Origin of the sequence: Janthinobacterium sp. PAMC25594, assembly GCF_019443505.1 — a bacterium.
Taxonomy (GTDB): Bacteria; Pseudomonadota; Gammaproteobacteria; order Burkholderiales; family Burkholderiaceae_D; genus Janthinobacterium.
Genome location: NZ_CP080377.1, coordinates 5,786,973 through 5,844,643, shown reverse-complemented (window position 1 = coordinate 5,844,643; position 57,671 = coordinate 5,786,973). Strand labels below are relative to the sequence as shown.

53 protein-coding genes and 4 tRNA genes (2 of these 57 cut by a window edge) are annotated in these 57,671 nt (G+C 61.1%); 16 read left to right on the top strand and 41 right to left on the bottom strand.

Annotated features, from left to right (window positions below; translation table 11 throughout):
* Nucleotides 1–153 carry the 5' end (the start) of a type VI secretion system membrane subunit TssM gene (gene tssM, locus KY494_RS26160; protein ID WP_219888717.1) on the bottom strand. Its footprint begins 3,672 nt before the window's first position, so the window shows 153 of its 3,825 coding nt (coding positions 1–153); the start codon lies at nt 151–153; its stop codon lies off the left edge, out of view.
* A 195-nt stretch (nt 154–348) separates the two neighbouring features.
* Complete coding sequence (locus tag KY494_RS26155; RefSeq protein WP_219888716.1) at nt 349–1,188, bottom strand: M15 family metallopeptidase; 840 nt, start codon at nt 1,186–1,188, stop codon at nt 349–351.
* A 138-nt stretch (nt 1,189–1,326) separates the two neighbouring features.
* Between KY494_RS26155 and KY494_RS26150 the strand changes: the two genes are divergently transcribed.
* Nucleotides 1,327–2,016, top strand: a complete 690-nt coding sequence (locus KY494_RS26150; RefSeq protein ID WP_219888715.1) for a hypothetical protein — start codon at nt 1,327–1,329, stop codon at nt 2,014–2,016.
* A gap of 69 nt (nt 2,017–2,085) precedes the next feature.
* On the opposite strand, the gene KY494_RS26145 is transcribed toward KY494_RS26150, so the two are convergent.
* Nucleotides 2,086–2,880 carry an alpha/beta fold hydrolase gene (locus KY494_RS26145; RefSeq protein WP_219133671.1) on the bottom strand — a complete coding sequence of 265 codons (795 nt, stop codon included), beginning with the start codon at nt 2,878–2,880 and terminating at the stop codon, nt 2,086–2,088.
* Nucleotides 2,881–3,167: 287 nt separating this feature from the next.
* Here KY494_RS26145 and KY494_RS26140 point away from each other — a divergent pair, with 287 nt between their 5' ends.
* The 8 genes from KY494_RS26140 (at nt 3,168) to KY494_RS26105 (ending at nt 14,103) form a co-directional block, all read left to right on the top strand.
* On the top strand, nt 3,168–3,602 hold the full coding sequence (locus KY494_RS26140; RefSeq protein ID WP_219133673.1) for a hypothetical protein: 435 nt from the start codon (nt 3,168–3,170) through the stop codon (nt 3,600–3,602).
* A gap of 616 nt (nt 3,603–4,218) precedes the next feature.
* The gene (locus tag KY494_RS26135) at nt 4,219–7,485 is read left to right on the top strand and encodes a DUF6531 domain-containing protein (protein ID WP_219888714.1); all 3,267 of its coding nucleotides are present in this window, start codon (nt 4,219–4,221) and stop codon (nt 7,483–7,485) included.
* Between the two features lie 111 nt (nt 7,486–7,596).
* Complete coding sequence (locus KY494_RS26130; RefSeq protein ID WP_219888713.1) at nt 7,597–8,142, top strand: hypothetical protein; 546 nt, start codon at nt 7,597–7,599, stop codon at nt 8,140–8,142.
* Nucleotides 8,143–9,480, top strand: coding sequence for an RHS repeat-associated core domain-containing protein (locus tag KY494_RS30070; RefSeq protein WP_219888712.1), 1,338 nt, complete (start codon nt 8,143–8,145; stop codon nt 9,478–9,480). It begins immediately after the preceding gene.
* Nucleotides 9,480–10,538, top strand: a complete 1,059-nt coding sequence (locus tag KY494_RS26120) for a right-handed parallel beta-helix repeat-containing protein (protein ID WP_219888711.1) — start codon at nt 9,480–9,482, stop codon at nt 10,536–10,538. The genes KY494_RS30070 and KY494_RS26120 overlap by 1 nt, the downstream gene beginning before the upstream one ends.
* Complete coding sequence (locus tag KY494_RS26115; RefSeq protein WP_219888710.1) at nt 10,526–11,674, top strand: RHS repeat-associated core domain-containing protein; 1,149 nt, start codon at nt 10,526–10,528, stop codon at nt 11,672–11,674. The genes KY494_RS26120 and KY494_RS26115 overlap by 13 nt, the downstream gene beginning before the upstream one ends.
* A gap of 210 nt (nt 11,675–11,884) precedes the next feature.
* Nucleotides 11,885–12,910, top strand: coding sequence for a right-handed parallel beta-helix repeat-containing protein (locus KY494_RS26110; RefSeq protein ID WP_219888709.1), 1,026 nt, complete (start codon nt 11,885–11,887; stop codon nt 12,908–12,910).
* A gap of 110 nt (nt 12,911–13,020) precedes the next feature.
* A complete protein-coding gene (locus tag KY494_RS26105) occupies nt 13,021–14,103 on the top strand; it encodes a right-handed parallel beta-helix repeat-containing protein (RefSeq protein ID WP_219888708.1) in 1,083 nt (360 codons plus the stop codon).
* Nucleotides 14,104–14,187: 84 nt separating this feature from the next.
* Here the strand turns inward: KY494_RS26105 and KY494_RS26100 are convergent.
* Nucleotides 14,188–14,263, bottom strand: a tRNA-Asn gene (locus tag KY494_RS26100).
* Between the two features lie 258 nt (nt 14,264–14,521).
* On the opposite strand from KY494_RS26100, the gene KY494_RS26095 reads away from it, so the two are divergent.
* Nucleotides 14,522–15,229, top strand: a complete 708-nt coding sequence (locus KY494_RS26095; RefSeq protein ID WP_219888707.1) for a GntR family transcriptional regulator — start codon at nt 14,522–14,524, stop codon at nt 15,227–15,229.
* Between the two features lie 67 nt (nt 15,230–15,296).
* Here KY494_RS26095 and KY494_RS26090 read toward each other — a convergent pair whose 3' ends face one another.
* From KY494_RS26090 to KY494_RS26070, 5 genes are all read right to left on the bottom strand, one after another.
* A complete protein-coding gene (locus KY494_RS26090; RefSeq protein ID WP_219888706.1) occupies nt 15,297–16,595 on the bottom strand; it encodes an NCS2 family permease in 1,299 nt (432 codons plus the stop codon).
* A gap of 91 nt (nt 16,596–16,686) precedes the next feature.
* Nucleotides 16,687–17,088: a GtrA family protein gene (locus tag KY494_RS26085; RefSeq protein ID WP_219133677.1), complete on the bottom strand. Its 402-nt coding sequence runs from the start codon at nt 17,086–17,088 to the stop codon at nt 16,687–16,689.
* 143 nt (nt 17,089–17,231) lie between these two features.
* The gene (locus KY494_RS26080; RefSeq protein ID WP_258194474.1) at nt 17,232–18,710 is read right to left on the bottom strand and encodes a cytochrome c; all 1,479 of its coding nucleotides are present in this window, start codon (nt 18,708–18,710) and stop codon (nt 17,232–17,234) included.
* Nucleotides 18,707–20,365 (bottom strand): GMC family oxidoreductase, encoded by a 1,659-nt coding sequence (locus KY494_RS26075; RefSeq protein WP_219888705.1) that lies wholly within the window; start codon nt 20,363–20,365, stop codon nt 18,707–18,709. The genes KY494_RS26080 and KY494_RS26075 overlap by 4 nt, the downstream gene beginning before the upstream one ends.
* Nucleotides 20,362–21,021, bottom strand: coding sequence for a sorbitol dehydrogenase family protein (locus KY494_RS26070; protein ID WP_219888704.1), 660 nt, complete (start codon nt 21,019–21,021; stop codon nt 20,362–20,364). Before KY494_RS26070 ends, KY494_RS26075 begins: the two co-directional genes overlap by 4 nt.
* A gap of 287 nt (nt 21,022–21,308) precedes the next feature.
* Between KY494_RS26070 and KY494_RS26065 the strand changes: the two genes are divergently transcribed.
* Nucleotides 21,309–22,496: an alpha/beta fold hydrolase gene (locus KY494_RS26065; RefSeq protein WP_258194473.1), complete on the top strand. Its 1,188-nt coding sequence runs from the start codon at nt 21,309–21,311 to the stop codon at nt 22,494–22,496.
* A 21-nt stretch (nt 22,497–22,517) separates the two neighbouring features.
* Here KY494_RS26065 and KY494_RS26060 read toward each other — a convergent pair whose 3' ends face one another.
* The 6 genes from KY494_RS26060 to KY494_RS26035 form a co-directional block, all read right to left on the bottom strand.
* Nucleotides 22,518–23,228, bottom strand: a complete 711-nt coding sequence (locus KY494_RS26060; protein WP_258194472.1) for an alpha/beta hydrolase — start codon at nt 23,226–23,228, stop codon at nt 22,518–22,520.
* A 184-nt stretch (nt 23,229–23,412) separates the two neighbouring features.
* A tRNA-Asn gene (locus KY494_RS26055) sits at nt 23,413–23,488 on the bottom strand.
* Nucleotides 23,489–23,581: 93 nt separating this feature from the next.
* Nucleotides 23,582–23,908 (bottom strand): Dabb family protein, encoded by a 327-nt coding sequence (locus KY494_RS26050; protein WP_219888702.1) that lies wholly within the window; start codon nt 23,906–23,908, stop codon nt 23,582–23,584.
* 123 nt (nt 23,909–24,031) lie between these two features.
* Nucleotides 24,032–24,107: transfer RNA gene (locus KY494_RS26045), tRNA-Asn, on the bottom strand.
* Between the two features lie 135 nt (nt 24,108–24,242).
* Nucleotides 24,243–24,318: transfer RNA gene (locus tag KY494_RS26040), tRNA-Asn, on the bottom strand.
* Between the two features lie 131 nt (nt 24,319–24,449).
* The gene (locus KY494_RS26035; RefSeq protein WP_219888701.1) at nt 24,450–25,664 is read right to left on the bottom strand and encodes an amino acid aminotransferase; all 1,215 of its coding nucleotides are present in this window, start codon (nt 25,662–25,664) and stop codon (nt 24,450–24,452) included.
* Nucleotides 25,665–25,775: 111 nt separating this feature from the next.
* Here KY494_RS26035 and uvrB point away from each other — a divergent pair, with 111 nt between their 5' ends.
* Nucleotides 25,776–27,863, top strand: coding sequence for an excinuclease ABC subunit UvrB (gene uvrB, locus KY494_RS26030; protein WP_257572014.1), 2,088 nt, complete (start codon nt 25,776–25,778; stop codon nt 27,861–27,863).
* A gap of 191 nt (nt 27,864–28,054) precedes the next feature.
* On the opposite strand, the gene KY494_RS26025 is transcribed toward uvrB, so the two are convergent.
* Nucleotides 28,055–28,549 carry a DUF3224 domain-containing protein gene (locus KY494_RS26025; protein ID WP_257572015.1) on the bottom strand — a complete coding sequence of 165 codons (495 nt, stop codon included), beginning with the start codon at nt 28,547–28,549 and terminating at the stop codon, nt 28,055–28,057.
* Nucleotides 28,550–28,605: 56 nt separating this feature from the next.
* Between KY494_RS26025 and KY494_RS26020 the strand changes: the two genes are divergently transcribed.
* Nucleotides 28,606–29,472 carry a helix-turn-helix domain-containing protein gene (locus KY494_RS26020; RefSeq protein ID WP_258194471.1) on the top strand — a complete coding sequence of 289 codons (867 nt, stop codon included), beginning with the start codon at nt 28,606–28,608 and terminating at the stop codon, nt 29,470–29,472.
* On the opposite strand, the gene KY494_RS26015 is transcribed toward KY494_RS26020, so the two are convergent.
* Nucleotides 29,445–30,071: a flavin reductase family protein gene (locus KY494_RS26015; RefSeq protein ID WP_219133686.1), complete on the bottom strand. Its 627-nt coding sequence runs from the start codon at nt 30,069–30,071 to the stop codon at nt 29,445–29,447. The genes KY494_RS26020 and KY494_RS26015 overlap by 28 nt on opposite strands.
* A 207-nt stretch (nt 30,072–30,278) precedes the next feature.
* Between KY494_RS26015 and KY494_RS26010 the strand changes: the two genes are divergently transcribed.
* Nucleotides 30,279–31,340, top strand: a complete 1,062-nt coding sequence (locus KY494_RS26010; RefSeq protein WP_219888700.1) for an AI-2E family transporter — start codon at nt 30,279–30,281, stop codon at nt 31,338–31,340.
* A 30-nt stretch (nt 31,341–31,370) separates the two neighbouring features.
* Nucleotides 31,371–32,078 carry a hypothetical protein gene (locus KY494_RS26005; protein ID WP_219888699.1) on the top strand — a complete coding sequence of 236 codons (708 nt, stop codon included), beginning with the start codon at nt 31,371–31,373 and terminating at the stop codon, nt 32,076–32,078.
* Between the two features lie 29 nt (nt 32,079–32,107).
* On the opposite strand, the gene KY494_RS26000 is transcribed toward KY494_RS26005, so the two are convergent.
* The 19 genes from KY494_RS26000 to ndk form a co-directional block, all read right to left on the bottom strand.
* Entirely contained in the window at nt 32,108–32,413 is a 306-nt protein-coding gene (locus KY494_RS26000) for an NIPSNAP family protein (protein ID WP_219133690.1), read from the bottom strand.
* On the bottom strand, nt 32,410–33,336 hold the full coding sequence (locus KY494_RS25995) for a WD40 repeat domain-containing protein (protein ID WP_219888698.1): 927 nt from the start codon (nt 33,334–33,336) through the stop codon (nt 32,410–32,412). The genes KY494_RS26000 and KY494_RS25995 overlap by 4 nt, the downstream gene beginning before the upstream one ends.
* Nucleotides 33,333–33,842: a GNAT family N-acetyltransferase gene (locus tag KY494_RS25990; RefSeq protein WP_219888697.1), complete on the bottom strand. Its 510-nt coding sequence runs from the start codon at nt 33,840–33,842 to the stop codon at nt 33,333–33,335. The genes KY494_RS25995 and KY494_RS25990 overlap by 4 nt, the downstream gene beginning before the upstream one ends.
* 65 nt (nt 33,843–33,907) lie before the next feature.
* Complete coding sequence (locus tag KY494_RS25985; protein WP_034752020.1) at nt 33,908–34,453, bottom strand: phosphoribosyltransferase; 546 nt, start codon at nt 34,451–34,453, stop codon at nt 33,908–33,910.
* 66 nt (nt 34,454–34,519) lie between these two features.
* Nucleotides 34,520–35,833 (bottom strand): adenylosuccinate synthase, encoded by a 1,314-nt coding sequence (locus tag KY494_RS25980; RefSeq protein WP_096236844.1) that lies wholly within the window; start codon nt 35,831–35,833, stop codon nt 34,520–34,522.
* A 3-nt stretch (nt 35,834–35,836) separates the two neighbouring features.
* Complete coding sequence (locus KY494_RS25975) at nt 35,837–36,997, bottom strand: ATP phosphoribosyltransferase regulatory subunit (RefSeq protein WP_219133695.1); 1,161 nt, start codon at nt 36,995–36,997, stop codon at nt 35,837–35,839.
* 270 nt (nt 36,998–37,267) lie between these two features.
* Nucleotides 37,268–38,155 carry a protease modulator HflC gene (gene hflC, locus KY494_RS25970; RefSeq protein WP_219888696.1) on the bottom strand — a complete coding sequence of 296 codons (888 nt, stop codon included), beginning with the start codon at nt 38,153–38,155 and terminating at the stop codon, nt 37,268–37,270.
* Nucleotides 38,155–39,450: an FtsH protease activity modulator HflK gene (gene hflK / locus KY494_RS25965; RefSeq protein ID WP_219888695.1), complete on the bottom strand. Its 1,296-nt coding sequence runs from the start codon at nt 39,448–39,450 to the stop codon at nt 38,155–38,157. The genes hflC and hflK overlap by 1 nt, the downstream gene beginning before the upstream one ends.
* 2 nt (nt 39,451–39,452) lie before the next feature.
* Entirely contained in the window at nt 39,453–40,676 is a 1,224-nt protein-coding gene (hflX, locus tag KY494_RS25960; RefSeq protein ID WP_219888694.1) for a GTPase HflX, read from the bottom strand.
* 114 nt (nt 40,677–40,790) lie between these two features.
* A complete protein-coding gene (hfq, locus tag KY494_RS25955; protein WP_008450615.1) occupies nt 40,791–41,027 on the bottom strand; it encodes an RNA chaperone Hfq in 237 nt (78 codons plus the stop codon).
* Nucleotides 41,028–41,255: 228 nt separating this feature from the next.
* Nucleotides 41,256–42,602, bottom strand: coding sequence for a ribosome biogenesis GTPase Der (gene der / locus KY494_RS25950; RefSeq protein WP_010399874.1), 1,347 nt, complete (start codon nt 42,600–42,602; stop codon nt 41,256–41,258).
* Between the two features lie 4 nt (nt 42,603–42,606).
* Nucleotides 42,607–43,752: an outer membrane protein assembly factor BamB gene (gene bamB, locus KY494_RS25945; RefSeq protein WP_219133699.1), complete on the bottom strand. Its 1,146-nt coding sequence runs from the start codon at nt 43,750–43,752 to the stop codon at nt 42,607–42,609.
* A gap of 85 nt (nt 43,753–43,837) precedes the next feature.
* Nucleotides 43,838–44,506 carry a tetratricopeptide repeat protein gene (locus KY494_RS25940; RefSeq protein WP_099762965.1) on the bottom strand — a complete coding sequence of 223 codons (669 nt, stop codon included), beginning with the start codon at nt 44,504–44,506 and terminating at the stop codon, nt 43,838–43,840.
* Nucleotides 44,507–44,560: 54 nt separating this feature from the next.
* Nucleotides 44,561–45,922, bottom strand: coding sequence for a histidine--tRNA ligase (hisS, locus tag KY494_RS25935; RefSeq protein ID WP_071076279.1), 1,362 nt, complete (start codon nt 45,920–45,922; stop codon nt 44,561–44,563).
* 57 nt (nt 45,923–45,979) lie between these two features.
* Complete coding sequence (gene ispG, locus KY494_RS25930) at nt 45,980–47,242, bottom strand: flavodoxin-dependent (E)-4-hydroxy-3-methylbut-2-enyl-diphosphate synthase (RefSeq protein WP_219888693.1); 1,263 nt, start codon at nt 47,240–47,242, stop codon at nt 45,980–45,982.
* A gap of 39 nt (nt 47,243–47,281) precedes the next feature.
* Complete coding sequence (locus KY494_RS25925; protein WP_308836403.1) at nt 47,282–48,196, bottom strand: helix-turn-helix domain-containing protein; 915 nt, start codon at nt 48,194–48,196, stop codon at nt 47,282–47,284.
* A 67-nt stretch (nt 48,197–48,263) separates the two neighbouring features.
* Complete coding sequence (pilW, locus tag KY494_RS25920; RefSeq protein WP_219888691.1) at nt 48,264–49,040, bottom strand: type IV pilus biogenesis/stability protein PilW; 777 nt, start codon at nt 49,038–49,040, stop codon at nt 48,264–48,266.
* 11 nt (nt 49,041–49,051) lie between these two features.
* Nucleotides 49,052–50,227 (bottom strand): 23S rRNA (adenine(2503)-C(2))-methyltransferase RlmN, encoded by a 1,176-nt coding sequence (rlmN, locus tag KY494_RS25915; protein WP_219133707.1) that lies wholly within the window; start codon nt 50,225–50,227, stop codon nt 49,052–49,054.
* Nucleotides 50,228–50,351: 124 nt separating this feature from the next.
* Nucleotides 50,352–50,768: a nucleoside-diphosphate kinase gene (ndk, locus tag KY494_RS25910; protein WP_070223377.1), complete on the bottom strand. Its 417-nt coding sequence runs from the start codon at nt 50,766–50,768 to the stop codon at nt 50,352–50,354.
* A gap of 221 nt (nt 50,769–50,989) precedes the next feature.
* On the opposite strand from ndk, the gene KY494_RS25905 reads away from it, so the two are divergent.
* Nucleotides 50,990–51,676: a Bax inhibitor-1/YccA family protein gene (locus KY494_RS25905; protein ID WP_034752039.1), complete on the top strand. Its 687-nt coding sequence runs from the start codon at nt 50,990–50,992 to the stop codon at nt 51,674–51,676.
* 61 nt (nt 51,677–51,737) lie between these two features.
* On the opposite strand, the gene KY494_RS25900 is transcribed toward KY494_RS25905, so the two are convergent.
* The 5 genes from KY494_RS25900 to rlmD form a co-directional block, all read right to left on the bottom strand.
* Complete coding sequence (locus KY494_RS25900; protein WP_219133708.1) at nt 51,738–52,583, bottom strand: LysR family transcriptional regulator; 846 nt, start codon at nt 52,581–52,583, stop codon at nt 51,738–51,740.
* 12 nt (nt 52,584–52,595) lie between these two features.
* Nucleotides 52,596–53,756 (bottom strand): cyclopropane fatty acyl phospholipid synthase, encoded by a 1,161-nt coding sequence (cfa, locus tag KY494_RS25895; RefSeq protein WP_375143496.1) that lies wholly within the window; start codon nt 53,754–53,756, stop codon nt 52,596–52,598.
* Nucleotides 53,757–54,028: 272 nt separating this feature from the next.
* Nucleotides 54,029–55,075 carry a cupin-like domain-containing protein gene (locus tag KY494_RS25890; protein ID WP_219888689.1) on the bottom strand — a complete coding sequence of 349 codons (1,047 nt, stop codon included), beginning with the start codon at nt 55,073–55,075 and terminating at the stop codon, nt 54,029–54,031.
* Between the two features lie 75 nt (nt 55,076–55,150).
* Nucleotides 55,151–57,103 carry a glycosyl hydrolase family 18 protein gene (locus tag KY494_RS25885; RefSeq protein WP_308836402.1) on the bottom strand — a complete coding sequence of 651 codons (1,953 nt, stop codon included), beginning with the start codon at nt 57,101–57,103 and terminating at the stop codon, nt 55,151–55,153.
* Between the two features lie 463 nt (nt 57,104–57,566).
* A protein-coding gene (rlmD, locus tag KY494_RS25880; RefSeq protein WP_219133713.1) for a 23S rRNA (uracil(1939)-C(5))-methyltransferase RlmD crosses the window boundary here: on the bottom strand, nt 57,567–57,671 show its end. Its footprint extends 1,236 nt past the window's final position; only the last 105 of its 1,341 coding nucleotides appear in the window; the start codon falls outside the window, past its right edge — the gene reads right to left on this strand; it ends in the stop codon at nt 57,567–57,569.

The following is a 57,671-nucleotide window of genomic DNA, read 5'->3' as shown; positions in this document are numbered from 1 at the left end:
GGTGAGAAAAGCCAGCAGCAGCAAGGCCAGCGCCCAGATCAGCGCCACTTCCAGCACCTCGGCCCCCAGGTACAGGAACACGGCCAGCGCCACGAAGCCGAGGATGGTCAGATTGCGGCTGTCGGTGAGGAAATACCAGATTCGTCGCAGCATGATGAGCCCAGGGTGAGGTCGCAAAGCAAGGCGGATTCGACCCATGCTGACAGCAATGCGGCGCGCCTTTGTTGACATATGACAAGTACCAGGCGCCAGCGCATGGCAGGCGCTGGCGTGCCATTGACGCTGCGCAAGCAAGCTTGCAGCGGTGAAAATGATGGCGCGGCGCGGCGCTAGAATGGCTGGCGCGGCTTACTTGCCCAGCACGCGCGGTTGCGGCAATTCCGTGTGGCCAAAATCCATCATGGTCCAGCGCCCGCCCCAGCGCAGGCCCACCGATTCGGCCGTCACGCCATATAAACGGTAGCCGCGCATGGCCCAGGCATTTTTTTCAGAAATGATGAGCTTTCCTTCATGCATGAATGCGCAATCGGCCGCCAGGCCATACTGGTGATAGCTTTGAAACGCCCTGGCGTTGGTCACGTTCGGGCCGGCCGCCGCCAGTTGGTCCTGGCGCGCGGGGCTGCGGTAGCCTTCCAGCAAGACCATGTCGTAGCCATGCACGTCCTTCATGATCTTGAAGACCAGCAGCAAACGCTGCGCGTAGTCATGGTCGAGCAATTGCCAGTTGCGGCTGGCGCCGCCCAGCAGCGGGCGCAGCTGCGTTACTTCCGCCGTGGAAAACAGCAGCGGCGGCAAGGTCGGTGGCGGCACCAGCTGCTCGCCTTTCAGCAAGTCGCTGACCTGGTCGTTGATGATGTGTTGCCGGTCGGCATAGCCACGCAGGGCGATGCGGTCGCTGGACAACCACGCCAGCAGAGGCGGCACGATGACCAGCACGCTGCCTGCCAGGCTCAGCCAGCGATGCCGCAACAGCAGCTGCCAGGCGCGCGCCATGCCCGAGCCCGTGTGCCGCCGCATGCGCTGCCACTGCGCGCCGCTGCCGCCCTTCAGGTGCTGCGCGCGCCGCTGCACGCGCCAACCGAGGTTGACGAGTGTGTGCAGCATGATGGCGCGACCGCCGGGAAACAGCAGCAGCCAGCAGGCAAAACAGGCAAGCAGAAAATACATCAGGACCAGGGCGACGAACATGGGGCGCTCCGTGACAGGGGTAGTCTGGGCCGGACAGCAATTTCCCGGCGGTATCGCTAGATCGTAGGCGTCCGCGGCCCGCATGAGCGCGGTTTACATCAAGGTCAGTCGAGTTTGATCCACTGCGGAGGTGATATTTTGTCTCTATTGAAAACCGGGGATGGCCAGGCGCACGGTCCTGACCTGCTGAGCAAGGCCGGCGCGGCGGGCGCGCACAGCGACGGCAAGGGCATCCTGTCGCAGCTCGAACACGGCGTCGCCGCGCCTGCGGCCAGGCCCGCCCCGCGTTGGCGCCCCGGCTGGCGGCACTGGGCCGCTGGCGCGCTGTGCCTGGCGCTGCTGATCACGGCCGTGCTCGCTTATGACACGAGCATCATGCCGCCGGCGCCCGCCACGGCCGTGACTGTGGCTGCGCCCGCACTGCCGGCGCCATCCGCACCAACGGTGGCCCCGCACGCGGCGCAGGCGGCCACCATCGTCAATACGGCGGCCCCGCCCTTGCCTGCGGTCGCTGCCACAACGGCAAGCGCGAGCGCCAGTGCGCCACGCAAGACGGCACCGCCCGCGCGGCCGCAGGGGCAAAGGCCGGCCGCAGCGCCCGGCGACAGCGACGTCGCCTTGCTGACGGCGATGGTGGCCCATGCGCACCGGCAGGAAGGCACGGCAAAGCCCGTGCGCGACGTGGTGCTGCGCCAGCGGGAGCAAGAACAGGAACAGGAAACGGCGGAACTCTTGCAACGCTGCAAGCAGCTGGGCCTGATCGAAGGCATGCTGTGCCGCTCGCGCATCTGCTCGGGCCGCTGGGACAGCGATCCCGCCTGCCATTGAGGTCGACGCGGCCGCTGGGACGTCAGGTCCGCCTGTCGCGGCTGGTCAATACCCGGTGATCGGGGTGGTCTAGCATGTGTTTCTCGGGTGAGCGGCCGCGTCCATGCGGCCTTGCAAAAAGCCTTCCATCAGCGCCAGCAATGCCTGTGGCTGCTCCTGGTGCGGTGCATGCCCGCATTGTTCGACCATGGCAGGCACGGCGTTGAGGGCCTGCGCCACGATCGTGTCGACCTGGGCCGCGCTGCCGTACTGGTCCTCGCTGCCCTGCAGCACCAGCGCCGGACATTCGACGGAAGGCAGCAGGTATTCGATGTTCCAGAACTGGAAACCGTAGCTGAGCCAGGTATCCGACCAGGCCTTGAAGATGGATTCCGTCTTGTCGCCATGGTATTTCGCCAACGCGCGCAGCTTGCCGGCGCCAAACGCCGCGTCCGCCACGCGGATGCCATCGAGCGTGACGCCCTCGACAAACACGTGCGCCGCTTCGGTGATGATGCCGCGCAAGCGCGGCGGCTGCTGCGCCGCATAAATGAGGGCGATGCTGCCGCCATCGGAGTGGCCGATGAGAAAATGGTCCTGTCCCGGCAGCAGTGCGGCGAGCACTTGCGGCAGCTCGCACAGCGCGTAGTCGTGCAAATAATGGAGCTGGCGGCGCGCCGCCAGCGGCGACGATTGCCCATAGCCGTGGCGGTCATACAGCAAGCCGCGGCAGCCCGTCGCCTGGCATAGCTGCGCGGGAAAATCTTTCCACATCGCACAGCAGCCGAGCCCCTCGTGCAGGAATACCAGACAGGGCTTGGCGGGGTCGCCGTCGATCAGCTCGTAATAGATATCAGTTTCGGCACTCAGGTTCAGTATCGGCATGGGCTAGGCTCGCAACGGGTTGCGCATCGACAGGTCGGCGGCACCTATTGTGCCATTGTCCTGCGCGACATGCGTGGCGCCCCCATAAAAATAGCCAACAGGAAAAGATCTTGCCCCTTGCCTGCAAGGTGTTTGCGCCAGCACAAGTTAGCGCCGTTTTTCCGGTGGCGCGGCGCGCTTTTTGCCCGCGCGTTTGCCTAGAATGGCTTACTCCAACAGCATGGAGCAGGCGGCTACCTTATCAGCCAGGACGTGACACTGGCCGTCACGGCAACAGATAGGGCGTCTTGCCACGCGACGTCAGGCGCGGCGTCCAAACTATCGATCAGGAGTACATCATGGAAATGAAAGTAGAACATCGCACCGGCAGCAACCTGGCACTGGAAGAAACAGATGCGCCGATGGAGCAGGAAGGCAAGAGTGCAAAAGGCGCGGCGGCACAGGATCTGAATTTGAGCTCCGCCGCCTTCACCACCTATTACACGTGGACCGCCAATGGCGTGCATCCTTCGGTCAACTTCGCCAATGCCAACGTGAAGGCCAATTCGCGCGTATTTCTCAATATCAGCGAATATGCCGCGACTCCCCAGGACCGTTTCATTGGCGCCGCCCGCATGGCCGTGTACAACATCGCGCCATATAACGGCGGTTTCCTGGCCTGGGTGGAAATCTCCTGGGGCAGCCCGCTCAAAGTGCGTTTCGACGTGTTTGTGGATCCCTGATCCGGGAAACACTGAGCATGCCCCTGCCACCAGCAGACCGGCACCGCGCATGTCGTTAAGACACTAAAGGGAGAGCAAGCGTGAACGGGAAACCGTGCGCGCAAAACAAAAGGGCCACGTGTTGCCACGTGGCCCTTTGCTACTGCTGGTTCTGGCTCCCCGACCTGGACTCGAACCAGGGACCTGCGGATGAACAGTTGTACGGCATGAAACAGGTAGTCGGCGCGTGATCCCCAACAACGGACAGGCGTTCAAGGACCAGACCGTCGGCGTCACATCTGACCAGACGATATAAGACGCCAATCTTATCAAGCTGCGCATTACCCACTGCTACCTGCCCAAGGTTCCACTCGTCAAGAACATGTACGGCACCTATCTGAAATGGCTGGCTCCGCACACCGACGCCTTCCATGGCAAGTTGTTGGAGGATGGCCGCATCCCTGTTGTTACCCATGTCACCTTGCACATGCGATCGGACGCCGTCGAGACGGGTAACCCCGTGTCAACGCCAGGCACGAAGACACCGCCGCCAACGGCCTGCGACCCGGCACATTGCAACCCAGGCACATGTGCTCCAAATGCAAACATATGCTGTATACCGACTTGAGGTTCCAAAATGAACATGCCATCCCGCGCCACTGGTTGGCGTCATACGGTACGCCGCCTACCTGCCTGGCAACAACAAGTCCGCCAGATGCTAAGCATCCTGCTGATTTCTTGCGGTGCCGCGCTCTCCGGCGTTGCCCACGCCGCCGGATGCGGCCCGGAGCCTGGCGGCCCGCCGACCTCGTGTGCAGGTAGCGCTGTCGCCGGCACCGGCGGCAACGGCGGACCCGGTGCTGGCGCGGGCAACCCCATCAACGTCATCACCGGCAACAAGTACCAGCGAGAGGAGGACCTGCCAGCGCTGCCCGGCGTCCTCGGCCTGGAAATTGTAAGACACCACAACAGCGCCTACAGCAAGCCCGGCTCGCCGAACGGCCCCATGGGGCGCGAGTGGAAGCTGTCCTATGAAACGGAACTATTCGACAAGAACGGTCGGATTCAAGTGCTGCAAGCCGATGGTGGCCGCATCATCTTCAATCGGGATCCAGCCAACCCTAGCCTGTGCAGCACCTCGCTGCCGGCCAACGGTCGTATGATGGTCCTTTCTCGACCGACCGGGTCCGTCGAATACATTTGGACATGGACTAACGGTCGGCGATTGCATTTCAACAGCGTCGGCAAGCTGGAGCGCATTGTCGCTCCGACCGGCGAAGAGGTCGACCTGTACTATCGCGGCGACAATACCTTGGCGAAGGTGGTTGACCCGCAGGGCCGCGGCCTGACCCTGAGCTACCTAGACCGGGAGCACGCGCGGGCAAACGACCGCTACCGGGGCGTGCAGTACATCGACAGCCCAGTGGGACGTTTCTCCTATGAATACGGCAGCGCTCTTCCCAAGGGCAGCGTCCGGCTCGACCCGCGTATTGTGCTGGCCAACATGGTACGGGTCACGCTGCCGGGCCACTCGTTCAGCCGTGTCTACCACCACGAGGATCCGCGCTTCCCCTGGCTGCTGACAGGTATCAGCATCGAGACCGCCGGTGCCGACGGCAAGCCTGTCGCCAACCGTTTCGCCACCTTCGGCTACGACGGCAATGCCCGCGCCAACCTCAGCACCCACACGAACAACGTGGACAAGGTGACGTTGGACACCCGCGAACCGGGCAAGACGGTGCTGACCAATAGCCTCGGCCAGCAGACCGTCTACCGCTACACCATCATCGGTGACCAGCATCGCATGCTGGAAGTGCGCGGCGCGGGCTGCGCCACCTGCGGCGAGAGCAACGTGCGCTACGGTTATGACCGCCTGGGACAGTTGACCGAAACGACCAAGCTGGATTTCAACGGCGCGCCCATCAGCACGATCAGGAGCGAGTTGGACAAGCTCGGCCGTACTGTGCGGGTCAGCAAGGTGGACTATCAAAACGGCAAACCCGGACCGGTGCAATGGCTGCTGCGCCTGGAATACCTCGGCGACAGCGGCGCGCCGGCCGTCATCGCCCGCCCCAGCGTCGTCCCCGGGCGAGAGCGACAAACACGCATGACCTACAACGATGTCGGCCAGCCCCTGAGCGTGACCGACACCGGCTGGGTGCCCACGTATGACGGCAAGCAGGCGGCTGGCGCGCTGGAACGCACCACCACCTACCGCTACGCCCTCATCAACGGTCGCAGCCTGCTGACGCGCATCGACGGTCCGTTGGCCAATGGCAAGACCAACAGCCCGCTCGACTCGGACATAACTCTCTTCGAGTACGACAACATCCCCGACGCGGACAGCGGGAAAAAGGTCGCCACCGCACCACGCAAACTGGAGAAGTACGACGAGCATACGCAGCGCCGTGACGGGCTGCTCACCCGCATCATCGCGCCCGGCAACCTCACCACGGAGGTCCTTGAACGGGATGCGGCGCTGCGGCCGACCAAGCTGCGCATCACGGATGGCGACCTGGTGCAGCTCGCCACCATCAGCAACAACTGGCGCGGCGCGCCGGAAGACCTCGACCTCACGGCGGGCACCCTGCACCGGCATCTCCACTACGACTACAACGCCGACGGGAACATCGCCGCAGTGACCCAGCCCGGCAACTTGCGCAGTCTCTTCCAGTATGACCAGGCCGGCCGCATCACCCGGCTCATTTTGCCGGACAGCAGCGGCCTGGCGATTGCGCGCGACACGGAGGACCGCACAACCGGCATCGCCCGCTATGGCGACATGGTTCCGGCCGCCGCCGAAGCGCTGTCCTCGACCAGCTTCGACTACGACCGCTCAACCGACAAACCCGGCAGGCTGACCCGGATAGTCGATACGCTGGGCCTGCTGAAAAACTACCGCTACAACGACGCGGGACAGGTCATCGCCATCGCCAACGCGCTGGGCACCACCACGGCATTGGCCTACGACGCGGAGGGCCTGCTTGCCAGCCGCACCGACGCCGCCGGCAGCGCCGACGCGGCAGCCCTGCGCCTGGCCTACGACAAGGCCGGCCGCGCCACGGACATCGCCGCCGCCAACGGCGTCAAGACCCTGCGCCGCTACGACGACTTCGGCCACAAGGTGTTTGAAGCGGACCCGGACCGGGGCGTCACCCTCTACCGCCACGACGCCGCCGGCCGGCCAGTGGCCCGCATCGACGAAACGCTGGCGACCACGCGCTACACCTACGACAACGCCGACCGCCTGCTCGCCGTGGGCCAGGACAAGATAGCCAATCTGCTGCAATACCAGTATCGGGGCAGCAAGCTGGCCAGCATGCTCAGCACCACCGACGGCAAGCCGGCCCACGCCGCCGAGCGGCTGGACTACCAGTACGACGCCATGGGCCAGCTGATTCGGGAGACGCGCTGGCTCGCCGATGTCGGACGGCAGGCGAACGCAACGAAAGCGGGACTTGCCGGCCTGCGCTTTGTCACAAGCAACGAGTATGACGAGGCCGGCCGACTGGTCCGGCAAACGCTGCCGGACGGCCACAGCCTTCGCTACCGCGTCACTCCCGGCGACGCCGCGCGGCAAAAGGCGGATGCGCGCTACCGACCCAGTCAGCTCGAAGCCATCCTGTTCGACGAGCACGTCGTCGTGGACAACATCGAACAAACCATCGTGGGCGGCATGACCGGCTACACGATGGGAAACGGCCTGCGCCAGCAAATCCAGCTGGACCGCAGGGGTCGCATTGAGCAACTGCGAACCCTAGCGCGCTCCGCCACGTCCGATGCCTCATGGTGGCGCCGCGTCATGCGATGGTTTTCGTCCGACAAGGAGACAGCCAATGCCTCGCTGTACAGCCAGCACAACCGTTACGACGAGGCGGGCAGGCTGGTCCAGATTGACCGTTAGCTGGCATCGACTGGCCCAGACCGGCCGGCCGCGACACGCCGCGAAGGATACGCCTACGACCGACTCGACCGCCTGACCGGCATCGTTGGCAACGACGGGCCGGACACGTATTTGGGGTACGACACCGTGGGCAACCGCATCGCCGAATCAAATTCTCCGACACCGTCCGGAGTGCAGCGGACAGGCGCGCAATCGACGGACACCGGACGGCGCGAGTTCCTCTACGCGAGCAACAGCAACTGGCTGCTGGCCGCGACACAATCATCGGACGATCCGTCCGTATCCGCCCGACCATTGCGCGACGCCTGGTTCTACCACCGCACGGGCGTGCCGCTGGCGCAGCTGCAACGGCAAGCTAGCGCCGCCGCCAGCAACCGCCGCACCGTCTACAACAGCGACAAACGTCCGGTCGCCGTCTACGACAACGACCGGCTCGTCGCGCGCTACCACTACAACACCCTGGGCGAGCGCATCGCCAAGACGGTCTTCTTCGCGCAAGCGTCCCTGATGCCGATTGCATTCACGCGGGAGCCGGCGGACGGCGCCACCACCTACTCGCTGTACCGCGACCAGCGGCTGGCCGCCGAAACTGACGGCCTGGGCCACATCACGGCGCATTACATCTACCTGTACGGCAAACCGGTGGCCAAGATTTAAATGACGGAGAACACCACTTTCATGCACCGCCTGTGGAAGGTCATCACGATGCGTTCGGAGGACGCGCCCAGCGACAGGCTGCCGCGTATCTACGCCATCATCACCGACCACTTGGGCACGCCGCAACAGCTCGTCGACGAGCAACGGCAATTGGTGTGGCAGGCCCTCACCGCGCCATTCGGCCTGGCGCGCGTAACGTTCGCTGCGAACGCTCGCAACGGCAAACCGTTCGAGATGAACCTGCGTCTGCCCGGCCAGGTATTCGATGCCGAAACCGGCTTGCATTACAACTACCTGCGCGACTACGACCCGGCGCTGGGTCGCTACCTGACGCCCGACCCGATGGGCCAAGGCGGCATCAATCCGTATGCCTATGTCTCGGATAATCCCTTGACCAACATCGACCCGCTGGGGCTGTACCAAATCGACGTGCACTATTACATGACGTTCTTCCTGGCCATCACGGCCGGTGTGACCCAGGACACGGCAAGGCGAATTGCACTTGCGACGCAGTACGTTGATGATAACAAGGCGACATCACCGACACCCAACGGAGTGACGCCTTCGAGCATGACCATCAATCAACCCGCATTGGACCGCTACCATTTCGTCGAGGACGGATTCGACCCGGAGCGTACATGGCTGCAAAGTTTTTACAAGTTTACGTTCGGCAAGGACAGTCCAACATATATCGCGGACCGCATAAAAAATCCGGCAAGTCCGCAGCTCGTACGCCTCATGGCGGCCTCAAATTTCGCAAAGACAGACCCGAACGCCACGTGCAATTCAAGTGCGCAGCTCCTTGGCGAATATCTCCACGCATTTGAGGATACATTTGCGCACCGCAATCAAGATAATGTTCCGTATAACGCGACGACGTTCGGATACGGAACAGGACATGCTGTCGACGGCACCAATCCGGATTACACATTCAACCATTACTCGGGCATCCCCGGGTTTGGCGAATGGAAAACCAACGAGACAAGAACTTTAGAAATGGAGAAAGAAGTATTCGAAAAACTTCAATCAGTATCAACATATGGCGTGAAATATAAGAATTTCGGTCAAATTGAAAGCATACTGAAAGAGTTTAACGGTACTCATGCAAGTGATGTTGATATTGAAAGTCGGAAATTTCAAAATAAAATTGCGACTCTAAACAATGGCCTTATAACACTTGGTTACAGCGGTATAGATTTGGTATTTGATTCAGGCATACATGGGTATGATGCTGCGGCAGCGAAAGAGAACAGGAATGATTTTCTGGGGAATTTAAATCCGAGCGACTATGTCGGAACGATTCTTCCGAAAGGGACGGCGCCACTGCCGAAAAAATAATGAGCCTCTTTTCATTTCCAAAACCAGCTCGTCGGCGAACAAAGTTTCTAGGCCTACTTGTTCTTCTGCTTATCGCATGGTTGTTTTGGCCGAGGAATGAAACGAGGCCCCTGCTAAATTCACCGATTCCATCAACCCTGGAGTCTCAATCGTGTATCGACCTGCGCCCAGAAGATGAGACATTTCAGGAAGCAATAGTACTGGAAGCTGGTCGATACTGCGTTGCGGTTGACTTCTGGCAACGTCGATTTTGCGGAGCGGGGCATTGCGCTCCAGCTGCCTATCGACATTTGCTTGATATCAGCGGAGGCGACGTGACAATAGACTTAAGAAATCATACCTTGCATAGTGATGGGCACTCTAGTGGAATTGTCGCTTACACACAATCAAACAAGGGCTCCATGGAACGCGACAATCCAAATTTTTCTTTTTCTCAAAAAACGACACGGATTACGATTCAGAATAGCGTTATAGACTTGCGAGGAGGAGGTACTGGCGTAGAGTTTATCAATCACGGGAGTATGCTGTTTATTGAAACCCAAATTTTAGGTAGAACCTATGAGAAAACCGAATTCATTTTAGAAAATTTGCGCATCATCACCGACAACACCAGCGTAATCCTGGAAGGCGATGGCAACATTGTCCGTAATTGTATAATCGAAAGCGGAGGTGTGGCGGCAATCATGATGGCAGGACCTAACGGTCAGATACTGAATAATACAATCATTCTCACCAATCCATTTATTCCCGGCGACATGCGCGCCACTGAGTTTAATGAACCACGAGACTTTCCCGATCTTATCCAGGAAAAGATGAGGCCAAAAGCTGCAATTGCATTGCACCAAGCCACCGGCACTGTCATCAGCGGCAACCGCATCGAAGTTAAAGGGCCGTCGGCAACAAGACACAATATCTATCTCACGGATGCCAGCGAAAACATTCGCATCGAAGGGAATACATTTGTCGGCTCTGAAGACCCCGTAAGGCTGCTCAAGGGCAGCACCGCCACAATGAAAAACAACGTGTTCGAGCCAAGGAAGCCGTGGTGGAAATTCTGACTGCACAGGGCTACGTATTGACTCGGCTAGCGCTCAGCCGGGAGGCATTCCTGTGCACCTGGCATAACGCGGCGGAACAGCGGTGGGAGGTCGCCGGTGGCCGCATCGACTTCGACCACGACCAGAAGAACCCACATCCGCGTCGCACCAAAAAGACGGCGAACGGCATCATACGTCTCGACAGAAAGCCGAACGGTTTGCTCGAATACGCCTGGACCCGGGGCAATGAACGCCGGCTGCATGTCAACACCTTGGGCGGGCGCATCGCCAAGACGGCCTTCTCCGCGCAAGCGGCCCTGATGCCGATTGCGTTCACTCGGGAGTCAGCGAACGACGCCGCCACCTACTCACTGTACCGCGACCAGCGGATGGCCGCCGAGACTGACGGTCAGGGCCACATCAAGGCGCATTACAACTACCTGCGCGACTACGACCCGGCACCGGGTTGCTACCTGACGCCCGACCCGATGGGCCAAGGCGGCATCAATCCATATGCCTATGTCTCGGATAATCCCTTGACCAACATCGACCCGCTGGGGCTGTACCAAATCGATGTGCACTATTACATGACGTTCTTCCTGGCCATCACGGCGGGCGTGGATAAGGATACCGCACGACAAATTGCCTTGGCCACCCAGTATATTGACGAAAATCCAGTGACGGAACCAATGCTACCGGATGGTCTCCATCCCGATAGCCTGCTGGTAAATCAACCGGCACTCGCCCGCTACCATTTTGTTCAAGACGGTTACGACCCGCCACGCACACTTGTCGAGAGCGCCTATCGGTTTGCCATAGGTGTCGACTTACAAAGCTACGTGGACCGCCATATCGTGAATCCTGGAAGCCCCCAACTCGCGCGACTACTGAACGCATCAAATTTCGCGAAAACAGACCCGAATGCCAATTGCCACTCCAGCGCGCAACTGTTCGGTGAATATCTTCACGCGTTAGAGGACACTTTTGCTCACCGGGACCGATTCAACAACTCCTATTCCGCAACCACTTTCGGCCTTGGCGCCGGCCATCTCACTGGCGGAGAGCATCCGGACTATTCCTTCAATCATGATGTCGTAGGCCTTCCTGGAGCGAAACAGGGCCATGCTGCGACGAGGAATATGATCGCACGAAACTAAACATCTAGAACCTAAGATTGCAATTCTAAATGACGCACTGAATTACCTTGGTTATAAAGGAATAGATATGACCTACGAGAAAGGAACTGATGCATTTTCCCGTAAGATAGCTGAAAAAAACCGTGGGGACGCATTAAATAGATTGAAGCCCGCGGACTACGTCGGCACCATTCCTCCCCAGGGAGCTGCTCCCTTGCCTGAGGAAAGAAAATGAACCTCTACCGCAAATTCCGTTCACTTCGCCGTGGAACGCTCGTACTCATCGTTGGTCTCCTTCTTGTTAGTTGGACGTTATGGCGAATGACAGATAGCCCGCCGGTTCTGCGTCCACCGCGTCTGGTTGCCAAGACAACTCTGCCTTGTGTCGAAGTTCGGCCAGAATTCGGGCCATATCAGGAAGCAGTAATTGATACGCCGGGGAAACACTGCATTGCCGTCGATTTTTGGCAACAGCGTCTGTCCGATTTTGCGGGACACACCGGACCCACCCCCTATCGCCATCTACTTGGTGTGATGGCAAACGATGTCACGGTCGATTTGGCCAACCACACCTTGCATAGTGACGGAAATTCTGGCGGAATCGTGGCGGAAAGGATTGAGCAGGGCGAGAAACCGATGCCTAAGAATACCACGGTCCAGAATGGTGTTCTGGAAATCAGGGGTCTCGGCACTGCAGTAGATTTCTTAGACCATTGGCCCATGTCCGACATTAACACCCCCGCGCCGAAAAACTTCCCAGGATTTAAAAAATCAGGGGTCATTCTCGAAAATTTGCTGATAAGGGCAGATAACGTGGGAGTGATGCTGGAAGGCGACGGCAACATCATCCGCAACTGTGTCATCGAAAGTGGTGGCGATAGCGCCATCATGATGGCGGGACCGAACGGAAAAATTCTGAATAACACCATCGTTCTCACCGACCCACTCATCCCCACTTGGCTCGCACATGGCAACAAAGGAATTGTATACCAAATTGCCAATCTTTCTGATTTTCGCAAGGCTCCTCGAGCAGCTATTGCACTCCATCGTGCGACGGGAACAGTCATCCGTGGCAATCGAATTGAGGTCAAAGGAAAGTCCTCAAGCAGGCACAACATTTACCTGACCGACACTAGTATCGGCGTGCAAATCGAGGGGAATACATTTGTTGGAACGGATGACCCAGTCACCTTGACGAATGGGAGCACATCTAATTTAAGAAATAATACTTACGAGCAAAGACTTCCATGGTGGTAGCTCTCCAGTAAAATAAACGAAAAACACGCTACGACATTAAACAAAGTGAAGCCAGCCGACTATATTGGAACGATTCTTCCGAAAGGGACGGCGTCACTGCCGAAAAAATAATGACCTTCTTTTCATTTCCAAAACCAGTTCGTCGGCGAACAAAGTTTCTAGGCCTACTTGTTCTTCCATTTATCGCATGGTTGTTTTGGCCGGGGAATGAAACGAGGCCCCTGCTAAATTCACCGATTCCATCAACCCTGGATTCTCAACCGTGTACCGACCTACGCCCAGAAGATGAAACATTTCAGGAAGCAGTGGTGTGGGAAGCTGGTCGATACTGCGTTGCGGTTGATTTCAGGCAACGTCGATTTTGCGGAGCGGGGCATTGCGCTCCAGCTGCTTATCGTCATTTGCTCGCAATTAAGGGCGGCAGTGTAACTATCAACTTGAACAATCACACTTTACATAGTGATGGTCATTCTAGTGGAATAATAGCCTACGCTCAACAAAATAAGAGTTCCACACAGCCCAATAAACCGAACTTTATATTCACCCAAAGCACTAAAATCATTACGATAAAAAATGGAGTAATAGACCTGCGCGGACTAGGTGTAGGGATTAAACTTATCAATCATTGGGATATGCTGTTTCTTGATGACCAAGTTCCAGGCTCGCGGGCAAGCTATGAGAAAACCGAATTTATTTTAGAGAATTTGCGCATCATCACCGACAACATAGGAATTATCCTCGAAGGCGATGGCAATATAATCAGAAACTGCATTATCGAGAGTGATGGTCGAGCGGCCATAATGATGGCGGGCCCCCGTGGACTAATTGAAAATAACACAATTATTCTCACACGAAAATTGATGCCGGGACTGATACCCTTTACGTTCAATAAGCTAATGGAGGGCCGCTATACTCCAGGGCGTATTTATAGCGAGATTGAAGAATGGCAGGTCCAAAAAGCAGCTATCGTGCTACACCAGGCCTCCAACACAGTTATCCGCAACAATACAATCGAAGTTAAAGGACACTCGGCAACAAGACACAACATCTATCTCACGGATGCCAGCGAAAACATTCGCATCGAAGGGAATACATTTGTCGGCTCTGAAGACCCCGTAACGCTGCTCAAGGGCAGCACCGCCACAATGAAAAACAATGTGTTCGAGCCAAGGAAGCCGTGGTGGAAATTCTGACTGCACCGCGCTATCAAAACCAGTCTTTCAGCCGTAAACGATAAAGGCCTTCCGAAGAAGGCCTTTATTTTCAACGCTTTATTCTGGCTCCCCGACCTGGACTCGAACCAGGGACCTGCGGATTAACAGTCCGTCGCTCTACCAACTGAGCTATCAGGGAAAGGAGGCCGAATTATATACGTCAAAAATTCGCATGTCCAGTTTCAATCTGCATGGCCAGCAAAATACGCCGCCAGGGAACAAGCCTTGCCAGGTGGCTGGGTGCGTCTGCGCGGCGCCACGCAAGATAGTAGAATAGCCAGGCCTTGCCGACACGCAAGGCACTAACGGCATGCCGGCAGCGGGGCGTCGACCACCCCGCTGCCGGCATGCGCTTGCAAGGCTTATCCTTGCCCCTGGCTGACTGCTCTCACCCGACATGACAGAATCAAGCGCATCCCTGGTGGATAAGCCCGGCAGCGGCGATAGCTCGGCGGAAATTGCCGAGCATATCGCGGCCGCCATCGTGGCGCGCCAATTGCCGCCCGGTACGCGGCTGCGCGAAGAGGCGCTGTGCCGGCTGTATGGCGTCAGCCGCACCAAGATCCGCGCCGCCCTGCTGATCCTGTCGAAAGACAAACTGATCCGCATGGTGCCCGACAAGGGCGCCTTCGTCAGCCAGCCCACCGAAGCGGAAGCGCGCGACATCTTCGCCGCGCGGCGCATCATCGAAGCGGCCCTGGCGCGCGAATTCGTCGCGCGGGCCAAACCCGCCGACTACCGGATGCTGGAGCGGCACCTGAAAGCGGAGCGCCTGGCGCTGGCACAAGCGACGCCGCTGCGCTCGCAACTGCTGGGCGACTTCCACGTCTTGCTGGCCGACATCGCCGGCAACGCCGTGCTGCGCGATATCGTGCGCGAACTGGTGGGGCGCAGCTCGCTCATCACCATGCTGTACCAGTCCGGCCATGCCGCCGCCTGCTCGTACGACGAACACGGCCGTTTTCTGGAAGCGGCGCGCAGCGGCGACGCGGACCTGGCGGCGCGCCTGATGGTCGAGCACCTGACGCATGTGGAAGCGGCCTTGCGCTTCGACGGCAGCGCCTGCGACGCCAGGAAAGACCTGGTGGCGGCGCTGCTGATGTAAGCCGCAGCAAAAGAAAAGGCCGCCCTGCTGGTGCACGGACGGCCTTGTCATTGCGGCGGCAAACCCGCTATTCGCCCAGGTAGATAAACTTGAACAGGAAGATGGCGGCAATGATGTAAGCCACCACCGATACTTGCTTGCCCTTGCCCGTCAACAGTTTCAATACCGCGTAGGTGATGAAGCCGAACGCCACGCCGCTGGCCACCGAATAGGTAAACGGCATCATCAGCGCCGTGATGGCGGCCGGAATGCTTTCCGTACTGTCATCCCAGTCGATATACGTCAGTTCGCGCAGCATCAGGCACGCCACGTACAGCAGCGCTGGCGCCGTCGCGTACGGCGGCACCGTGTGCGCCAGCGGGGCGAAGAACAGGCTACCCAGGAACAGCAGCGCGACGGCCACGGCCGTCAAGCCCGTGCGGCCACCCGCTTGCACGCCGGCCGCGCTTTCCACGAAAGCCGTGGTGCTGGACGTGCCCAGGCAGGCGCCGGCGGCGATCGCCGTGCTGTCGGCCAGCAAGGCCTTGTTCATGCGTTCCATCTTGCCGTCTTTCAACAAGCCGGCACGGTTGGCCACGCCCATCAGGGTACCCGTCGCATCGAACAATTCCACCAGGAAAAACACCAGCACCACGTTGACGATGCCGATCGACAACGCGCCCATGATGTCGAGCTTGAACAGGGTCGGCTCGATGGCGGGCGGCGCCGAGACGATGCCGTTGAACTGGTTGCCGCCAAAGAAGAAGCTGGCGATGGTGATGGTGAGGATGCCGATCAGGATGGCGCCCGGCACTTTCAGGCGGTCCAGCGCAACGATGATGAAGAAACCGAGAATGGCCAGGATGGGCGCCGCCTGGTGCAAGTCGCCCAGCGCGATGATGGTGGCGGGGTTCGATACCACGATGCCGGCGCTTTTCAGCGAAATGATGGCCAGGAACAGGCCGATACCCACCGTGATCGCCGTGCGCAGCGCGGGCGGGATGCTGTTGATGATCATCTCGCGCACCTTGAACAGGCTGACCAGGATGAACAGGCAGCCGGAAATGAAGACGGCGCCCAGCGCCACTTCCCAGCTCATGCCCATGCCCTTGACCACCGTGTACGAGAAATATGCATTCAGGCCCATGCCCGGCGCCAGCGCGATCGGATAGTTCGCGTACAAGCCCATGATCAGGGTGCCGATGGCGGCCGCCAGGCAGGTGGCAACAAAGACGGAGTCTTTCGGCATGCCCGCATCGCCCAGGATGGACGGGTTGACGAAGATGATGTAGGCCATCGTCAGGAATGTGGTCAGGCCGGCCAGCAGCTCCGTGCGCACATTGGTTCCGTTGTCCTTCAGTTTGAAATAGCGTTCCAGGAACTGCATGATTAACCCCTTGTTTTGGTAAAACCGCGCGCCTGGTCTTGGACTATGCGCATCTTTTTTTCTTGCAACAACTACTTACTTGCTTGCTTGATTACTTGCCTGGCGCGCTGGCCGGCTTGAAGGCCCACCAGCGGCTGCCCGCGAAATTCCAAATCAGGCCGATACCCGTCGCCAGCACCTGCGCCAGCCAGTAATACCAGCCCAGCTGGTGTACCAGCAGCCACATCAGGCCCGTATTGATGCACCAGCCGATGCCCAGCAAGGTGAAATACTTGGACGCCGCCTCGCCGTGGCCCTTGTCGCTTTTAAACGTGAAAAAGTAATTGAGGAGGTAGTTGACGACGGAACCCAGGATGTAGCCGATGCCGGAAGCGGCGGCGGCGCTGATGCCGGCCCATTCCACGCCGCCCCACAGCACGCTGTATTGCACGGCCGTGCCGGAAGCGCCGACGGCGGCGAAACGTAAAAATTGGTGATGCAGGGAATGAGACATTGTCAATTTTCAAATGAGCGAAAGCAGGATCGGGCCAGAATAAAAAATGGCTACGATTGCTCGTAACCATTTTTCAGCCTGCATTTTACTGCAAGTTGCGCCCAACGTTCATATTCGCCGCCGATACGCCACGGCTCCGACGCCTATTTCTTGACTTGACGGCGCCGGCGCAGCCACACAAACAGCGCGATCAGCAGCAAGATGCCCACGATGCCACCCGGTAGCATGAACGGTTGCACGCGTGCCAGCAGCGGTTTTTCGCCGCCGCTGCGCGCCTGCGCCACATACGCGGGCGTGACGGACACATCCGGGTTGCCATACTGTTTCAGCACGTAGTTGGCGATCGAAGCGATCTGCTCGTCCGTCAACGGTTGCACGTAGGAACGCTGGTCGAAACGGGGCATGAACGCTTCGTGCTCTTCCCCTTCGATCTTGCGCTCGACGCCAAACAGGATGGCCGAAACCAGGTTGGCCGGCGTGGCGCCGCCCGTCGCCGTGTTGTTGAACAGGGCCGGATAGCTTTGCCCCGTGCTGCCGGCGCCGCTGGCCGAATGGCAGCTGGCGCAATAGCCGGAAAACAGCACGGCACCGCTGTTGAGCGAGTGGTGCTCGGTGGAACTGGCCATGCCGCGCAGCAGCGGTTCTTCGCTGGCCGCGCTGCCATGGCTGAACGCAGCCTTGGTCTGCCCCGGCGCGCGCACGGCGGGCACCGTGCGCAAGTACGCGACGATGGCGGCCACGTCATCGTCGCGCAAGAATTGCAGGCTGTTCTGGATGGCTTCGGCCATGCCGCCCGCCGCCTGCCCCTTGCCTTCCACGTGACCTGTTTTGAGGTAGGCGGCGATTTCCGCATCTGTCCAGGCGCCGATGCCGCTGACCTTGTCAGAGGTGATATTCGGCGCATGCCAGGAACCAAGCGACGCGCCCGCCAGGGTCTGGCTACCGATTTCCGCCATCAGCGCGTTGCGCGGCGTATGGCAAGCGCTGCAGTGCGCCAGGCCTTCGGCCAGATAGGCGCCGCGGTTGATCTGCGCGCTCTTCGCCGGATCGGGCACGAAGCGTTTATTGTCGAGGAACAAGGTGTTCCAGCCCAGCATGGACAGGCGCACGTTGAACGGGAATGGCAGGGCCGTCTGGCGCGCCGGTTCATCGACGGGCTGAACGGCCTGCATGAAGTAGTAATACAGGTCGCCCACGTCCGCATCCGTCAGCATCGCATAGCTGGTGTAGGGCATGGCCGGGTACAGATGACTGCCATCGGCACGCACGCCCGCACGCAAGGCGCGCGCAAAGTCGCTTTCCGTGTAATGGCCGATACCGCCTTTTTTCGATGGCGTGATATTCGTCGCATAAATCGTGCCCAGCGGCGAATCGATGGCATAGCCACCCGCATACGGCTTGCCGCCCGCTGCCGTATGGCAAGCCATGCAGTCGGCCGCGATGGCCAGATAGCGGCCCCGCTCCAGCCGTGCATCGGGCTTGGCGGCTGCACTTGCGGCCGGCGCGGCCGGACGGTCCGGCGTCAGGGTGACGGGCGGCGCCGGTGGCACAGGTGGTAAAGCACGCGCGGCCAGCGGCAAGCCGGCCGCCAGGGTCAGGCCCAGCAAGAAACGGCGCATCATGCTGCCTCCCTTGCCAGGGTGCGGGCGATGTCGTCGGCCGCGCGCAAGCCGAGCGCAGCCATGCTCAGGGTCGTGTTGACGACGCTGGCCGACGGCATGGCGCCGCCGCCCGGCAACCACAAATTGGCATGGTCGTGAGCGCGGCAATTGCCGTCGACGACGGAGTCAAGACGGTTCGAACCCATGATGACGCCGCCCATGATGTGGTTGTTCGCGTTCAGGCTGTCGGTGATATGGAATTCCACGGCGCCGAACAGCTTGCCGATGTGCTCGAGCTGCGCATGCGCGGCCTTCGCGCCATCGCGCACGTAGTCGCCCACGTCATAATAAATGTCGGGACAGGCCAGGCCCAGCGGGTCCTTGCGCGTCTTGCTCAAGGTCAAGCGGTTGTGCGCCTCGGGCAGCGGTTCCAGGCTGATCGACAGGTCCACGCCAAACGCGGCGCGGCGGCGGATTTCATCGTCGAGGTGCTTGCCCACCAGGCCCAGCTTCAACGATTGCTGGGTGGCAGGTCCGACCCTGGTGATGTTGTTCAGTATCATCTTATTGGCCGAATACTGCGCGCGGAAGGCGCCGTCGCGCGGCCCCACCAGGCAGCTGCTCTGCGCCGGGCCACGGCCCGTCCAGATCGGTTCATTGGCGAGGAAGGTGCAGTGGAAACCCGAATGGTCCATCATGTTGCGGCCGACCTGGTCGGAACTGTTGGCGATGCCGTTCGGATTGTTCTGGTTCGCCGCCAGCAGCAGCAAACGCGGCGTTTCGATGCCGTTGCAGGCAATGACGAAGGCCTTGCCCGTCGCCATGTGCGACTGTTTCTTGGCGTCATACCAATGCACGGCCGTCACGCGGTTGTTCTGGTCCGTGTCGATGCGGTAGACGACGGCCTCGGCCAGCACGCCCGCGCCTTTCAGCTCGGCCCGCTCCACGTGGTGGATGCCGTTGTACATGGCGCCAATGGGGCAGATCGGCTGGCAATTGTTATTGCCGCAGCAGGTCGGACGACCTTGCCATGGGCGCGTCGAGCGCCCTTGCGGAATCGGCACGGAGCGGTAGCCGTGCGGGTTGACCACTTCGGCGAAGCGCTTGTCGCCATAGCCCCAGGGCACCATGTCCATCGGATACGGTTTGCTGCGCTCGCTGGGCGACTGCTGCGCCGGATCGTTGGGGCCGGCCACGCCCATTTCCTGCTCGGCGCGGCAATAGTAGGGTTCCAGCTCATCGTAGGAAATGGCCCAGTCGCGCCCTACCCCGTAATCGCTTTTCATGCGCATGTCGGTCGGCAAGTGGCGCCAGCACGACGCGGCCCAGTGCCAGGTGGTGCCGCCTACCGTGCGCAGATAGCCTTGCTGGAAACTGCTGCCGCTGGGGCCGGACAATTCCACATAATTATTTTTTGGGAAATACAGGGGCGCGGGCGCATTGTCCGCCTGCGGATACAAGCCCTGGAAGTCGGAACCGACGCGGTTCTCGAACGGCATGTTGCGCCAGTTTTCCACGGCTTGCCCCCGCTCGATGCGCAGGCCCGCTTCCAGCATGATCACGGAGTGGCCTTGGGCGGCCAGCTGATCGGCCATCATGGCGCCCACGACACCGGTCCCGACGATGACGACATCGGCGACGACGTCGCCATTACTCTTGAATTGCGGTGATTTCATTTTGCTTGCTTGCCTTTCGGTTCGGGAGTGCCGGTGGTGGCCGGGGCCGGTACGGGTTTTGGCGCCACGGGCGCGGAGACGCGCACGGCCGGCGGCGCCTTCAGCCACCACAGGGGGCCATAGTTGCAATAGGTGGGCACAACCTGGCCATCGGCCACCGTGCGGTACATCAACGCTTCCGCATACGCGACGACGATGGACTTCGTGCCCTGCGCCGCGTTGCCGGCGACGGTGCCCGTGTACCAGGCGGCGACGATGGCCAGCGCCAGCTCGCGCAGGCCGGCGTCCGCGGCGGTGGCGGCCGCCAGCAGCGCCGTGGCTTCCTGGCCCGTGACGAGCAGCGCACCCAGCCGTGGCAAATGATCGGCAAAGCCAGGCACGTTGCTGCGCATGGCTTGCTCGATGCGCGCCGCCGTCGCGGCGGACAAATCGCGGTGGCCCGTGATGGTTTGCGACAAGGTGTAGAACAGCATGGTGGCCGGCGCCAGGCCCGTCGCCGCAGCGCTGGCCGGCGCCGGCATGGCGGCGGACAGGGGATTGCTCCAGAAACCGGCCTGCGCCAGCAAGGCGGCCAGGCCGATCAGGGCGTGGCGGCGGCTGATGCGGGGAAGGGATGAATCGGATGTTGCAGATGGTTCGCTGCCTGGATGGTTCATGAGACTCCCGCAAGACTTGTTGTTTTGTTGACTTGGATGATTGCGTTACATTGCATTTACGCATATGGAACCGGTTCCACCATTATCCTACAGAAATAAATTGTTTGCCAATGGAGCATTCGGACTGGGACTTGATCTTTGATTGTTGCCTTGATTCTGCATGGAACCCGGCGTTCCACGCAGGCGTCATGGCGCGGGATAAAGACAGAATGCCTGCGGCTTCCTGGAAATGATTGCAAGGACGCGGAAAACTTGGCAGCATGGCAAACAAATAGACGCCTGTTTATTTGCAACTATCCTTCACCATCCGCACAACCTACCGGAGCACCGATGCACGCCTTGCCGCTTTTCCACCCCTTCCGGGCAAGGTCAATTTCCATGAATCCAAGTTTCTGACAAGGAGGCATATCGACGAGGCCATGCGATATATAGCTGTTCAACTGCGGCGTGCAATGCGGCGCCCTTGCAAGCAACCTGAAACTGACCCTCACATCATGATAAAAAAAATGACATTGGCAGTGTTACTCACCGCCCTGATTCCCTTCTACGCATGCCAGGCGCAAGCCATGACAGAAGCGAAACCCGTTTCCGCCGAAGTCACCACCACCCTGACACCCGACATCGGTGGCATCAAGCAAGTGGTGGAAATCAAGACGGACGACGCGAACAAACCCGTCCTGCTGTTTTTATCGGGCGGCCCGGGAAGCTCGATGATCAAGGGGGCGGATGCCTTTAGCAATGTGTTGAAAAGCAGATTTACGATTGTGCAATGGGATCAGCGGGACGCGGGCAAAACCTTGAAACTGAATCCGTCGCCCACGCAGCCATCCGTGGAACAGATGGAGCAGGACACGTATCAAGTCATCCAATTCCTGCGCAAAGAATTAAAACAGGAAAAAATATACTTGCTGGGCAGTTCCTGGGGCAACGTCCTGGGCTTTTACATCGTCAAGCATCATCCGGAATTGCTGCATGCCTATTTCGCTTCCAATCCTGTCGTGAGCCAGCTGGAAAGCGAGAAAGAATTGCTGCAAGCCTTGAAAATCCACTTCAAGGACAATGCCCTCGCCAGCCAGGAACTGGGCAGCATCAGTTTCCCGTTTACCAGTGACGAAAGCATGTTTTATTTGAGGAAATGGCTTTTTTACAAGGATGGCAAGGAATTTGCAACGAGTGCGGGTTTCAAGACGGGCTTTCTGCAATGGTCAAAGACCTGGTCGCCAGTCTGGAACGAGGTCATGAACATTGATTTGCCCAGGACCTTGAAGAGCGTTGACTGCCCCGTGTATTTCTTCGTCGGCAAAAACGATATCCAGACCTCGACCAGGATCACGCAAGCATATTTCGAGGCGTTGAAGGCGCCAAAGAAGGGGCTGTTTTTCTTTGACCATTCCGGGCATCAGATACACCAGGATGAACCGGCAAAGTTTCAAGAAGCCATCATCCAGACATTGGATGCGGCTGCCAAGTCCTGATGCAACGCCCCGTAGCCTGGCCTAGTCGTCGGCAATGCTCGCAGCGGCCTTGCGGATCAACGACGCCACGGCATGGGCTTGCGAAATGTAAATGGCATGGCTGCCGGCGACTTCAACCACCTTCGAGCCCGCTCGTTGGGCCATCTCGCGCTGCATCGCCGGTGCAATCATCTTGTCAGCGGTCGCGACCAGGTACCAGTTGGGCTTGCTCCTCCAGGCTGGCGCGCTGACCACTCCGGTCAAGGCATCCATTCCCCAGGGCACTTGCGATGCCGCCATGAAGTCGGCCTTGTCCCTGGGCACATCGGCAGCGAAGGCGGCCGCAAACTTTTTCTGGTCGAGCAACAGGAAACCATCGCGTGGCGGCAAGATCGGCGGCACCGGCGCGCCAGGCGGGGCATGCTTCAGCAAGGAATCGACAGACTCGCCCTGGTCCGGCACGAAGGCCGCGATGTAAACCAATGCCTTGACCCTGGGGTCGTTCCCCGCTTGCGTGACCACGGCGCCACCATACGAATGACCGACCAGGACCACGGGACCCGGCACTGCGGCGATGACCCGCCGGGTCGCGGCCACGTCGTCCGCCAGCGATAGCGTCGGGTTTTGCACAATGGCAACATGACAGCCATCGTCACGCAGCACCCGGTAGACCCCTTCCCAGCCAGATCCGTCGACAAAACCGCCATGCACGAGCACGATCGTTGCCGACCCAACACTTGTAGTTTCATCCACGTCAGCCTCCCCAGGAAGTTGAAGGCGATGACAGACCCGCCAACGCCTTGTCCCCTTTAGTCTATCGCCGGATGCCTGGCCCTCCGTGCGGCGGATCAAGGGCAGATGACACGGGCGCCTCATGGGACCCCGAAACGCAAAAAGCCCAACCGTTCAAGGCTGGGCTTTCTGCTGCTACATGTTCTGGCTCCCCGACCTGGACTCGAACCAGGGACCTGCGGATTAACAGTCCGTCGCTCTACCAACTGAGCTATCAGGGAAAAGAGGCCGCATTTTATAGGGTAAATTTTACGATGTCCAGATTTCCCTCCGAAAAATGTGCATTTTCCCGACGTCACCCTGCCCGGTTGCGGTCAGCCGGGATGCTCTTGCGGATAGTAGTCAAAGACCAGCACGCGACCCAGCCATGGCTTGAGCTGCTCGACAAAGGCCAGGTGGGCCGGATGGGTCAGATACACGTCGCGCGCAGCGGCATCGTCGAAGGTCAGGGTAAAGCAATCGGTAAAGCCATCATCGAGGCCTTCCGGGCTGACGTTCGGCCCCCATTCAAATTGCCGCACGCCAGGAATGCGGTGTTTCAGTTGGGAAAACTCATAGACGAGCTCGGCATGTTTGGCGGACGTGACGCCATCGAGAAAGTCGCACAGGACGATGTGGCGCAAGGCGGAGGTACAAGTCATGGGAAGGGGCTCCTGAAGTGATGCATTCAGGATAGCGCAAAACGCGATCACGCACCGGCCAGCCCTGCTGACGGCGCCGGAAAACAAAAAAGGCCATGTTTTTCAACATGGCCTTCCGAATTCTGGCTCCCCGACCTGGACTCGAACCAGGGACCTGCGGATTAACAGTCCGTCGCTCTACCAACTGAGCTATCAGGGAAAAGAGGCCGTATTATATAGGCCAAACCTGGCGCTGTCCAGATTTCCATAGGGGAAATCTTATCTTGCCCCAAGTCACGCGCTGGTGCCGCAAAAACAAAAAAGGCCACGTTTTTCAACGTGGCCTTTCGAATTCTGGCTCCCCGACCTGGACTCGAACCAGGGACCTGCGGATTAACAGTCCGTCGCTCTACCAACTGAGCTATCAGGGAAAAGAGGAAATATTATATGTCGGTTGTTTCGTATTTGCAAGACTCATACTGCATCTCGACAAACACGGCCATCGCCGACTTTCCACTGCCATCAGCGCCACACTTGCATGCAGCGCCGAAGAAGCAAGATCTTAAAGCACTTTGGCGATCGCGTCAATGACGATGTCGATATTGCGCGAATTCAACGCTGCCACGCAGATACGGCCCGTGTCGACGGCGTAGATCGATTGCTCGCGCAAGGTCGCCACCTGCTCCTTGGTCAGACCCGAGTACGAGAACATGCCGATTTGCTGGCGCACGAATTCAAAGTCGTGGCCCGGCGCCTTGACCTTCAGTTTTTCCACGAAGGCATTGCGCATTTCACGGATGCGCACGCGCATGCCGGCCAGTTCCTCTTCCCACAGCTGGCGCAGTTCCGGCGTGGCCAGGACGGTGGCGACCACCTTGCCGCCGTGTACTGGCGGGTTCGAGTAGTTGGTGCGCACGACGCGTTTCAATTGCGACAGCAAACGGGCCGCCTCATCGGCGCTGGCGGCGACGACGCTCAGGGCGCCCACGCGCTCACCGTACAGCGAGAACGATTTCGAGAACGAGTTCGACACCAGCAGCGGGCCGCCCGCGTCGGCAAAGCGGCGCACCACGGCGCCGTCTTCGGCGATGCCGTTGGCGAAACCTTGATAGGCCATGTCCAGGAACGGCACCAGGCCGCGCGACGTGACCACGCTGATGATCTGATCCCACTGGGCCACGCTCAGGTCGGCGCCGGTCGGGTTGTGGCAGCAGGCGTGCAGCACGACGATGGAGCCCGCTGGCATGGCGTTCAGGCTGGCCAGCATGCCGTCGAAGTTCACGCCATGGGTGGCGGCATCGTAGTACGTGTAGTTATTCACGACGAAACCGGCGCTTTCGAACAGCGCGCGGTGGTTTTCCCAGCTCGGGTCGCTGATGTAGACTTGCGCACCCGGCGCGAAGCGCTGCAGGAAGTCGGCACCGATCTTCAGTGCGCCCGTGCCGCCGATGGCTTGCACGGTCACGGCACGGCGCTCTTGAATAACGGCGCTATCGGCGCCAAATACGAGTTCTTGCACCGCCTTGTCGTAGGCAGCCAGGCCTTCGATCGGCAGATAGGTGCGTGGGGCGGCCTGCTCGATCAGGATGGCTTCCGCCTTGCGTACGCAAGCTAACAGAGGCACCTTGCCGTTGTCGTCATAATAGACGCCAACGCCCAGATTGATTTTGGCGGGATTCTGGTCCGCGTTAAATGCTTCGGTGATGCCCAGGATCGGGTCGCGTGGGGCCATCTCGATGGCGCTAAACAGACTGGCAGAAACAGTTGGGTTCGTCATGATAAGATTGGATTCGATTGGAAGCAGGTTCACAGCGGAGTTGTAGACAGCGCCCCGAATACAACGCCAGGGCCGCCAGCAGAGCACTATTCTAACAAAGGTCTGATTCACATGCCCGAATTATCTACCGCCAGCGAGGCGGAAAGCGCAATTATCTCTTTCCCGGACTCCCCTTTCAAACTGCACCAGCCCTTCTCTCCGGCCGGCGATCAGCCGGCGGCGATCGCCCAGTTATCCGAAGGCATTGCCGATGGCCTGGCCTTCCAGACCCTGCTGGGCGTGACCGGTTCCGGCAAGACCTACACCATGGCCAACGTCATCGCGCGCATGGGCCGGCCCGCCATCGTCTTCGCGCCGAACAAGACGCTGGCGGCGCAGCTGTACAGCGAGTTCCGCGACTTTTTCCCGCAAAATGCGGTCGAATACTTCGTCAGCTACTACGATTACTACCAGCCCGAAGCCTACGTGCCGCAGCGCGACCTGTTCATCGAAAAGGACTCGTCGATCAACGAGCATATCGAACAGATGCGCCTGTCGTGCACCAAGTCGCTGATGGAGCGGCGCGACGTCATCATCGTCGCCACCGTCTCGGCCATCTACGGTATCGGTAACCCCAACGAATACCACCAAATGATTCTGACGTTGCGCGTAAAAGACAGGGTCAGTCAGCGCGACGTCATCGCGCGCCTGATCCAGATGCAGTACACGCGCAACGAGGTCGACTTCGGCCGCGGCACCTTCCGCGTGCGCGGCGATACCATCGACATCTTCCCCGCCGAGCATGCGGAACTGGCCGTGCGCCTGGAAATGTTCGACGACGAGATCGAGTCGATCCAGCTGTTCGACCCGCTGACGGGCCGCGTGCGGCAAAAAATCCCCCGCTTCACCGTGTACCCGGGTTCGCACTATGTGACGCCGCGCTCCACCGTGCTGCGCGCCGTGGAAACCATCAAGGACGAGCTGCGCGAGCGCCTCGAGTTCTTCCGCAAGGAGAATAAGCTGATCGAGGAACAGCGGCTGGAACAGCGCACGCGCTTCGACCTGGAAATGATGGCCGAAATCGGTTTCACCAAGGGCATCGAGAACTACTCGCGCCACCTGTCCGGCGCGCTGCCGGGCGAACCGCCGCCGACGCTGGTCGACTATCTGCCGGCCGACGCGCTGATGTTCCTCGACGAGTCGCACGTGCTGACGGGCCAGCTGAGCGCCATGTACAACGGCGACCGCTCGCGCAAAACCAACCTGGTCGACTACGGCTTCCGCCTGCCGTCGGCGCTGGACAACCGGCCCTTGAAATTCGAGGAATTCGAACAGAAGATGCGCCAGACGGTGTTCGTCTCGGCCACCCCGGGCGACTACGAAAAAAACCATTCCGACCAGGTGGTCGAACAGGTGGTCCGCCCCACAGGCCTGGTCGACCCGCAGATCATCGTGCGCCCCGCCAGCACGCAGGTGGACGACCTGATGTCGGAAATCGTCGAGCGCATCAAGAAGGACGAGCGCGTGCTGGTGACCACGCTCACCAAGCGCATGTCGGAGCAATTGACGGAATACCTGGGCGACCACGGCATCAAGGTACGCTACCTGCACAGCGATATCGAGACGGTGGAGCGCGTGGAAATCCTGCGCGACCTGCGCCTGGGCACCTTCGACGTGCTGGTGGGGATCAACCTGCTGCGCGAGGGCCTGGACTTGCCGGAAGTGTCGCTGGTCGCCATCCTCGACGCGGACAAGGAAGGCTTCTTGCGCTCCGAGCGCAGCCTGATCCAGACCATCGGCCGCGCCGCGCGTAACCTGAACGGCACGGCGATCTTGTACGGCGACCGCATCACGGATTCCATGCGCCGCGCCATCGACGAGACGGAACGCCGCCGCGCCAAGCAGATCGCCTTCAATACGGCCAACAACATCATCCCGATCGGCGTGAAAAAATCGATCCGCGAAATGATCGACGGCGTCTACAGCCCGCAGGAAGCGCGCGAAACCTTGCAAGTGGCGCAAGAAGCGGCGAAGTTCGAAGCCATGAGCGAAAAGCAGGTCAGCAAGGAAATCAAGCGCCTGGAAAAACTCATGCTCGACCACGCAAAAAACCTGGAGTTCGAAAAGGCGGCGCAAGTGCGCGACCAGCTGCACATCCTCAAGCAGCAGCTGTTCGGCGCGCCGGGTACGGACAATGTGGCGTCGATGCTGGGAAAATGAATACCACACCATGCGTAGGTCGGATCAGGCCCTGCGGGCCGTAATCCGACAACATTGTTGGCGCTGGTGGTGGTGTCGGATTACGCGGCCTTGCCGCTAATCCGACCTACTTGAAAAGCCGCTCGGCACGAAGTCCTGAACTGTGGCTTGACCGTACCAGCGAGTACAGGATTGCTGCCCATGGGTTTGCCCTACTCCGGCAGCGAGTAATCGATGTCATAGAAATGCTGGCCGTTTTCAATGCGGATGGCCAGCGTGCCGCTGATGCCCGCCAGTTGCCCCGTGCCGGAATGCGGCACGATGACGATGCTCAGCTGCTGCCTGCCGTCGGCCATGGTGCCCGCATGCTGCGCGACGAAGCTGCCTTGCCTGCCTTGCAGGATGCCCGTGATGGCTTCCATGGCGACATAGCCGGCCGCGCCTTGGGTGTCCGTCACGGCATTGAGCATTTCGCCCTTGGCCGTGGCGACCAGGTCGCCCGCATACACCTTCTCAAGCAGCACCCTGCCCAAGGTCGTGCGCCCCGCGCGCTGCGACGCCGTGGCCGGCGTCATGCTGATGCTAAAACTTCCCGTAGCGTGCGCGTGCATGCGATGATCTCCCTCTGCAGACGAGGCGGCGCCGGCTGGCGCCACCGATAGACAACATGCGGCCAGCATCAGGCCCGACAAACTGTGTGATTTCATGATTCCCTTCCGATCAATGCGAGAGGGCCAGATTAAGGCCGCGCAGGAGATAAATATTGGATAAAACCGACAGCACGATGAATCTGCTCGCCGCGCGCGGCCAGGCGCCAAAAGGCATCGTCGACCCGCAGGCGGCGGCACGCCGCATACGCCTGGCAACCTATCCACCGGCTGCCGCGCTGGCGCCGTTTGTCGACTACTTCTGGGTGGTCGAATGGGACCGGCGGGGCCGCGCACCGGAGACGCAGCGCGTGCTGCCCTACCCGAATGCCCACCTGGTATTCGACCTTGGGCGCAGCGCCATCCATGGCGTGGTGCGCGGCGCCTTTGACAGGCCGTTGACCGGTGCCGGCAAAGTATTGGGCGTGCGTTTCGCGCCAGGCGGCCTGCGCCCGTTCATCACGCAGCCACTGTCGACCTTCACCGACACGACCATCGCCGCTGATGCGCTGCTGGGCATGCCGGCAGCACAGGCCGAGGCGCGGATATTAGGCGAGTCCGACGATCTGGCCATGGTGGCGCAGGCACAGGCACTGCTGCTGGCAAGACTGCCGCAGGTCGATGACGCCGCCCTGCTGGCCGCCAGGCTGACCGCGGCGGCGGCGGCCCACAACGGTCCGGCGAGCGTGGCGCAGCTGTGCGAAACCATGGCCATTGGCGAACGCCGGCTGCAGCGCCTGTTCGCCAACTACGTGGGCGTGCCGCCGAAATGGGTGATCCAGCGCTACCGCCTGCAGGAGGCGATCTGGCGCCTGGCACAGCCCGATGCGCCCGACCTGGCCAGCCTGGCGCATGCACTGGGCTTTTTTGACCAGGCCCATTTCAGCCGCAGTTTTACGGAACTGGTAGGCAGCACGCCGCTCGACTATCGCCGCTCGCAGCTGGCGACAGTCGCCTATGGCCAGACTGGCCGTCGCATGTGAAACAGGCTGTCCGGTCCGATCTCGAAATAATCGGCCGGACCACCGCCGCGTAATATCGGCGCGGCGGCGGCCGTGTCGTACACGCCATCGGTCAACAGGTGGCGCGCGATGTGCACGCCCACCACTTCCCCCAGCACCAGCCAGCTGCCGACACCCTCCCCATTCAATCCTTGCAGCTCGATGATCTGCGTGCGCCGGCATTCGAAGGACACGGGACTCTCGGCCACGCGGGGCACCTTGACGATGCGCGAGGCGGCCGGCGTCAGGCCGGCCAGCGCAAATTCGTCGACCTCGGGCGGCGCCGGCGCGCAGCTGGCATTCATCGCCGCGGCCAGCGGACGCGTCGCCAGGTTCCACACGAATTCACCCGTCTGCTCGATATTGCGCAAGGTATCCTTGCGGCCGATGCTGGAAAAACCGATCAGCGGCGGCGTGTAATTGAACGCATTGAAAAAACTGTACGGTGCCAGATTGAGCACGCCTGCGCTGCTGCGCGTGGCGATCCAGCCGATAGGACGCGGCCCCACGATGGCATTGAAGGGATCGTGCGGCAGGCCATGGCCCTGCGCAGGTTCATAAAAGTGAATAGGGTCAAGCACGCGCGTTCCTGAAGTCAAAAGAAATCAACGGCGCCCGGGATGGAGCGCCTGAAACGACAGCTTACTGGAATTGCCGCCACCGCGTTGCCGGCCCGCCGGCGCCGGGTGCGCTCGCGCACAAACTACCAAGGCCACAATTGTATGGCGCGCCGCAGCACGCCTCGCTTATGATGGGGCAACTCAACCTTGCTCATTGCGCTACCGCCCATGCCTACCCTCACGCTGCACCAGAAAGTGTTCTTGCTCCTCTTGAGCATCGTCACCATCGGCTTCGGCACGATACTGGCGCCATATGCGGGCGCCATCTTCTGGGGTGTCGTCCTGGCGATCCTGTTCGCGCCCGTGTACCGCTGGCTGCTGCGGAAAACCAGGGGCCGCGCCGGCCTGGCGTCGCTGCTGACCTTGCTGCTCATCGTCGTCATCGTGATCCTGCCGCTGTCGCTCATTTCCGTGTCGCTGGTAAACCAGGCGGCCAGCGTCGTGGAGATGGTACGTTCGGGTGAAATCACGGTCGCCATGTTCTTCAATAAAATCATGGCCGTGCTGCCGCAATGGCTGATCAATTTGCTCGAGCGCTTCAACCTGACCAGCCTGGCCAGCCTGCAGGACAAGCTGGCCGAGGGCGCCACGCAGGTGAGCCAGGTGGTGGCCGTCAAAGCCATCAATGTGGGCCTGTACACCTTCGAATTTCTCACCAGCCTGTGCATCATGCTGTACCTGCTGTTTTTCCTCATGCGCGATGGCTCCACGCTGTCGGCCCGCATCAAGGGCGCCGTGCCGCTGAGCCGCAAGTACAAGCAGCGCCTGTTCACCAATTTCACCACGGTGATCCGCGCCACGGTGAAAGGCAACATCCTCGTGGCGATCGCCCAGGGCGCCCTCGGCGGCCTGGCGTTCTGGTTCCTCGACGTGCCGGCCCCGCTGCTGTGGGCAGTGCTGATGGCCTTCCTGTCGCTGCTGCCGGCCGTCGGCGCCGCCCTCGTCTGGGCCCCCGTGGCCGTCTACTTCCTGGCCACGGGCGCCATCTGGCAAGGCGCCGGCCTGGCCGCCTTCGGCGTCTTCGTCATCGGCCTGGTCGACAACGTGCTGCGCCCCATCCTGGTGGGCAAGGACACCAAGATGCCCGACTACATGGTGCTGCTGTCGACCGTTGGCGGCATGGCCCTGTTTGGTCTGAACGGCTTCGTCATCGGCCCCGTGGTGGCGGCCCTGTTCATCGCTTCGTGGGATCTGTTCGTCTCGGCCAGCGAATTCCAGGCCGAGGACTGAGGCGTGGCGACCTGACCAAGCGGGAAACAGATGCGCATCGACCTTGCACTACAGGAGCATGATTTTTCTCTCGGCCAGCGTCCCCATGGCCGGTACATCGCCGCGATTATCCTGCTGCACCTGGCGTTGTTCTGGGCGGCCACACGGCCAGTCCACACCAGAATCGAGCACGATGACCGGGTCTGGCTACAGCTGATGCCGCCACTGCCGCCCATGCCAAGGTTCAATCCACCCGCCAAGCCCGATCCGGCGCCGGCACGTCCGCCAGCCGTTCCATCGAGCGTGGCAAGCGTGTCGCCACCGAAGGAGGCGACGGCACCGCTGCAGGACCCGCCGCAAGACGATGCCCTGCCGGCAGAACCGGTGCCTGCCGCACCCAAGGCCGCCCCCCTCCCCCTGGCGCAACAGGCGCTGCAGGCAGTCGGCGCCATCGACCGCCAGTTGCGCAGCGAGCATCCGCAGGAGTTCGTGGCGCCGCCCGAGACGGCGCACACGCGCCTGGCGAAAGGCTTTGCGGAAGCGCATGCGGCGGTCAAGCCGAAGTGGTTCGAAGCGGCGCGTATCGAACTGTGGAGCGCACCAAACGATCCCAAGCGCATCTACCGCGTCATCACGGCGACCGGTGAATACTGCATCTATTTGCCGGACAAAGGCAACATGACGCTGAACCTCAGCGCGCGATCCGGCTACGCCGGTTTTGGCGAAGGGACCGCGGCGCCTTGTCCCATCCGGTTTTAATCGCGGTCGATAGCGGGCACGACGCCGTTTCAGCCAAACACGGGCCGGAAAAAACTGCGCTCATAGCTGACGATGCAGCGCGTTTCTTCGGCGTAGAGGAAGGCCGCCTGGCACTCGGCGTCCTGCATGGAGTCGCTGCGGTACTGCTCGTACAGGGCCAGGCTGGGGAATGAAAACATGGCCAGCGCGACGTTGCTGGCGCCTTCCGACGGCAAAAAGTAGCCGTGGTGCTGGCCGCCGAAGCGTTCGACCAGCGGTATCCACAGCTTGCCGTAGGCTTCGAATTCCGTCAGTTTGTACGGGTCGATGATGTAGCGCAAATAACAGGTGATCATGCGGTTTCCTTGTGAACGTTCAACTCCATCAGCATGCCAGATTCCCAGGAGCCGATGGCGGACAATGGCGAGCCAGGCAAAAAATCGAGCGCGCAGGGATAAATAAAATCTTCCTGCGCCAGGACGTTTAACCCCGGCCAACCGTAAAACAGCAGCTTGCCCTTGCCGATGCGTCCCAGCGCGCTGCCGTCGGGCAGCCAGCGCAAGCCGTTGCCCGTGCCGCCGCCCGCCTCCACGGGCACCTTGGCCAGACAACTGCCGTCGGCCAGCGCGTACATGGACAGATACTGCGCGCCGCCGGCGTGGTGCAGCACGGCCAGAGATTCCCCATCTGGCGACGGCGCACACGCCATCATGCCCGGCAGCGACAGCACCACCGTCCCTCCTCCCGCCTGCAAGGGCCAGTCCCACACACTGCAGTAATCGGGCGGCTGTACCTGCCCCTCGTCCACCGATTTGACGCCGTGCTGGAGCAGCAAACGCCGCCCGCCATCAATGGCGCAGACAGCCCGCAGCATCTCGCCCGGATGCTCCTGCGTGAAGAGCACCTCGCCCGTCTGCGCGTCGCGCATCCGCAGACGACCATCCCAGCCGCCGTCGGCCAGATACCGGCCGCACGGCGACCATGCGGGACCGCAGCCTTCGCCATCCTTCTTGTTCTGGAAGTTCAGCAGCAACTGGCCCGCCTGCGCATCCACCACGGCCAGCTGGCCCGTCGTGCTCTTGATGGCCAGCCGGCCGCCATCGGGCGAAAAGGCCATGCCCGACATGTGCGCGATGAATTTGCCGCGCCACAGCTTCTGCCTTGCCGCCACGTCCCACAGGACCAGGTCGCGGCCCAGCACGGCCAGGCGCGTGCCATCGGGTGAAAAGCGCACGCCGTAGCTGCAGCCCAGCTTCAGAGGCTTGCGCGCTGCCGTCATGGGCGCGCCAGGCGGTACACCACGCTGTCGAGGTCGTAGTGGCGTTCCATGCCCACGTATTGCATGCCCAGGCGCGTCATGACCTTGATCGAGGCGGCATTGTCCGGGTGCGCCACGGCCACCACTTCGGGCGCGCCGACGACGTCGAAGGCATGCGCGACGATGGCTTGCGCCGCTTCGCTGGCATAGCCCTGGCCCCAGCTGGTCCGCGCCAGGCGCCAGCCTATTTCAAGGGGATTGGCCCTGTCGCCGGAGAGGTGCTGCAGGCACGCCATGCCCACCAGCGCGCCGTCGTCGAGGCGGATCATCGCCCACCACGAATAGCCCCACTCGGCCCAGCGCCCCATGGTGCGCGTGATGGCAGCGCGCGTCACCTCTTCCGACTCGGGCTGGCCCGCGTTCAGATAGGTCATCACCTCGGGATCGGTGTTGAGCGTGCGCATGCGCTCGTAGTGGTCTTCCGTGATCGGCTCCAGGCGCAGGCGCGCCGTTGTCAGTATGGTCATGGCATTTCCTTGGACGAAAAAAAAGACGATACACGATCGTCTTTTTTTTGCAAGCGCGCACGCAGTTACTTGCCTGCTTCGCCCTTCTTGATCCACGCCGCCAGCTGGTGCGGGCGCAGGCCGTCGTAGTCTTCGAACGGCTGATGGATCCACGGATTGTGCGGCAGTTCGTCGAGGAAGTAGTCAGGACGCACGACGGAGCAGCCCTTGAGCCAGATCACGGCCGATTTGACTTCGGTCACGTCAGGGAAGTTTTCCTTCAGGTGACGCGTGACCTTGTCCAGCGTGACGCCGGAATCGGCCAGATCGTCGACCAGCAGGATGCGGCCGGCCAGCGGGCCCTTGGTCATGGTCATGTACTTGGCGATATCGAGGTCGCCGCGCACGGTGCCCGCGTCTTCGCGGTAAGAGCTGGTCGACAGGATGGCCAATGGCAAATCAAAGATGCGCGAGAACACGTCGCCGGGACGCACGCCGCCGCGCGCCAGGCACAGTACCTGGTCAAATTTCCAGCCCGATTCGTAGACCTTGAGCGCCAGGCGCTCGATCAGGCGGTGGTATTCTTCCCAGTTGACCCAGAGATGTTGATCGTTCGATTGTGGGGTAGTCATGATAGTGAAATCTTATTATTAGCGTGATTAAAAAAATCCGCCTTGCGGCGGATTGTGTCCAGCAGCTTACTCGAATGGGTGGCGCAGCACGATCGTTTCTTCACGATCAGGACCGGTCGAAACCATGTCCACCGGCACGCCGACCAGTTCTTCGATGCGCTTGATGTAAGCGCGCGCCGTCGCCGGCAAGGCCGCCAGCGATTTCGCGCCGACCGTGCTTTCCGTCCAGCCTGGCATTTCTTCGTACACCGGTACGCAACGTGCGGCTTCTTCAGCGCCCGATGGGAAGATGTCCGTGGCCACGCCGTCGATGGTGTAGCCGGTGCACAGTTTCAGCGTTTCGATACCGTCCAGTACGTCCAGCTTGGTCAGGCACATGCCCGTCACGCCGTTGATCTGCACGGAGCGGCGCAACAAGGCGGCGTCGAACCAGCCGCAGCGGCGGGCACGGCCCGTCACGGTGCCGAATTCATGGCCGACTTGCGCCAGGTGGTGGCCGACGCCCGCATCCGTTGGCAGTTCCGACGGGAACGGACCGGAACCGACGCGCGTCGTGTAAGCCTTGGTGATGCCCATGATGTAGTGCAGCATGCCAGGACCGACGCCCGAACCGGCGGCGGCATTGCCGGCCACGCAGTTCGACGAGGTGACGAACGGGTAGGTGCCGTGGTCGACGTCGAGCAGGGAACCCTGCGCGCCTTCGAACAGCAGGTTCGCGCCGGCCTTGTGCGCCTTGTACAGCGCGCTCGACACGTCGGTGACCATCGGACGCAGACGCGGCACATAGGCCAGCGCGTCGTCGAGGGTCTTCTGATAGTCGACTTTCGGCGCCTTCAGGTAGTTTTCCAGCACGAAGTTGTGGTAATCGAGGTTTTCGGCCAGCTTTTCGGCAAAGCGCTTCTCGTTCAGCAAGTCGGCGATACGGATCGCGCGGCGCGCCACTTTGTCTTCGTAGGCCGGGCCGATGCCCTTGCCGGTGGTGCCGATCTTCGCATCGCCACGCTTGACTTCACGCGCCAGGTCGATCGCGGTGTGGTAAGGCAGGATCACGGGCGCCGCGTCCGACACTTTCAGGCGCGAGGCGACTTCGACACCGACCGCTTCGAGCTTGTCGATTTCGCGCAGCACGTCCGGCACGGAAACGACCACGCCGTTACCGATGTAGCAGGCGACGCCTGGACGCATGATGCCCGACGGGATCAGCTGCAGCGCGGTTTTGACGCCGCCGATGACCAGCGTGTGGCCTGCATTGTGGCCGCCCTGGAAGCGCACCACACCCTGGGCGTGATCGGTCAACCAATCGACGATCTTGCCTTTACCCTCATCGCCCCATTGGGTGCCGATGACAACGACGTTCTTTGCCATAATTTTCTTTGACATCACTCAACCTAAGTTTTTAAGAATCCAGCTACTACCATTATCGGCAAGTACCAGCACGCGATCGCACTCGAACTCGTCTTGTTCATTACTGTGACCCGGCATACTCTGGATCACGACCTCGCCCGCCTTGCGCAACTCGGCGATTTTTTCCTTCAATTCTGGCGCGCTGCCCCACGGCGCGCGGATCGAATGCTTCCGTTCCGCGGTCGGCAACAGGCGCGCCAGTTCGCGCAAATCGAGCGAGAAGCCGGTCGCGGGACGTGCCCGGCCGAACGCTTCGCCGACGTGGTCATAACGGCCGCCGCGCGCAACCGCGTTCGGCAAGCCAGGTACATACAGCGCAAACATCGCGCCACTTTCATATTGGTAGCCGCGCAGGTCGGCCAGGTCGATCGCCACTTCGGCGCGGCCCAGGGCGGATCCTGCCAGCGCGGCCAGTTCGGCCAGCGCCTTGAGCACGCCCGGCAGCGGCGGCAGCACTGCGCGCGCACGCGCCAGCACGTCGATATCGCCGTACAGGTTCGGCAAGGCCAGCAGCGCATCGCGCGTGACGGGATCGTAGGCGGCGGTCAGCGCACGCAGGCCCGGCGCATCTTTCGCGCGCAGCAAAGTGTACAGCGCTGCCTCGTCGCGCACGGCAGCGGCGTCTTGCGCGATGATAGCGCGCAACAGGCCGACGTGCGACAAATCCAGACGGACAGAGTCGAAACCGGCCAGTGCCAGCGAAGCGAGCGCCAGTTCCTGGATCTCGGCATCCGCTTCCAGGCCGGCATGGCCATAGATTTCGGCGCCGATTTGCAGCGGTTCGCGGGTGGCGTGCAGACCCGACGGACGGGTATGCAGCACGCTGCCGGCGTAGCACAGGCGGGTCACGGTGGCACGGTTCAGCAAATGGGCGTCGATGCGCGCCACTTGCGTCGTCATGTCGGCGCGCAGGCCGAGCATGCGGCCCGACAGCTGGTCGACCAGTTTAAAGGTGCGCAGGTCGGTATCCTTGCCAGCGCCGGTCATCAGCGATTCCAGATACTCGAGCAGCGGCGGCATCACCAGTTCATATCCGTACAGACGGAAATTATCCAGCATGAGGCGGCGCAGCTCTTCGATCTTGCGCGCTTCCGACGGCAGAACATCGGCAATATTTTCGGGCAAAAGCCAATTCGGCATGAGGGAGCGAGATACGGAAGAAAGTTGAAAAAATGCATCATGCGAGGCAGCGGCGAGCGCGCCAGGCAAGAGGCCGAACCTGATATTTTACGCGAAAACACGGGCCTTTAGGGACAAGTTCTCCGAATAGCTGCCACACAGCCCTAAAAACACCGCATTTTACGCCTTCCCGCAACAGCTTGGCGGGCACAAAAAAACGGGGCCGGCGTCAATGCCGGCCCCGCTGCTGCCGCACCCGTCCTTGCGGCCAGGTGCAGTCTCGATGCTGCCTTACTTCTTGGACGGAGCGGCCGTGCCGTTACCCTTGAAGTACTTGAAGAATTCCGAACTCGGATCGACCACCATCACGTCGCCCTTGTCCTTGAACGTGGCGCGGTAAGCTTCCAGGCTACGGTAAAACTTGTAGAACTCCGGATTCTTGCCAAACGCTTCCGCATAGATCTGCGACGCCTTGGCATCGCCCTCGCCGCGGATCTTCTCGGCTTCGCGATACGCTTCGGCCAGGATCACCGTGCGCTGCTTGTCGGCGTCGGCGCGGATTTTCTCGGAGTCGGCCGAACCGGTCGAACGCAGCTCGTTGGCCACGCGCACGCGCTCGGACTTCATGCGTTCATACACCGAGTTGTTGATCTGATCGACGTAATCGACGCGTTTCAGGCGCACATCGACGATGCCCACGCCGATGGCCTCGGCCTCGGCCGCCACCTTGGCCTTGATCGCCTGCATCACCTTGCCGCGCTCGCCCGAGATCACTTCGCGCACCGTGCGCTTGGTGATTTCATCATTCAGCGCGGCCTTGACGATTTGCGACATGCGGTTGCGGGCGCGGCTTTCATCGCCGCCGAAGCTGCGGAAATAAGTCTTCGGATTGACGATGCGCCACTTCACATATGCGTCGACGAGAATATTCTTCTTCTCGGCCGTGATGAAGCGCTCCGGTTCCGGCGTATCGAGCGTCAGGATCCGCTTGTCCAGGTAGATGACGTTCTGGAACGGCGGCGGCAGCTTGAAGTACAAGCCTGGCTTGCTGATCTCGTCCTTGACTTCACCGAGGGCGAAGACGATGGCGTATTTACGCTGATCGACAACGAACACGGTCGAGGACAAGAGCATGATCGCGATAAAGCCCGCGATCAGGGCGGCAACGATACGGTTCATTAGCGGCTCTCCCGTTCACGCGAAGAGCGGCTGTCGCGACGCTGGTTAACTTCTACTGTCTGCATGGCTTCCTGTGGCATTACGGTATTGGCTGCGGGTGCGGCCGCTGCGGCGCGCGCTGTTGCGGCCGAGGCGTCCGACGCCGCCTGCTGGGCGATCAGCTTGTCGAGCGGCAGATACAGCAGATTGCTGCCCGTCTTGGCGTCAACCATGACCTTGCTGGCACTGCTGAACACTTGCTGCATCGTTTCCAGGTACATGCGGTCGCGCGTGACGACCGGCGCCTTCTGGTATTCAACCAGCACCTGCTTGAAGCGCGACGCATTACCTTCGGAGTTCTCGGTCACCATGGCCCGGTAGGCCTCGGCTTCCTGCATCAGGCGGAATGCTGCGCCGCGTGCTTTTGGAATGACGTCATTGGCGTACGCCTGGCCTTCATTCTTCTGGCGCTCACGGTCCTGGCCTGCCTTGACGGCATCGTCGAAGGCGGCTTGCACCTGCTCCGGCGGCTGCACGGCCTGCATCGTCACATTGTTAATCAACACGCCAGCCTTGTAATCATCAAGAATCTGCTGCATCAATTTCTGCGTGTCAAAGGCCACTTTTTCACGACCTTCATACAGCACGAAGTCCATCTTGCTGCGGCCGACCACTTCGCGGATCGCCGTTTCGGCGACCTGGCGCAGGGTGTCTTCCTGGTCGCGCAAGCTGAACAGCCATTCCACCGGGTCTTTCAGCGTGTACTGCACCGCGAACTGGATGTCGATGATGTTTTCATCGTCCGTCAGCATCAGCGACTCGCTGGCCTGCTTGTTGCGCAGCGACGTGCGATACCCCACTTCCACCGTGCGCACCTGCGACACGTTGACGGTTTCGTCGGTCTGGAACGGATACGGCCAGCGCCAGTTGAGACCAGCCGGCGCCGTGCGCGTGACTTGGCCAAACGTCAGCACCACGCCGCTCTGGCCCTCTTGCACGATGAAGGCGCCGCTGGCGAGCCAGATGAAGACGGCGATCACGCCGACCACGCCGGCGGTGATGCCGACGCCCTTCATGTCGGGACGCGGGCCACCGCCACCACCGTTGTTATTGCCGCCGTTGTCGGGACGGTTCTTCTGTCCGAAAAAGGCGTTCAGGCGCTGATTGAAATCGCGCCACAACTGATCGAGGTCCGGCGGACCTTCGCCGGGCTTTTTGCCTTCTTGGGCTTTCTTGCCGTCGTCCTTGCGATTGCCCCAGCGGGGATCGTTCAGGGACAACTTCAAGCCTGTTTTTTTGAGTAGGGAGACAAGCATAACTATCGTGTTCCGACTTGGGAGTGGGTGGAAATCCTATCGTCCTCGCCAGGCTCTTCGTCCTGGTCCGGGGCGGCGCCATCGTGCTGGTCGTACTGACCGTCCAACTGATCTTCCTGCGGTGCTGCGTCGTTCTGATACAGGTGCGCCGAACGAGGCGCCTTCCTGGCCATCTCGACAATCGCATCGCGCAGCAGGTCGAGCCCGCTGCCCTTCTGCGCACTGACGAAGACGCGACTGATCGTAGCATATTCGTCGCGCTCCACCGAAGGCTCCAGCCCGGCCGCGTCGATCTTGTTCCACACGAGGATTTGCGGAATGTGATCGGCGCCGATCTCTTTCAAGACCAGGTTGACCTGCTCGATCTGCTCCATGCGTACCGGCGACGCGGCGTCGACGACATGCAGCAGCAAATCGGCATGGATGGTTTCTTCGAGCGTGGCACGGAACGCGGCCACCAGCTGATGCGGCAATTCGCGCACGAAGCCGACCGTGTCGGAGATCACCACGTTACCCACTTCCTGGCCCAGGTAAACCCGGCGCGAGGTGGTGTCGAGCGTGGCGAACAACTGGTCGGCAACATACACGCCGGCCTTGGTCACGGCATTGAACAGGGTCGACTTGCCGGCATTGGTATAGCCGACCAGGGACACCGAGAATGTGTGATTGCGGCCGCGCGCGCGGCGCTGCGTTTCGCGTTGCTTGTGCAGCTTTTCCAGGCGCGCGCGCAAGGCCTTGACACGGTCGCCGATCAGCCGGCGGTCGGTCTCGAGCTGCGTCTCGCCGGGACCGCGCAAGCCGATACCGCCCTTTTGCCGCTCAAGGTGGGTCCAGCCGCGGATCAGGCGCGTGGCCAGATGCTGCAACTGGGCCAGCTCGACTTGCAGCTTGCCCTCGTGGCTCTTGGCGCGCTGCGCGAAGATGTCGAGGATCAGGCTGGTACGGTCGAGCACCCGCACATTCAGGCGCTTTTCCAGATTGCGCTGCTGGGCAGGTGAGAGGGCATGGTTGAAGATGACGATTTCCAGGCCATCGTTGACGACGATGTCGCCAATTTCATCGGCCTTGCCGCTGCCGACGAAATACGCGGAATCGGGACTGGAACGCTTGGCCGTGATGGTGGAAATCGGGTCCGCGCCAGCCGAACGCGACAACAGCATGAGTTCTTCCATGCTGGCGGCGAAGTCGCTGTGACCGAAGTCAACCCCGACTAGTACGGCGCGCATGATGGCATCAGACAAGTTGCGGCGGACGCCGACGCCGATGCAAACGCATCAGCGCCGCTGGCGCGGACGGGGGCGATGGAGGGTGAAAGGCGCTGGGCCGTCAAGCTCAACGCTTTACTCCGCTTCAGATTCAATATTGAGATTGACGGCACGGGCCGGCACCACTGTCGAGATGGCATGCTTGTACACCATCTGTGTCACCGTATTGCGCAGCAATACGACATATTGATCGAACGATTCGATATGGCCCTGCAATTTAATGCCATTGACCAGGTAGATCGAGACAGGAACATGCTCTTTGCGTAATGCATTGAGGAATGGGTCTTGTAACAGTTGCCCTTTGTTGCTCATAACAGCTCCGTTTGTTTATGTTGTTGTGTAAGAATTGGAGGCGACTCGCTTGATTTCAAGTGCTCTCACACCTTTCAAAGAAAGAAAGATGCGTCATAGCTACTGTAACCTGTTTTCGCGATCGCTGTCGCGCATGGCGCATTAACACTTTATTATTTCCGTGCAAAAGCCATCGAATTGGCTGTCGGCGCCGCATTATCTCTGCGGCGCCTTAATATGCACTTAATTTTACTTACTTGGCGTGCGCGCAAACGGGTTTTTACCCGTGCGCAGTTCGATGCGCAGCGGCGTGCCGACGAGGGCAAACGTATCGCGGAAGTGTTTTTCCAGATAGCGCTTGTACGGGTCGCCAACGGCGTCGAGCGCATTGCCGTGAATAACGATCACAGGCGGGTTCATGCCGCCCTGGTGGGCATAGCGCAGCTTCGGACGAATCGACCCCTTGCGGCGCGGCTCCTGCTTCTCCACGGCCTCGATCAGGGCGCGCGTCAGCTTCGGCGTCGACAGGTCGCACATGGCGGCCGCATACGCGGCGTTGAGCGACTTCATCAATGGAGCGATGTTGGTGCCCTTCAGCGCCGAAATGAAATGCATCTGCGCGAACGACAGGAAATCGAGCTTGCGGTCGATATCGATCTTGATCTCGTCGCGTTCGTGCGATTGCAAGCCATCCCATTTGTTCACGGCCACCACCAGCGCGCGGCCCGATTCCAGAATGAAGCCGGCGATATGCGCGTCTTGCTCGGAAATATCCTGCTGCGCGTCGAGCATCAGCACCACCACGTTGGCTTCGGAAATCGACTGCAGGGTTTTCACCACCGAGAATTTCTCGATCGCTTCAAACACCTTGCCGCGGCGACGGATACCGGCCGTATCGATCAAGGTGTATTGCTGGCCATCGCGTTCGAACGGAATCTCGATCGAGTCGCGCGTCGTGCCCGGCATGTCGAAGGCGATCACGCGCTCTTCGCCCAGCAGCGTGTTGATCAAGGTCGACTTGCCCACGTTCGGGCGGCCGACGAGGGCGATCTTGATGCCGCGGTCGGTCTTTTCCAGCTCTTCAGGCTCGTCCGGACGCTGCGCGAACGCCAGGTCCAGCATCACTTCGACGAGGTCGTTGACGCCGTCGCCGTGCGCCGACGAGATCGCATACGGATCGCCCATGCCCAATTCATAGAATTCGGACACGACGGCCGTGTAGCGCATGCCTTCGCTTTTGTTGACCACCAACAAGACCGGGCGACCGCTCTTGCGCAGGAAGTCGACGATGGTCTTGTCATGCGGGGTCAGGCCTTGACGGCCGTCCACGATGAACACCACCACGTCGGCCTCGGCCACGGCCTGCTTGGTCTGCAGTGCCATCTGGTGCATGATGCCTTCCTTGGCGACGGGTTCGAAACCACCCGTATCGATGACCAGGAAGGGACGTTCGCCGACACGGCCTTCGCCATAGTGACGATCGCGCGTCAACCCAGGCAAATCCGCCACCAGCGCATCGCGCGAGCGGGTCAGACGATTGAATAAAGTCGATTTCCCAACATTGGGTCGACCTACTAGTGCAATTACCGGCTTCATTGTATTACTCGACCGCGAGAGCGGTCACTGTCCCTGATTGGGTTTGAAAAATCAAATTCGAACCGGCAACAACAGGAGCCGAAACAATCGGGCTACCGTCGGTGCTGACACGACCTATTAATGCGCCATCTTCCCGTGACAGGAAGTGGATATAACCTTGATAGTCGCCGACGGCGACACTGCGGCCGAAAGAGGCCGGCGTCGACAGGCGGCGGCGCGCCAGCGCCTCATTCTTCCAGGCACTCTGGCCGCCTTCGCGGCTGAACGCCACCACCGCGCCCTGGGAGTCGGCGGCAAACACGAAACGCTGGTCGACGGCCACGCCCACATCGGACGAGAACGGCTTGGTCCAGCGCGGCACGCCCGTGGCGGCATCGAAGCAGCCCGCCTTGCCCTGGTACGTGACGGCGCACACTTCGCCTTCAAACACCACCGGCGTGCCGGCGATGTCGGAGACGCGCTCCAGTTCGGTAGCGCCGCGCGGTTCGCTGACGACGATCTCCCAGCGTACCACACCGGTGGCCGCCGTCAGTGCCAGCAGCTTGCCGCCCGGCTGGGCTACATAGACATTCGCGCCGCCCAGCACCATGCCCGGCGCATTGCGCAGGGTCAGTGCCGGCGTGGCGCGCTGCACCGTCCACTTGCGCTCGCCCGTCCTGGCATCGAAGCCGACGATGCGGTTGTCCACGCTGCGCACCACGACCACGCCCTGCCCCACGACGGGCGCCGTCAATACTTCGCTGGACGCCTGTGCCTTCCACAGCTGCTTGCCATCGGCGTCAAACGCCAGCACGGCGCCCTTGGCGGCGCCCACGGCCACCACGCTGCCATCGCTGCCGGCGCTTGACGTGATGTCGCTGCCGGCCTTGACGCGCCAGGTTTCACGGCCGCTGGCCGCATCCAGGCGCGCCAGCGCGCCATCGGCGCTGACCACGTACAGGCTGCTGCCGGCCAGCGCCGGCGTCAACGCGTACACGCCGGCCTTGCCGATCGAATACTTCCAGGCGTCGCGCACGGCGATGCTCGATTTTAACTCGACCAGCTTGGCCGGTTCGACTTTCGGGTCTTTCGAGGCGAACGGGTTCCACGACGAGCAACCGGCCATCAGGGCCAACAGACTTGCAGCTACCAGCTTTTCAGTGACACGCATAAGTGTTATCCAACCTTTTTCTTGTACTTGTAAGGGCAAGGCAGGCGGCGCACAACGCCGCGCGGCCACACCGTCAGTGTTCCTGTCAGGCGGCGGCCTTGTCAGCCTTGGCCTTGTCTTCCGGTACCGTACCGCCAATCGCTTCCAGTTTGACCTGAATCAGTTGACGGCCTGGATTGTTCTTGTCCGTCGCGGCTATCGCGGCCAGGTAAGCCGTGCGGGCATCGGCCAGCTTGTTTTGCGCCACCAGGATGTCGCCCTTGCGGTCGGCCACGGCGCCGGCAAATTGCGCCACGGTGGCCGTCGCGAGCACCTTCAACGCTTCATCGTAGGCTTTTTCGTCCAGCAGGACACCGGCCAGGCGCAGCTTGGCGATGGCCTTGTACTCTTCCGTGCCATGCTCGGCTACCCATTGCAGCTGGGTCTTCGCCGTTTTCAGGTCGTTCGCGTCGAACGCCACCTTGGCCGCGGCCAGGGCGCTCATCTGCGCATACGCCGTGCCGCCGAAACGCGACTGCATGTCGCCGGCCGCGCGCATCACCTTGGCCGTGTCCTTGGCGGCGATGGCGTTTTGCAGTTCGTCGTACAGCTGGCCCGCTTGCGCGGCCTGCGTGCGCTGGTAGTACTGCCAGCCAGCCCAGCCGCTGTAGCCTGCCAGCGCCACGATCAGGACCCAGGAGGTCAGATTGCCATTGCGCTGCCACCAGGCCTTCAGGGTTGCCAGTTGTTCTTGTTCTTCGTGATCGTATGCCATGGGTCGTCAGTTTTAATGAGTAGTTGATCGAGGGTAGTACGGTCTTGCTTCAAATCAATGGTGGTGATGCACGTGGCCGCCAGGACCGTGGTCGTGGCCGCAATCGTGGTCGCCGATGATCTGGTCCACCACGTAATCGACGACATCGTCGAACGGCACCGTGCTCTGCTGCGCGCCCGCATCGGCTTCGCGCATGGCTTTCACCGTCGCGACATTGTTGGCGATTTCATCGTCGCCCATGATCACGGCAAACGCCGCGCCGCTGGCATCGGCCTTTTTCATTTGCGTCTTGAAGCTGCCGCCACCGTTGCTCGCTGCGCAATGTAGCACAACGTCGAGGCCCGCATCGCGAATCCGCTCGGCCAGCACGAACGCTTGCAAGCCTGCCTGCTCGCCCTGGTGCACCAGATACACGTCGCACTGGGCCGGGGCTTCCGGCTCGGCCGCATCCTTCATCAGCAGCACCAGGCGTTCGACGCCCATGCCGAAACCGACGGCGGGCGTCGATTTGCCACCGAACATTTCCACCATGCCATCATAGCGGCCACCGGCGCAGACCGTGCCTTGCGCGCCCAGCTTGTCGCTGACCCACTCGAACACCGTGCGGTTGTAGTAATCGAGGCCGCGCACCAGGCGTGGATTGATGGTGAACGGGATATTGTTGTGGTTCAAGATCTTCTGCACGCCGTGGAAGTGGGCCAGCGATTCCTCGCCCAGGTAGTCCAGCAGCTTCGGTGCGCCATTGACCAGGTCCTGCATGGCTGGGTTCTTCGTGTCGAGGATGCGCAGCGGATTGCTGTGCAGGCGGCGCTTGGCTTCTTCGTCGAGCAGCTCGCTGTGGCTTTCCAGGTAGGCGATCAGGTCGGCGCGGTGGCGCAGGCGCTCGTCCGCATCGCCGATCGAGTTCAGCTCCAGGCGGATGCCTTCCAGGCCCAGGTCATCCCACAGGCGGCGCGACAGCATGATGATCTCGGCGTCGATATCCGGGCCCGTGAAACCGATGGCTTCCACGCCGAACTGGTGGAACTGGCGGTAGCGGCCTTTCTGCGGGCGCTCGTGGCGGAACATCTGGCCCTTGTACCACAGGCGTTTCGGGCCTTCGTAGACGAGGTTGTGTTCGACCACGGCGCGCACCACGCCGGCCGTGCCTTCAGGACGCAGGGTCAGGTTATCGCCGTTCATCGAATCGGTGAACGAGTACATTTCCTTTTCCACGATATCGGTCACGGCGCCGATGGCGCGCGCGAACAATTTCGTTTCTTCCACGATCGGCGTGCGGATCTGCTGGAAGCCGTAGCTTTGCAGCACGGATTGCGCCGTATTTTCAAACAATTCCCACAGCGGGGCATCGGCCGGCAGCACGTCATTCATGCCTTTCACGCCTGTAATTTTCTCTGCTTTTTTATTTTCGGACATAGTGTTCTTCTTTGCTTTAACTTGATTGTCGGATTACGCGCGTAGCGCTAATCCGACCTACGCTGCTGCGCCATAATGGCTTTTAACATAATTGAGGACGATGTCCTGGAATTCCTCGACGATGCGTTCGCCGCGCAGGGTGACGACTTTTTCGCCGTCGACAAACACAGGCGCGGCCGGCGACTCGCCCGTGCCGGGCAGGCTGATGCCGATGTTCGCATGCTTCGATTCGCCGGGACCGTTGACGATGCAGCCCATGACGGCCACGTTCATCGCTTCCACGCCCGGATACGATATCTTCCATTCCGGCATCTGCTCGCGCAGGTAGGTCTGGATGTTGTCGGCCAGCTCCTGGAAGGTGGTCGACGTCGTGCGACCGCAACCGGGGCAGGCGATGACCATCGGCGCGAACTTGCGCAAGCCCATGGTTTGCAGGATTTCCTGGCCGACGATGACTTCGCGCGTGCGGTCGCCGCCCGGTTCGGGCGTGAGCGAAATGCGGATGGTGTCGCCGATGCCTTCCTGCAGCAGCACGGCCAGCGCCGCGGTGGACGCCACGATGCCCTTGCTGCCCATGCCCGCTTCCGTCAGGCCCAGGTGCAGCGGATAGTCGCAGCGCTGGGCCAGCTCGCGGTACACGGCGATCAGGTCCTGCACGCCAGACACCTTGCACGACAGAATGATCTTGTCGCGGCCCAGGCCCAGCTCTTCGGCGCGCACGGCGTTTTCAATCGCCGACGTCACCAGCGCTTCATACATGACGGCTTGCGCCGGCCAAGGGTCGGCGCGGCCCGCGTTTTCATCCATGATGCGCGCCAGCAAGGCCTGGTCGAGGCTGCCCCAGTTCACGCCGATGCGCACCGGCTTGTCGTACTTGCAAGCCGCTTCGATCATTTGCGCGAATTGCGTGTCGCGCTTGGCGCCCTTGCCCACGTTGCCAGGATTGATGCGGTACTTCGACAGCGCGCGCGCGCAATCGGGGTAATCGTTGAGCAGGGTATGGCCGTTATAGTGAAAATCGCCCACCAGCGGCACGTCGATGTCCATCTTGTCGAGCTGCTCGCGGATATACGGCACGGCGGCAGCCGCTTCCGGACGGTCCACCGTCAGGCGCACCAGTTCCGAACCGGCACGCGCCAGTTCCTTGATCTGGATCGCCGTGCCGATGGCGTCGGCCGTATCCGTGTTCGTCATCGACTGCACCACCACGGGGGCGTCGCCGCCCACCCAGATCTGACGCTGGCCGTGCGCGATCAGTACCTTGCGGCTGTCGCGGCGGCCGGAAGGACCGGAGCCGATCGCTGTTTTCGAGGTAGCCATAAATATTATCTTCTGAGTTTGCTTGAACGATGACTGCAATTATTTGATGCTGACACGGGAAATCGTGCCACCGGCAACGGTGGGCAGATCCAGCTTGGCACCGCGCAAGGTTGCCTGCACGGCACCCGGCTTGCCCACCACCAGGGTGGCCGGTCCCGCGATATCGAACGTTTCCGTGCTGCCCGCCTTGACCATGCGCGAAATCAACGGCGAGCTGCCCGGGCGGCGGATTTCCACCCAGGAATCTTGCTCCACCTTCAACACCAGCGTATTCGCGCCCACGGTAGCGGCGGCGGCGGCAACGGGCGGCGTGACGGCGGCCGTCGCCGCCGGAGCAGCTGCTGGCGGCACGGCGGCGGCAGGCGCCGAAGCGACGCTGGAGACAGGCGCGCCCGTCTGCGTATCGTTGCCTGGCGGCGGCGGCACGGAAATCAGCGGCACGGACGGCGTCTGCACGGGCGTCAAGTCCTGGCCCGGCTTGATCAGGGTCGTTTCCACGGGGCCCACGTCCGCATGCACGGTTTCTTTCTCGGCGTGCGAGGACAACAGGCTGGCCGGTACATAGCCGAGCTTGTAGGCGCCAAAGGCGGCCGCCACGACGACGGCCACGGCGCCGGCGATCCAGAGGGGAGTCTGGTTCGACGAGCGCTGCGTCATCGACGGGAAGCGCGACTCGGAAAACGTGGCGGAAATTTCACGCCGCACGGGCGCGGCCGGGTCTTGCGCCGGCGCCGGATGGACTTCGATCATGGCCACCAGCGGCGCCGCGTCGAGACGCACCACCTTGGCGTAGGCGCGCACGAAACCGCGCACCACGGCCAGGTTCGGCAAGGCCGCCATGTCGCCCTCTTCCAACGCGATCACCTGGCGTGGCGCCAGCTTGAGCTGGTCGGCCACCTGTTCCACCGGCCAGCCCAGCGCTTCGCGCTGCGCCTTCAACTGTGCGCCTGCCAACGCAAGATTGCCCTGGGGCTGCTGCTGAGGCGTTTCTGCCCACTCTGAATTCATTGGTATCCCTGTCTCACTCATCAAACGCCCCATTTTGATAAGCAGCATATTCGGGGGAGCCGGAATGGTGGTGGCGCAAAAGCGCCCCCAGGCCAGCTTCCGCACCCGCATCCCCGAGCTTATGCTGCACCTTGATCCCGAGCCACAGCACATCGGCCGCCTGGCTCTCCATTGTCGCTACTTTACCGAGCCGCTCAAGGTAATGAGCCGCTTGCCGGTAGTCCTGCTGTTCGTAATACACGCGCACCAGGCCGGCATACGTGATTGCCGCGCCAGGTGCGATGCGCTCCGCCTTGAGCCAGTAGCTGGCGGCGCGCGGGTAATCTTGCATGACCAGGCTGCACGCCGCCGCATTATGCAGCGCCAGTGCAGGCGTGCCATAGGCGGCATCTTGCAATGCGGCATCAAAATACGCCAGCGACTGCGCCGCGCGCCCGGTCTGGCACAGAAACAGGCCATAATTATTGCTCAACTCGGGATTGTGGGGCGCGAGGCGCAATGCGTAAAGAAAATCTTTTTCGGCAGCCCCAGGTTGGCGCAGGGCGACAAAAATCAGGGCGCGCATGCCGCGTACCTGGGCGTTGTCCGGCACCAGCTGCACCGCCTGCTCTGCCTCGGCCAACGCCACCACGAACTGGTCTTGCATATAATAGGCGCTGGCCAGCTGCAAGCGCAAGGCGGCGCGCTGCTCGACCGATGCGGCTTGCTCCTTGTCCGCGGTGGCAGCACAGCCGGCCAGCAGCACGCCCAGGCTGACAACAGCCGCGGCAAGTGCGCCAGGATAAGCCATGCTTCCCCGCATCAGGAGCGGATCTCCACGATCTTGCCGAAATTGGCGCCGAATTTTTGCTGATACTCGGTCATCTTTTCCATGCGTTCCTGCACCCGCGTGCGGTCCTTGACTTCGCCGGCCAGCTGGCCGCAGGCCGCATCGATATCGTCGCCGCGCGTCTTGCGCACGGTGGTGATGATGCCGCCATCCATCAGTACCTGGGCAAACGCCTTGATGCGCGGGTTTTTCGAGCGGAACAGGCCCGACTCGGGGAAAGGATTAAACGGAATCAGGTTGAACTTGCAGTTCACGCCGAACTCGCGGTCTTGCACCAGCGCCAGCAGTTCGTGCGCGTGCTCGTCGCTGTCGTTGACGCCATCGAGCATGCAGTATTCAAACGTGATGAAATCGCGCGGGGCGAATTCCAGGTAGCGCTTGCAGGCCGCCATCAATTCCTTCAGCGGGTACTTCTTGTTCAGTGGAATCAGCCCATCGCGCAAGGCGTCGTTCGAGGCGTGCAGCGAGACGGCCAGGGCCACCGGCACTTCCTGCGACAGCTTGTCCATCATCGGCACCACGCCCGAGGTCGACAGGGTCACGCGGCGGCGCGACAGGCCGTAGGCGTTGTCGTCGAGCATCAATTTCAGGGCCGTGACGGTCGGCTCAAAGTTCAGCAGGGGTTCGCCCATGCCCATCATCACCACGTTGGTGATCTGGCGCTCGCCTTTCGGGCCAGGCTCGATGCCCTTGGTACGGCGCAATTCGAATTCCGCCATCCACAGCTGGCCGATGATTTCGCCAACGCTGAGGTTGCGGTTGAAGCCCTGCTTGCCCGTCGAGCAGAAACGGCAGTTCACGGCGCAGCCGGCCTGGGTCGAGATGCACAGGGTGCCGCGGTTTTCTTCCGGAATGAACACGGTTTCCACGGCATTGCCATTGCCCACGTCAACGAGCCACTTGCGCGTGCCATCGGTCGACGTGTGGTCGCTGATGACGGCCGGGGCGCGCACTTCGGCGCGCGTGGCCAACTTGTCGCGCAGCGACTTGGCCAGGTCCGTCATGGCGTCAAAATCGGAAGCGCCGAACTGGTGTATCCAACGCTGCAATTGTTTCGCACGAAACGGTTTCTCTCCCAACTCGGCGCAGTAGGCGATGAGTTGCGCGGGATCGAGGTCCAGCAAGTTGGTGAGGGTCGTCGTATTCATGATCTTGTCTATTCTAAAAATCCGTCCCCGCGCGCATCAGGAGCAAAGCACCACAGCGCAGCGGGAACAGGGGGTGATAAGTTATTTCACAGATAACGCCAGGAAATAACGTTATCTAAGGCAATTAAGCCTTCAGTTCTGGGAAGAAGTAAGCGATTTCCACTTTAGCAGCTTCGACAGCGTCGGAACCGTGTACGGCGTTGGCGTCGATCGAATCGGCGAAATCGGCGCGGATCGTGCCTTTTTCTGCTTTCTTCGGATCGGTCGCGCCCATCAGGTCACGGTGGGCCAGAACGGCGTTTTCGCCTTCCAGGGCCTGGATCATGACTGGACCGGAAACCATGAAGTCGACCAGATCCTTGAAGAAGCCGCGCTCTTTGTGCGCTGCGTAGAAGCCTTCAGCTTGTTCGCGCGACAGTTGGGTCATGCGTGCTGCAACGATTTTCAGGCCAGCGTTTTCAAAACGGGTGTAGATTTGACCGATTACGTTTTTTGCAACTGCGTCTGGTTTGATGATCGACAGGGTGCGTTCGATTGCCATGTGTGAAAACTCCAATAAAAAGTAAGGTTTAAAACGGTAAATTGATAACTCAATCAACCTTTGATTTTACCATACTCCACCCCATATCACCCAGACAGGCAGGGGGCATCCTTCCCTGCCGCTTGAGTTTAATGAAATCTTAAGCTGCTTTTTTGGCAAATTCCGCCCCTCATGCTATCCTTGGGTAAAGTAGTAATTTGAATTGACAACACGGAGGCACTATGAATCAGAACATGCAACGCACCTTTGACCTGTCGGGGGGCATGCAGCAAGTCCGCCATCAGGTCTTGCGCAACACTTACTGGCTGCTGGCACTGTCCATGATACCGACCGTGCTGGGCGCCTTCATCGGCGTGCAAATGCATTTGCCGATGCTGACCGGCGGCATGGGCTTCATCATCTTCATGGCCGTCGCATTCGGCTTCATGTACGCGATCGAGAAAACCAAGAACTCGGGCCTGGGCGTTGCCGTCCTGCTGGGCTTCACCTTCTTCATGGGCCTGATGCTCACGCCTATCCTGACGCGCACGCTCGGCTACTCGAACGGCGGCATGCTGATCATGACGGCATTCGGCGGCACGGCCACCATCCTGGCCGTGATGGCGACCATCGCCACGGTGTCGAAGCGCGACTTCTCGGCCATGGGCAAATGGCTGTTCGCCGGCGTGATCGTGCTGATCCTGGCATCGGTGGCGAACATCTTCCTGGGCCTGTCGGCACTGTCGATCGTGATCTCCATGGTCGCCATCGCCATCTTCTCGGCCTACATCCTGTATGACGTGCAGCAAATCATCAACGGCGGCGAGACCAACTACATCTCGGCCACCCTGCGCATCTACCTGGACGTGTACAACATCTTCACCAGCCTGCTTTCCCTGCTGGGCTTCGCCGGCGGCAGCCGCGACTAAGCGCGGCGATTGAAACAGCAAAAAGCCGACCCGCGGGTCGGCTTTTTTACGTCTGTCGAACCTACTTGATCTTCTCCGCCACCGCCAGCAGGCAGGCGCGGGCGCGATCCAGGGTCGGGTTGTCGCGCTGGGCCGCGTACACGGCGTAGGCGGAATGCGAGAATTCGGGCGCGTCGCGCACGCGGTGCAGCAAGCCTGCATCGAGATAAGGTTGCGCGCTGCCGATGCGAAAGTAACTGGCGCCACCCACTTCCAGCAGGTAGACGAGGGCCAGCGGCCCCAGCGAAATCGAGACGGGCGGGCTGCTCAGCTCCGGATACGTCGCCTGGTGGTTGGCCGCGAAGCTGGGTCCCCAGTCCACATACACATACGTATCGGCATGCATCTGCCCGTCGGCGCGCGTGGTCACCATCACCAGCTTTTCCTCGGCCAGCAATTCGCTGGCCAGGCCCGGGCGCTGCGGCGGGTTGTACAGCACGGCCAGGTCGAGCGAACCGTCGTGCACGGCGTCGAGCAGGCGCGCGGGACTGTCGACTTCCGCGCGCAAGGCGATCTCGGGGCAATCGCGGCTCATGCGTATCAGCCAGTCGCCGAGCAGCGGCTGCCACAGGCTCAGCTCGCAGCCGATACTGACGGCGTCGTCGCGCCCCGGCGGCAAGGCCACCTGGTGGCGCGCCCGCTCCCACACCTGCACCATGGTGGCCGCATGGCGCATGAAGCGCTCGCCGGCCGACGTCAGGCGGGCGCCCGCCTTGTTACGCACAAATAACTGGCGCCCCAGTTGCTGCTCCAGCGTGCGGATGCGGGCGCTGACGGCCGTTTGCGTCACGTGCATGCGCTCGGCCGCCATGATGAAGCTGCCGCAGGAAGCCACTTCGAGGAAGGTACGCGCTTGATTGATATCCATCAATCCATCATATCAGCTGATGCGCGCATAGCCACCCAATACGCCCCGCTTCGACAGGACCCATTGCCACAGCTGCAAGTCGCGCGCGCGGAAGGCACCGGCGCAGGACAGCAAATAGTAGGACCACATGCGGTGGAAGCGCTCGCCCAGCTGGGCGGAGAACTGCGGCCACGCCTGCTCAAAATTGGCGTGCCAGGCCATCAGGGTCTTGTCGTAGTCGGCGCCGAAGTTGTGCAGGTCTTCGGCGACAAACAGATCGTCGATGGCGTCGCCGATTTGCCCGATCGACGGCAAGTCGCCATTCGGGAAGATGTATTTGTCGATCCACGGGTCGCACGCGGATTGACGCTTGTTCTTGCCGATCGTGTGCAGCAGGAACAGGCCGTCGTCTTCCAGGCAGCGGTGCGCCACCTCCATGAAGGTGCGGTGATTTTTATGCCCCACGTGCTCGAACATGCCGATGCTGACGATGCGGTCGAATTTTTCATCGGTGTCGCGGTAATCCTGCAGGCGGAAGTCCAACTTGTCTCCGCCCGGCATGCCGCGCGCATACGCGACCTGCTCTTGCGAGATGGTCACGCCCACGCACTGCACCTGGTATTTTTCCGCTGCATAACGCATGAAACTGCCCCAGCCGCAGCCGATGTCGAGCACGCGCATGCCCGGCTCCAGCCTGAGCTTGCGGCAGATCAGATCGAGCTTGGCTTCCTGCGCCTCGGCCAGGTTGGCCGCATCCTTCCAGTAGCCGCACGTATAGGTCATGCGCGGATCGAGCATGGCCGCATAGAAGGCGTTGCCCAGGTCGTAGTGTTCCTTGCCCACCATCCACGCGCGGCGTTCCGTCTGCAGGTTGAACAGGCGCGCAGTCAGGGCGTGGAAGAGCAGGCGCATGGGGCGCACGTCGTCGGCCACCCTGGCGCGCAACAGATGGCAAAAGAATTCGTCGAGCTGGCTCGCATCCCAGTCGCCATCCATGTACGCTTCGCCCAGGCCCAGGTTGCCGCTGGCGAAAGCCCGTTCCGGCACGCCCGGTTTGCGCAGTTGCATGTCCCAGGCGGCGCGGCCATTCAGGTGGATGTCGGCCCTGGCCAGCAATTCGGCCGCTTCGCGGGTCAGCCGCGTGTCGAGCTGGAGTTCAGTACTACCTGCTGGTGCTTGCTGTAACTGTGTCATTTGCTGCGTGTTCATGCCCTGCCGCCTCCAGATGGTTGTCGGTGCTGGCGCGCCATCACGCCCACTCAGAGGCCCGGCGACACACCAGCCATAAAATTATCCGCCCGCCATGGCCATCTGGATAATGAAACATCATGGTCATTCATATCAAAATAATTGCTACAAAATGATTTAAATAAATTATTTTATGGAAATATCTTATACAAGATACCTGCCGTACAATGAAAAAAGCCGCCCGTAAGGCGGCTGTTCGCGGCAAGTAAGCCCTACCATCAAAAGTCGTGATTCGGTGGATACTTGCTGTAAAAATCGTTATCCCATTTGAAGTTGGTAAACGCCACCGTCATCGATACGTCCAGCGCTTCGACGAAATGCCAGCAGCCGACGGGCAAAAACAGGATTTCGCCCGGCGCCAGCACGCATTCGCGCACCTGCACGTCGGCCATCAGCGGATAGCGCCGCAGGTCGATGGCGCGCCCGTCGACGGGGGTAAAACAGTGGCGCTGGTTGTACACGCGCGCCACTTCGCAGGCGGCCATGATGCGCAGGCGCTTGCGCCCTTTGACTTGCGCCATGAAGTTGTTCGTCAGGTCGTGGTGGAACGGCGTCACCGTGCCGGCCGGGCCGAACCATAAAAACCCCGTCGGGCCGCCACCCTGTTCCAGGTATTCGGGCAGCTGGCCGATATCGTCCCACAGCTCGCGCAAGGCTTGCCGGTTTTGCGAATCGTTGTTCGCCGTCATATAGAAATCGTTGGTCGCACCGCTGCCCTCGACCAGGCTGGCGTACTCGCCGAACGCCATCTTGCGCTTGTGGGCCACGCTGTTCATTTCGTACTGGGCGTCCGCTTCGCGGCCGAACTGCACTTCCACTTCGCGCTGCGCAAAATGGTCGCGGAAGTAGGCAGGGCTCCATTTTCGGATCGCCGGCCACTCATCGAGCATGCCGGTGATGATGACGGGCTGGTTGGTGGAATAGTACTCGTCGAGGAATTCCTGCGCCGTCAATTTGTCGCGACGCGGTATCTCGGGCGAACGCAACTGGTTCAGCTTGCGCTGGATATCGATCACCCAGTCGCGCTTGGCCAGCCGGTTCGACAGGCGCACGGCGCCGGCCAGGTACGGGCTGTGCAGCGCAAGTTCGATTTCGCGGTGCGCCAGGCCTTCCGCGATGCCAGCCTGTTGCAGCACCGGCATCAACGCCGACGGATGGCTGCCCAGCATGAGGTTTTCCGCGATCCAGCTGCGCCACTCGCGGCTCAGCTCCGGGTCTTGCTTCTGCTCCAGCTGTTTTGCTCCCACTATCGATACGGCCGCCATTACCTGTCTCCTTTTTATATGCATCAGCGGCCGGACAGCATGCACCGTCCGGCCGCGCCCTACCCTAACGACGCATTACCGTACTTTCCACACCTCGGTCGCCAGCACGCCATTCGCATCGCCATCGAGTTCCCACGAGAACGCGCCGCGCAAGCCCTGGTCTTTCACATATTTCACCTTGGTGCCGATGACGGTCGGGTCGTCATAGCTCCACCACTGGCCGCCCGCCCCCGTGTACAGGTACAGCTGCCTGGTCACGGGATGGTAGTAGCGCGTGCCGCTCTTGGCGACGAGGATTTTATAGTCCTCGATGCCCGACTCGTAGGTGCCCGGCGCCGTGCCCGTGGCAGCCTGGTACAGGCCATCGCCGTTCGACCCCGGCGCCACGCCCGTCCAGCCGCGGCCATAGAACGGTATGCCCAGCAGCAGCTTGTCGCGCGGCACGCCGGCGGCAATCATGTATTGCACCGCCTTGTCGCCCACGTATTCGCGCGCCATGCCCGTCGATGGATCAGCGGGGTCGGCATACAACTGGGCGTTGAAGTTGGTGCTCGTTTCCCAGCCGCCGTGGAAGTCGTAGGTCATCAGGTTGATCCAGTCCATGTACGGCGAGTACAGGGCCGGTTCCGTGTTGTCGATCTTGTCCTTGCCGGCACCGACAGCGGCCGTCAACAGGTAGCGCTTGCCGTTGGCGGCGCCGAGCGCATCGAGCTGGCTGCGGAATTCCGCCATCAGCAAGGTGAAGTTGCGCTTGTCATTGGGGCTGACCGTGTTGTACGGCTGGCCGCCACCGACCGGGTATTCCCAGTCGATGTCGATGCCGTCAAAGATGTTGGCCGCCGCGCCCGCGCCACCGCGACCGCCCTGCACCGGCAAGTTGCCTTTGATGTAGATATCGATGCAGGAACGCACCATCTGCTTGCGCAGCGCATCGGTGGCCGAACCGACGGAGAAGTTCTTCGACCAGCTCCAGCCGCCCAGCGAGATGAACAGTTTCAGGTTCGGGTGCGCCGCCTTCAGCTTTCTCAACTGCAAAAAGTTGCCCGACAACGGTGCGTCCCAAGGAATCGCCTGGCCATCGACGGTGCGCTTCGGCGTGCGGATGTAGTCGGCCTCGGCATCGCCGCCCGTGCCCGCGTCCGGCGAATTCGGATTCGTCGCGCCCGGTTCCGTCTTGGTGATCATGGCGCATTCATAGCCGCCATTTTTCGGATAGATGTTGCCGAAAGCGTAGTTAATGAAGGTCAACTTATCGGCCACGCCGCTGGTGTGCACGTTCGCCACTTCATAGTCGCGGCCATACACGCCCCACTGCGCGAAGTACGACCCCACTTCGCGGCCCTTTGGGGTTGGGGTCGGGGTTGGCGTTGGGGTTGGCGTTGGCGTTGGCGTCGGCGTCGGCGTCGGTGTCGGCGTCGGTGTCGGCGTCGGCGTCGGGGTTGGAGTAGGCGTCGGAGTGGGCGTCGGCGTGATGCTGCAGATCTCCTGGCTGGTCCATGGCTTGCCCGTGCCCGCGGCGCCGCTGCTGGTCGACGGGTTGTCGCCCTGCGTCCAGTAGTTGGCGCGGTAATTCGTGCCCGCATAGCTGACGGTGGCGCCCGCGCTGTAAGCCGTGCCCGCCACCCAGGCCAGCGCGCAGGTGCCGCCGGTTGGGGTCGGGGTCGGGGTGGGCGTCGGGTTCGGCGTTGGCACCGGTGTCGGTGTCGGGGTGGGTGTCGGTGTCGGGGTGGGTGTAGGCGTTGGGGTCGGCGTGGTGCCGCCATCGCAGGTGCCGCCGGCGCTCCACAGGCTAGGCGTGGAGACGGGGTTCCAACCCGAGCCCACGTGATCGGTCTGCGTCACCAGGGCCGTGTAGTTGGCGCCCAGGTAAGTGACCACCGTGCCCGCGTTGTACGTGCCGCCCTCTTGCCACGGCACGCAGGCGACCACCGTGCTGGCCGCCAGCAATTGCGAGCCGCCGGGCGCGCTGGCGTCGCCGCCACCGCCGCATGCCGCCAGCACGCCACCGCTGGCCAGACATACCATCATGTTCCTGATTGTTTTTTTGAGTATTAAATTTTCCACGCTGTCTCCTGTTCAGGTTTGCGGAAATACAACTCTGCTTCAATGAAAAGCTACCCTGTGATTTTGTTTTTTGCAGTTGCAAGAACAGCATGCTGCTGAAAAAATAGGCGGTCAAGTGGTTTTGAAGTGGCCTCGAAGTGGGCAATACCACTTCGCGCAGAAAACGCAGCGGCTGATGCGAACGGCGTGTTGTCCTACTGGACAATGAAAAAACGGCAGAGGGAGGATGAAAAAAGACGCTGGATCGGGAAAAGACAGACCAGTTTTATAACACGCTGTGAGTGGTATTAGCGCGGAATCCAGGCCAGCGCATGGATAGCCTCGGCGCGCCTGAAAAACGTTCAGAGCAAGGCGCCTTGCCGAAGACAGTACGAATAGTACGGCTAGGCAAGGCAACGCAGCTATGGACGTTTTCTCAGGTGTGCCCTCAGAGCAAATCAAATACCGCCATCGACTCTACGTGCGACGTATGCGGGAACATGTTCACCACGCCCGCCTTGCTCAATACATAACCCGCTTCCAGCGCCAGGAT

Coding starts and splice junctions, on each gene's coding strand:
- KY494_RS25985 (WP_034752020.1), bottom strand. CDS start 34,453: ATGACTACCCCACAATCGAACGATCAACATCTCTGGGTCAACTGGGAA.
- KY494_RS26105 (WP_219888708.1), top strand. CDS start 13,021: ATGACCTTCTTTTCATTTCCAAAACCAGTTCGTCGGCGAACAAAGTTT.
- KY494_RS26135 (WP_219888714.1), top strand. CDS start 4,219: ATGAACATGCCATCCCGCGCCACTGGTTGGCGTCATACGGTACGCCGC.
- KY494_RS25905 (WP_034752039.1), top strand. CDS start 50,990: ATGAATCAGAACATGCAACGCACCTTTGACCTGTCGGGGGGCATGCAG.
- KY494_RS30070 (WP_219888712.1), top strand. CDS start 8,143: ATGACGGAGAACACCACTTTCATGCACCGCCTGTGGAAGGTCATCACG.
- hflK (WP_219888695.1), bottom strand. CDS start 39,450: ATGCTTGTCTCCCTACTCAAAAAAACAGGCTTGAAGTTGTCCCTGAAC.
- uvrB (WP_257572014.1), top strand. CDS start 25,776: ATGCCCGAATTATCTACCGCCAGCGAGGCGGAAAGCGCAATTATCTCT.
- KY494_RS26035 (WP_219888701.1), bottom strand. CDS start 25,664: ATGACGAACCCAACTGTTTCTGCCAGTCTGTTTAGCGCCATCGAGATG.
- KY494_RS25980 (WP_096236844.1), bottom strand. CDS start 35,833: ATGTCAAAGAAAATTATGGCAAAGAACGTCGTTGTCATCGGCACCCAA.
- KY494_RS26070 (WP_219888704.1), bottom strand. CDS start 21,021: ATGAACCATCCAGGCAGCGAACCATCTGCAACATCCGATTCATCCCTT.
- KY494_RS25990 (WP_219888697.1), bottom strand. CDS start 33,842: ATGACCATACTGACAACGGCGCGCCTGCGCCTGGAGCCGATCACGGAA.
- hflX (WP_219888694.1), bottom strand. CDS start 40,676: ATGCGCGCCGTACTAGTCGGGGTTGACTTCGGTCACAGCGACTTCGCC.
- KY494_RS26085 (WP_219133677.1), bottom strand. CDS start 17,088: ATGTCTCATTCCCTGCATCACCAATTTTTACGTTTCGCCGCCGTCGGC.
- hisS (WP_071076279.1), bottom strand. CDS start 45,922: ATGTCCGAAAATAAAAAAGCAGAGAAAATTACAGGCGTGAAAGGCATG.
- der (WP_010399874.1), bottom strand. CDS start 42,602: ATGAAGCCGGTAATTGCACTAGTAGGTCGACCCAATGTTGGGAAATCG.
- KY494_RS26000 (WP_219133690.1), bottom strand. CDS start 32,413: ATGATCACCTGTTATTTGCGCTACATCATCGACCCGTACAAACTGACG.
- hfq (WP_008450615.1), bottom strand. CDS start 41,027: ATGAGCAACAAAGGGCAACTGTTACAAGACCCATTCCTCAATGCATTA.
- KY494_RS25885 (WP_308836402.1), bottom strand. CDS start 57,103: ATGATGGTATGTCTGGCCAGCGGTGGCGTGCTGGCGGCATGCGGCGGT.
- KY494_RS26155 (WP_219888716.1), bottom strand. CDS start 1,188: ATGTTCGTCGCCCTGGTCCTGATGTATTTTCTGCTTGCCTGTTTTGCC.
- KY494_RS26075 (WP_219888705.1), bottom strand. CDS start 20,365: ATGAAATCACCGCAATTCAAGAGTAATGGCGACGTCGTCGCCGATGTC.
- KY494_RS25995 (WP_219888698.1), bottom strand. CDS start 33,336: ATGACGGCAGCGCGCAAGCCTCTGAAGCTGGGCTGCAGCTACGGCGTG.
- KY494_RS26110 (WP_219888709.1), top strand. CDS start 11,885: ATGAACCTCTACCGCAAATTCCGTTCACTTCGCCGTGGAACGCTCGTA.
- KY494_RS26050 (WP_219888702.1), bottom strand. CDS start 23,908: ATGACTTGTACCTCCGCCTTGCGCCACATCGTCCTGTGCGACTTTCTC.
- KY494_RS26120 (WP_219888711.1), top strand. CDS start 9,480: ATGAGCCTCTTTTCATTTCCAAAACCAGCTCGTCGGCGAACAAAGTTT.
- KY494_RS26095 (WP_219888707.1), top strand. CDS start 14,522: ATGACAGAATCAAGCGCATCCCTGGTGGATAAGCCCGGCAGCGGCGAT.
- KY494_RS26005 (WP_219888699.1), top strand. CDS start 31,371: ATGCGCATCGACCTTGCACTACAGGAGCATGATTTTTCTCTCGGCCAG.
- pilW (WP_219888691.1), bottom strand. CDS start 49,040: ATGGCTTATCCTGGCGCACTTGCCGCGGCTGTTGTCAGCCTGGGCGTG.
- ispG (WP_219888693.1), bottom strand. CDS start 47,242: ATGGCTACCTCGAAAACAGCGATCGGCTCCGGTCCTTCCGGCCGCCGC.
- KY494_RS25890 (WP_219888689.1), bottom strand. CDS start 55,075: ATGGCGGCCGTATCGATAGTGGGAGCAAAACAGCTGGAGCAGAAGCAA.
- cfa (WP_375143496.1), bottom strand. CDS start 53,756: ATGACACAGTTACAGCAAGCACCAGCAGGTAGTACTGAACTCCAGCTC.
- KY494_RS26090 (WP_219888706.1), bottom strand. CDS start 16,595: ATGCAGTTCCTGGAACGCTATTTCAAACTGAAGGACAACGGAACCAAT.
- bamB (WP_219133699.1), bottom strand. CDS start 43,752: ATGCGTGTCACTGAAAAGCTGGTAGCTGCAAGTCTGTTGGCCCTGATG.
- KY494_RS26145 (WP_219133671.1), bottom strand. CDS start 2,880: ATGCCGATACTGAACCTGAGTGCCGAAACTGATATCTATTACGAGCTG.
- ndk (WP_070223377.1), bottom strand. CDS start 50,768: ATGGCAATCGAACGCACCCTGTCGATCATCAAACCAGACGCAGTTGCA.
- KY494_RS25975 (WP_219133695.1), bottom strand. CDS start 36,997: ATGCCGAATTGGCTTTTGCCCGAAAATATTGCCGATGTTCTGCCGTCG.
- KY494_RS26025 (WP_257572015.1), bottom strand. CDS start 28,549: ATGAAATCACACAGTTTGTCGGGCCTGATGCTGGCCGCATGTTGTCTA.
- hflC (WP_219888696.1), bottom strand. CDS start 38,155: ATGAACCGTATCGTTGCCGCCCTGATCGCGGGCTTTATCGCGATCATG.
- KY494_RS26080 (WP_258194474.1), bottom strand. CDS start 18,710: ATGATGCGCCGTTTCTTGCTGGGCCTGACCCTGGCGGCCGGCTTGCCG.
- KY494_RS25900 (WP_219133708.1), bottom strand. CDS start 52,583: ATGGATATCAATCAAGCGCGTACCTTCCTCGAAGTGGCTTCCTGCGGC.
- KY494_RS25940 (WP_099762965.1), bottom strand. CDS start 44,506: ATGGCATACGATCACGAAGAACAAGAACAACTGGCAACCCTGAAGGCC.
- rlmN (WP_219133707.1), bottom strand. CDS start 50,227: ATGAATACGACGACCCTCACCAACTTGCTGGACCTCGATCCCGCGCAA.
- KY494_RS26010 (WP_219888700.1), top strand. CDS start 30,279: ATGCCTACCCTCACGCTGCACCAGAAAGTGTTCTTGCTCCTCTTGAGC.